The organism is Paenibacillus sp. GCM10027629 (genome assembly GCF_042676425.1).
GTDB lineage: Bacteria > Bacillota > Bacilli > Paenibacillales > Paenibacillaceae > Paenibacillus_K > Paenibacillus_K terrigena.
On record NZ_JBHTGZ010000012.1, the window covers coordinates 181,575 to 239,245 of the forward strand.

Genomic DNA, 57,671 nt, shown 5'->3' on the forward strand with positions numbered 1-57,671 from the left:
CTGCCGCAAGGTCCTCGTCACCAAATACAGGACGCATGTCGGATGCAATCAGCAAATAGCGTACATGCTCCCAAGATAAGTCTTCAAGCCATAACCTCAATTGTTCTTCCCATTGCTTCATCGACTTCCGCCATACACTGTTGCTTACGAGCACCTGCCCCTTGCACCTCGGGAATCCAAGCACTATCAATTGTTCAACGATCACTTCCGAGAAGTGCTCGAAGTATTCGAGTACGGAGCTATCCGTCGTATCCTCCATGATCAATCCATGATCCTGGTCGCTCCCTTGTACTTGTTCACTTCGACCGCCGCTTCCGAACAAGACAAATGCATATCGAACAGGCGGATGCCCCCAGCCCTCCCTGATAAGCATTTGCTCACATAGACGAATCGTTTCTGCAATCAGTGCATCATGCCATCGATTCAGCTGGACATTCCACTCGAGCACTTGGGTCGAATCCACAGCTTGGCTCCACAATGTCTGATACTGATCACGTAATAGACGTACCGCGTGAACCGATGTCGCTGCCCCTAATGCTTCCATTGCGACTTCCATTTGCTCCATCCGCCTACCCCCATGTTTATCCCGTGTCACATTTCATAACATAAACATTCAACTCTAGCTGAATTATAACGAACAAGTCTAGGGCGCACAAGCATCCTTTTGTTAAAATATGTGTATTCGATAAGAATATACCCTGATGATGTCAATTTACATCACTCGAGTTCCAGAGATCCACACGACAAACCATAACGTTTGACTGTATACTTTGATGTTTAGTATGATACATAGATAGCAATCTTAAGAAGCGAGGTGCCTAACATTGGACACAATCAAAATGTATCGCATCAGCGAACTAGCAAGAGAAGCAAATGTAAGCCTGCGTACGATCGACTACTATACAAAGCTTGGCTTGATTGAACCCGAGCAACGTTCCAGCAGCAATTATCGTCTCTATAGCGATGAAACCTTAATCCGTTTACAACGTATTAATCAGATGAAGCAAGAGAAATACACGCTCGATGAGATTAAACACAGCTTGACGGAATGGAGCAAGGTAACGCGAGAAGAAGAAGTATCACAGCGATTGACCGCACTTCAGATGCATATGGCGCAATTAGAACGTGAGGTGAAGGAGCTAAGTCCAGTCATCGAACAGCTCAAGCCGCGACAAGCAAAAAATTTATTCAAAAACTTAACTCCGCAAAGCGCCGCAGTCATCGAAGCGTTACTGCTATTGCTCAGCAAAAACTCAATTATGTAATTACAATAGGAGGGCTATACCAATGACATTATCAACATTTATGTACATCCCAATCTTGCTAGCCTTTATTTTAACGATATGGGCACAATTTCGAGTCAAAGGAACATTCAACAAGTGGTCTGAAGTTCCAGTTCAAAGCGGACTTACAGGATATGAAGCAGCTAGACGAATGCTGGATGCCAATGGGCTCCATGATGTTCCCATCGAACCCGTTCGCGGCGCATTGACAGACCATTACGATCCGATTGCACGAGTGGTAAGATTATCCGAACCGGTCTATTATGAGAATTCCATCTCAGCCGTATCGGTTGCTTGTCACGAAGTCGGTCATGCGATCCAACATCAGCAATCGTATTCCATGCTTGTCCTTCGCCATCGGATGTTCCCATTCGTGAATTTCGCCTCTGGCGTCGCGCCGTTCTTGTTGCTCGCAGGATTCATCTTCGACTTCATGAACTTAGTCGGTATCGGTATTATCTTCTTCTCCGCTGCGGTAGCTTTCCAAGTCGTTACGCTCCCTGTAGAGTTCAATGCAAGTAATCGGGCACGTGACATTATGGTCTCTGAAGGCTTTATTACGAATGATGAAGAACGAGGCGTTGCCAAAGTATTGAACGCCGCAGCACTCACTTATGTCGCCGCTGCGCTCCTATCGCTCCTTGAGCTTTTACGTTACATCTTAATTTTCGTGAACAATCGCGATTAATACGAAGAAACCAAAAAACTCCCATCCGTGCTATTTTACGGATTGGGAGTTTTCTCTATTTTCGAAGAACTGTAACAAAAAGGCGTAGAATACAGCAGCAACGGGTGATAATTTATCATCGATTCGACGGATGAGACCAATCGGTCGTACGACCTTCGGCTCCCGGATGCGAACCCTTGAAGGCTCCAGCTTCTGTGTCTGGAATAAGGCCATGTCTGGAAGTAAGCTAACGCCCATCCCTGCAGCGACAAGGCCGCGTATCGTATCTGTCTCTTCTCCTTCGAAGCTAATCTTCGGTGAGAATCCAGCCTGCTCGCATGCATCCCATACGATGGGCCGCAAGGAATAACCTTGGCTAAATAAGACGAACATTTCATCCTTCAACTGTTCCAATACGATTGATTCTTCTCCGGCAAGCGGATGATTCGGCGGTACGATGGCTGACAGCTCCTCCATCAAGACAATTTGACCTGTCACTTGCTCGGACTCATCGGGAAAAGGCGATATGAATGCCAGGTCCGTGTCTCCTGAACTGACATCTTTGATCAGCGATGCATAATTCCCCTGCTTGAGACGAAATTTCACATTCGGATGGATCTTCCGAAACTCGGAGACCACTTCCGGTATTAGATGAATACCTAAGCTGTGTGGAAATCCTAGCCGGACCTCCCCGCAATTCGGGTCATGAAATTCATGGACTTCCTGTACGGTTCGCTCTAGCGAGCGCAAGACCGCCTCAATACGCTTATACAGGAGTTGACCGACAGGGGTTAGCTGAAGATTACGCCCCTTCTGTATAAACAACTTTACGCCAAGCTCTTCCTCTAACTGGTGAATCTGGCGGCTGACAGCCGATTGTGCCACATGCAGCTCTTCCGCCGCTTGCGTCACATGTTCTTTCTTTGCTACTTTCACAAAATAATACAACTGCCTTAATTCCACTGATGTACACTCCGTTCTTGGCGTCAATACAGCTACTGTACCATGCCGCCTTTGTGCTTTCAATGAAAAAATGTAATCGTCTTCACAGTCTAAGCTTACGAATCAATCCGTAGAGGATAAACCCAGCGACAAGCCCGCCAAGATGCGCCCATAAATTCACACTCGCTACCATAACGGAATAGACTAGCCCCATGCCGAGCAGCATATAGATCGTCTGTCTTGAAGGAGGATCCAATAATGATCGTTGCAACAGAACAATGAATAGATACGCTCCGTAAATGCCGTAAATTGCGCCTGAGGCGCCCGCCGACAAGGTTGGACCACTTGCCATCAAATCACTAAACACATTCCCTAGCAGGCCGCTGAAGAGGTAGAACAAGGCATACTGCCACGAGCCAAGCAAGCGTTCGAGCGGTGGGGCGAAAACGAACAGCGCAAAAGAATTAAACAATAAATGATCGAACCCGATATGAACAAACATCGCTGTGAAATATCGCCAATATTCTGTCGCATAATGTGAATCATTCAGCATCGCTCCATATTTCAGAAGCGTATATGCATTCGTTGATCCACCATCAAATGCCATCAAGATGAACACCACGATATTGGCAAGCAGTAGAACCGACGTCACAGGATAGAAGCGCAAATAACTCTTGAAATTCTCATAACGAATAAAAATCATAATCCATCACCATTCCCTAAATATATTGTAAAACAATTAGACATTTTCGACTCAAAACAACTATAATAAATTCTGGAAGCAAGATATCTAAAGGAGGCAATATCCATGGCACAAGAACGTACAGTAGCATTCAAAGGAAACCCGATCACATTAATCGGTCCAGAACTTAAAGCAGGTGACAAAGCTCCTAACTTCACATTGAACAAGAACTTGCTTGAAGAAGTAACACTTCAAGACTATGCAGGCAAAATCAAGCTGATCAGTGTTGTTCCTTCCCTCGATACAGGTGTATGCGATGCACAGACACGTCGTTTCAACGAAGCAGCAAGCAAGCTTGGCGATAATGTCGTTATTCTTACTGTAAGTGCTGACCTACCATTTGCACAAGCTCGTTGGTGCGGCGCAGCGGGCATCGATAAAGTAATCACGTTGTCTGACTACAAATCCAATAGCTTTGCAGAAAACTACGGTGTATTGATCAAAGAATTCCGTCTAGACATGCGTGCTGTATTCGTGGTTGATGCGAACGATACGATTACATATGTAGAAGTGCTCTCCGAAATGACTGAGCATCCGAACTATGAAAATGCGATCGCAGCTGTCCAAGCGCTTCTGTAATCGTAATACGTAGTACGTAAAAAGCGAGCGAAGGTTCCCCTTCCTCGCTTTTTTGCTGTTCCTATATAAGATTCAGGCAGCGCCTGAAACATTTAGCTCGATGTTTTATATGATGATAGCTTCTTATCTAGAATCGCGAACAATTCCATAATCACACGATAATTGGATCCCAGATCCCCCATCCCGCCGCGCGATGCAGAGAAAATATCGACTGCAGATTTGGTCGGTCCCACAGATATTACGGATACTGTAATATCCATCGTTCTGCCGGTAACCGTTCTTTTCTCCAGTGTAATTTCACCAACAGAATGCACTTCATGAAGCAGCTTGTACCCTGGAATTTTCTTAAGTGTGGATACAACCTCTTCCCATGCACGATCTTTAGATAAACTATAGTAATGTGATTTTAATTTAGGGTCTTTGGCACGATCGCCAGTTGCTTCATAACTGCGCAAGATGCCGATTAGAGCTCTTTTGAGTGACAACGAACTTCCTCCCTTGTATGTACACAAACCCGCAAATGCCGTCCGATTTCTTATGCTTCTGAACCTACTCTCGCAGGTGGGTGTCCGCAGAGTTACCTTTGAAGTCCCAGTGAAGGGCGTGTCAGCCGCAACTCGATTTGAACTCCCTAGAAACCGTTATTGGTTCAAAACAACGTGAAATCGAACGAACACCGCAGGATGTAACACCTATTATAGTACCTTGCAGTCCAAAAGTAAACTAAGTGGTCGGCTTGTCCTCGCTAAGCGCTGCCTCAGCCTCAGCTTCTTCCTTCTCAGCTTTCTCCAGTGCATCCTTCTCTAATTGCTGCTGCATCTTCAAATAAATCAAATGGAAGTTATAGAATGCGAACGTAGCAATGATACTGCCAGTAAAGAAGATAATCAAGAACGGATATCTCAAGCTGAAGTAACCGAGAATACCTGCTCCAAGTACAGTTGTAATGGAACGGATCGGTCGGATGACGGTCAGGAGAATCGCATTCTTAATCAGTTGTAGCGTTTTCATATGATAGTGCACGATCATCGAGAAGAAGTTGAACATCGAGATCAGCAATACGATCAGCAATACCACCATCACAATACCAACGAATTGGAAGCCCTTCAATTGGGTCATATACACTTGTAAATCCACATACATAATGACAGCGAGCAGCGTGTAGAAAATACCGCCGATCATTGCTTGTACATAGTTCTGCTTATACCCTTTGAAGTACGTCGAGAATAGTTTGACATCCGTCTCACCCATGACCCATTTACGAGCGACCGTGAACATCGCTGCGGTTGCAGGGAATAATGTGAACGGAGCTACAATCCCCATTGCCCAGTTCATTGTAATCGACTCATTCACTAGGTTTTGTTGGACCACTAACAACTTCGTAAACGCGAAGAACAAGAATGGGGACGAACATAAGATCCAGAGCAAATTAATAGCCGACAAGCGCATAATCCATTCCGAGACCCGATATAATCCTCCCATAACGCCTTTAAATTCCAAACAAATTACCTCCTCAGCAAATCATCAATGCTTGTATATTATATTACTATAATACAAGTGGCCTACTATTTGCTACCGCCTATTTTAGTTGGACTGGGTAGCAGTCTAAATGGCTAGCACCTAACCACACCATAGGATACACTGTAATCCCCAACCACTTTCATTTCATAGAAGGAGGTTACAGTATGGGCGACTTCGGATGCGGCGGTTTCGAATTCACATCTACTGGCGGAATTTTTGATGCACAAAAAAAAGACGAAGCCTTACGCTTCGTCTTCTTCCATTCTATACGTCACTCATACTCTCAGGACGTTTCGCTGGTTTACGGCCTTCACCGCTATTCGTACGTGGTCTGCGATCTCCTTCGCCACTTGTGCGAGGTTTGCGATCGCTGTTACCACGGTACCCACTGCTGTCTCCACCACGGGAATAACCGCCTTCACGGCTGCCATATCCGCCTTTGGAGTATCCGCCGCCAGAGCGGTTGCCATCACGACTGCCTTCACGACGGTAAGAAGATCCTTCGCGGTTCCCGCCGCCGCCTTGACGGTTGGATCCGTAGCTGCCAGATGGCCGACGTCCGCTAGTACGGATGTCCGGTTTACGGCGTTTTGCACGAATCGGCTCTTCCGGTGTCAATTCGATTACACCATCTTTCTTCTCGCCTGTGAGCAATTTCATAGCCGCCGATAGCAATTGTACGGAATCATATTGTTCGAGTAATTGAATTGAGATTGCCTTGAACTCGTTGTATTCTTCATTCTGAACGATCTCAAGAATACGCTCAGCTGTTAGACGTTGTTTACCTTCGATAGCTTCTGCAAGACTTGGCAATGGCTTCTTCGGAATGCGATGTCTTGTCACTTTCTCAATGAAGTGCAAGTGATCGATCTCACGAGGTGTTACGAAGGACCATGCTGTACCTTCTTTACCTGCGCGGCCTGTACGACCGATCCGGTGTACATAGCTCTCAGGATCTTGTGGAAGGTCAAAGTTCACTACGTGAGTCACGCCACTCACATCAAGTCCACGTGCCGCAACGTCTGTTGCCACGAGTACATCAATGCTGCCGTCACGGAATTTACGCATAACGGTATCACGTTGGTTCTGAGACAAGTCACCATGCAATCCGTCAGCAGAATAACCACGCTTCTGCAACGCTTCGGACAATTCGTCAACACGGCGTTTCGTACGTCCGAATACAATTGCAAGCTCTGGAGATTCCATATCAAGCAAACGGCTAAGCGCTTCGAACTTCTGACGTTCATGCACTTCAATGTAAGCTTGATCGATAAGTGGAGCACTTACTTGCTTAGGAATAACCGATACATGTTCTGGGTTTTTCAAGAATTGTTGCGCAAGCTTCTGGATGTTCGGAGGCATTGTTGCCGAGAACAACATCGTCTGACGCTCATCAGGAACGAGCTTCAAGATCGATTGAATGTCTTCCATGAAGCCCATGTCGAGCATTTCATCTGCTTCATCCAAGATGACAGTCTGTACATCATCCAGTTTAATGGTCTTACGATTGATATGGTCAAGCAAACGACCTGGTGTACCGATAATGATTTGAGGTTTCTTCTTCAATGCGCGGATTTGGCGAACGATATCTTGTCCACCGTAAATCGGTAGGGAGCGAGTACCTTTGAAACGTGCAAGCTTTGCAATTTCTTCAGATACTTGAATCGCTAATTCGCGTGTGGGTGTCATGATTAGTGCAACGATACGTTCTTCGGTAACTGGAATTTTGTTGATAAGCGGAATACCAAATGCTGCTGTCTTCCCTGTACCTGTCTGTGCCTGTCCAATCAAGTCTTTCCCTTCCATTGCAAATGGAATGGATTTCGATTGGATCGGAGTGGATTCTTCAAATCCAAGTTCCGTAATTGCCTGGAGCAGCTTCGCGTCCAAGCCAAAATCTGTAAAGTTCATCAATATAGTTCATACTCCTTCTTTATCTTGGGGGGTAATGGACATTCCCCATCCTAAACTGTATCCTTAAGTAGCGAAAAACATTTTGTATGCGATCCCCTGTATTTCAATTCATATGCATATATAATGCACAAATCCAACTGCAAACATCGTCGCAGTTGGAAAATAATCCCTACTCAAGAACATCTAATATATTATATCACAAATTAGATGGAGAATACCAGCGACTAACTTGCTAAATACTACATATGAGGTGAATTTCATTGAAAAAAGTATGGGAAATCGCTTCCATGATCATTGGAGCGTTTTTTATAGCCGTGGGGTCTAATTTGTTCATTATCCCTCATCAAATTTTGAGTTCCGGCTTGAACGGACTCGCGATGATCACGGGTTATTTCACTAACTGGAATATCGGATTGTTGTATTTGATCTTCAACGCCCCGATCCTCGTTGCAGGATGGTTCATCCTCGGGAAACGATTTATCTTCAATAGTATGGTGTCCGTTGTTGCGGTAACTTGGTTCATGCAATTGTTACCAGTGTATCAGTTTAACGACACCCCTATTCTTGGCGCTGTATTCGGCGGATGCCTCATTGGTTTTGGTGCGGGAATCTCCCTTCGAATGGGCGGATCTTCCGGTGGATTCGATATCGTTGCTTCCATTATTTCCAGATACCGCGATATTCAGCTGGGGATGATGATCGTCGGATTAAATGGCTTCATCATTATCGCCCTTGGATACATGAAGGACAACTGGGATTTGGCCTTATATTCCATGCTCTCCGTATTTATCACGGGAAAAGTAATGGATGTGATCCATATTAGCCATATTAAAGTTACTGCCTTCATTATTACGAATGAGACGGAGCTTATGCTGGAGAAGTTGCTTGGCTTGCCGCGTGGTGTCACCATCATCAAGACGCGCGGTGCCTATTCGGAAGTGGAGAAGGATATGCTGATGACAGTAACGACGCGTTATGAGTTAGCCGAACTGCAGAATATCATTAAATCTGTTGATAAGAAGGCTTTTGTAAACATCGTTGAGACCGTCGGTGTAATGGGCGCGTTCCGCAGACGAAAACCGTAAGTGTCGCTACTTTTTATTGGGAAGATGTGTTATAATCAAATGGATTTAAATTGGAAATAAATCATTTGGCATAGTTTTCAGGTTTTTACCCTTTGTTTCACGATGTACAGCTTTTCCGAACTCGTAATCATGATTTCGATGAAAGGGTGATCGCTGTGGAAATGGAAACGGTAAAACTGTCCGAGATTGTGTTAAAATGGTACCCTGATCTTATTCCGTTCCTTCGCCAGACGGAACTGGATCGCAACATCGTACTACGGGACGGTATCAACATCTTAGGTCCTGGAGATGCAATGGAGATTATTCATTACAGCATCTGTGATAATCAAAAAAATGGTTACATTCATTAAGCAGCTCCCCTGTAGATGCCTCACTTCTGCAGGGGAGTTTTTTCTGCAAAATCCTCCATAATGCTCTATAACGAATCTCTCTTTTTCGCTATAATCTAGTAATAGCCTAAGAGGAGAGTGTACCCTTTCATGAATATCCTATGGTCTTTATTACTCATGGCTCTGAGCTCCTTAAGCCAGACACCAGCGCACCAAGACACTAGCTCAACGCAGTTAATGAGAGCTGCCCTGCAAGCCATTAGCGCCGAAGCGAATCCGAGCGGTCAGATCTCGAATCCATTCGCTGCGCTTGATCCACAGCAGCATGCTCCCAAAGTGAAGGGCATCTATGCAACCGCATACAGTGCCGGCGGCGAACGTCTGAAATCCTTGTTGCAATTAATAGATTCGACTGAGCTTAATGCGATGGTCGTTGATATTAAAGATGACTCCGGATATATCACCTATAAGACGGACAATGCGAAGTTAGCGCAGCTTGGATCACCTAAGCCCTTTATCAAAGATATTCACCAATTCATGGAGACACTACAGAAACATCAGATCTATCCGATCGCCCGAATCGTCGTCTTCAAGGACACCGTACTTGCGAAGAAGCATCCGGAACTCTCTTTCGTCAAATCCGATGGATCCGTGTGGGCGAATGGCAAGAAGGACAGCTTCGTGAATCCCTACAAGAAAGAAGTCTGGGACTATAATATCGAACTAGCCAAGGAAGCTGTGAAGCTAGGTTTCCGTGAAATCCAATTCGACTATGTTCGGTTCCCTGAAGGATTCGAGAACAAGGCCAAATCGCTCAAATTCACAACGAATGACAAGTCGCGCGTACAAATTGTTGCCGATTTCGTCGATTATGCGAAGCAGCAGCTCGCGCCTCTTGGTGTACGCGTATCCGTAGATATTTTCGGTTATGCAGCGTCCGTCCCTGCCGCAGAAGGCATTGGACAGGATTTCGTGAAAATATCCGAGCATGTCGATGTGATCTGCCCCATGGTCTATCCAAGCCACTACTCAACCGGTTGGTACGGCGCGAAGAATCCGGATATCGAACCTTATCGTACGATTAAAGGCTCCATGGAGGATACACACAAAAAACTTTCTCCACTCGCCGAGAAGAAGCCTATCATCAGACCATGGATTCAAGACTTCACTGCAAGCTGGCTCGGAAAAGGGCATTACACGAAATATGGCAAACATGAAGTCGAAGAGCAAATCCGCGCCTTGAAGGATACCGGCATCGATGAGTACCTATTGTGGAACGCTGGCAATCGGTATACGGAAGATGTGAAGTACTAGGTTGGATTTAACGCCAATAAGAAGAGCCCTGTATACCATCTGAGCGAATGGTATGGAGGGCTCTTGTATTTCAAGTCACTTGCGATGCGTCTCAATCACGTAACCCGCACCCTTATCCAATCTTTTCTTCTCTAGGATACTAACCTCAAGCTGCGCCGGTGAAGCTAGGAAATGACGGTCCATGTGAGATTCGACATAGGAAAATGCTTTCTCGTCCGTCTCCGCTACGACAATGAGATAGACAAGTTGTTCTTCCAATTCAATTTCAATACGATATAAGTACATAAGATGACTTCCCCTTCCACATTCTTATCCTTACTATCCCGATGAGGATTAGATTCATTATATTGAAAAACCTCCCAAAAAGCTTGTACAAAATTTCTGCCATCCCAAATACAAAAAGACTGCTCCTCCGTCATCTCCAAATGACTTCAGAACAGCCTTTCTTGTTATGATTGATTATTTCGAAAGACGTAGAGCAAGATCGTACAATTCCATATCAAATGCTTTCTTCGTGTTCACAACCGTATCAATATCGGTCATCACTAATTCACCTTTAATGACACCGCATGATTTGCCTGATTGGCCTTCCATTAACATACGTACAGCATAATCGCCAAGACGGCTTCCTAGTACACGGTCATTGTGCGTTGGGCAGCCACCGCGTTGAATGTGACCCAATACGGTTACACGCGCATCCACGTCAACACGCTCCGTAATGCCTTTGGCGATATCTTCACCGCGGCCAACGCCTTCTGCAACGATCACGATACTATGGCGTTTGCCATGTTCGAAATTGTCTTTCATACGATTCGCTACATCATCAATGCTGAATGGTACTTCAGGGACAAGAATCGTCTCTGCGCCGCTCGCAAGACCAGCATACAACGCGATATCACCGCAATGACGTCCCATAACCTCAACGATAGAGGAGCGTTCATGCGAGCTCATCGTATCGCGCAATTTATTGACTGCATCCACTACAATGCCTACAGCCGTATCGAATCCGATCGTAAAGTCTGTGAACGCAATATCATTATCAATTGTGCCTGGTAAACACATCGTTTTGATGCCAAGTTTGCTCAATTTGTTCGCGCCTTGATATGAACCATCTCCACCGATAACGACTAAGCCATCGATACCGTATTCACGTAGAATATCCGCACCTTTTTGTTGGCCTTCAGCCGTCATGAACTCTTTACAACGAGCCGATTGTAGAATCGTTCCGCCGCGTTGGATAATATCACCAACACTACGCAAGTCCATCGAACGGATTTCTTTGTTCAATAGCCCTTGGTAACCGCGTTGAATACCGAACACTTCGATGCCGTAATATAACGCACTACGCACGACTGCACGAACAGCCGCGTTCATCCCTTGAGAATCTCCCCCACTAGTAAGAACTGCAATTTTTTTGACTGCTGACATATCCTTATCCTCCTTAAAAAATCCATCTTTTCTCTATCTATGATTTATGTTTACGTATCCAAAGGCTATTCCCCCAGAAAAACAACCGCGTTAACGGGCTTTTCCGCATGAGACGCTTGGAGACGGACTTCACATGCTGTTGACTCGTCACCTTTGGGTCTGACAAGTATAAAGCAATCAATCCTTCTATCACCATACGATGGAACTGCGAATCAGGCAAGTGCTTCACATCTTCTCTCGCCCCTTCGACCACCATCACCATCCGCTCGATTAAGGTCTCTTGCTCATCGTAATAGTTGCAGAAATTCAAATCCCCACCCAAACGATCTTCTTCTTGGTCAATTAAATAATCAAGCATAATATGCAATCCGCATACATGCGGGAAATAAGCTCTTCGAATATCACTTGCCTCGCGTACGGTCAGATTAGGTCTTGTTGCAGCTGTGAACAGCATGAATACACCTAGGGTCGAACCTGTCGCTGCAGCGAATTCATTCCAGTGCAAATGAGGAGATTTATTCCGATTCTGCTCCCACCAGGCGGTTAGCTCCGATTCTCTAAGATCATGACGGATATGCTTGTACACTTGCAAATCGACATACAGACCCACCAATTCTTCCAGATAAGACATCACTTTCCCATAGGACGGAAGCTGCCTGATACAAGATTGGCAAGTCGACACGAGATTATGCAGGTAACCATCGTCTTCATGCTCAGGATGGTAAGCGTAATAATTTTGAAGTGGAGCTTCGGGGTTAATCGCATCTAACATCGACTGATGGAGCTGGCGAAAATCAACCGGATCCATGGAGGTGCTGCGATCACACAGGTTATCCAAATAATCGCTGATCGTCTGAAATGCCACGATGAGTGGAATCAGCACATCTTTCTGCGATATATCCAAAGCTGCGTACACCGCTCCGCCTTGACAATGGAACTGCTTCGTCGCGATGCTCGCAAGCGCTTGTCGGCGAAGCTCTTCATCAGGAATCGACTCCGCTTGTTCCTGCCAATAACCAAGTGATTGCTTAACGCCTGGCAAAATAACACGATACACGCGGAACATCAGCTGTATTGGATTTAGTGGTGCAGTGAATTGTCGCTGTTGTGTTAGACTCAATACGGGGTGCCTCCAAAAATGCATTCATTTTCATGTGAATCATTCCTATTATAGTACGATCAGTCATAATGCACAAACCGCTACATTAGGCATGCATTCTCGTACGTACCTCTTGATTCGTGCGGTACCACAAATGCAAATCATTAATTTGACTAGCAATCTCGGCGATCTCCGAATTTAGCTGGCAGCTGACCTCGAAATTTTCTTCATCAAATAATTGTGACTGTTTCTTATTAATTACGCGCTCAAGCGCTATGATTCGGTTCGGGATTTTTCCCCGGATCCATTCCCATCGAACAAGAATAGCTTCTCGCTCTACAACACTATATTGTTCCCACTCTTGAGCAAGCGCAGGCACATGAATACCTAACCGCTCGTCGAATTGAAAGACATTCTCCATCTCTATCTCCTCCATGAAAAAGAGTCCAATAGTAAATGTACCACTCACAACGAAGGAAATCTATAATATTCAGCACAGTTCCAAAAGAGCATTCCAGAACCCGGAGGCAGGTGCTATACTAATAGTTATTTCGATACCCATTCTAGATTGGAGCTCTCAGCATGTTGTTCAGACGAAATGGATCCCCTATGATGCAAGATTTTCATTGGTTGCGAATGTTCGTATTCTCACTCTATACGACCACGTCACTCATTACAGCCTTTTTTCCGCTCTATTTCAGCGGCATTGGCTTCTCGAATGTCCAAATCGGATTTATTTATTCGATTGGACCCTTAATCTCGATTTTCTCGAACCTCATCTGGGGAATTGCTAGCGATAAGTTCCGTACGATCAAGAAAATCGTTCTCATCCTACTCGTTGGCCAATTATTCATGGTCTTACTATTAACGCAATCTACCTCTTTTGCCGTCATTTGCATTCTGATGTTCGTGTTTAATTTCTTTTATTCTCCCATCAACCCATTAGCTGATACATGGGCGATCATGACGATGCAGAAGCGCGGTAAAAATTTCATGAGCGTGCGAATCTACGGGTCATTCGGATTTGCTATCGCATCACTCGTCCTCGGGTTTATTCTGAAGCAAACCGGGGCCCATATTACGCTGTGGGTATGCCTTCTCCTAACCGGATGTTCGCTGTTAATTGCCCTATTCGCAACGGACCAACAGGGCGCAACAGCCAAGAAGATGGAACTCGGTGGGCTACTGAAAATTCTGAAGCAGCGCGAAATCGTCTGGTTCTTCCTGTTGCTGCTCTTAGTCGCGGTATCGCATCGATTCAACGATGCCTTCATCTCACCTGTTCTACGAGGAATGGGCGCAGATGAGACAATTATCGGATGGGCATTATCCGCTTCTTCGTTAAGTGAAATTCCTGTCTTCTTCCTTCTTAGCAAATACGGCTCGAAGTTCAAAGAGCTTCCGCTCTTGTCGATCGCCAGTCTCATGTATGCCGTTCGTTTCTTGCTGATGAGTGTCGTTACGGATCCGGCGTGGGTCGTTGTCATACAGCTTATGCACAGCGTCACATTTGGCATCTACTTTTTTACCGCTGTTCGTTACGTAACCAATCTCATCCCGGATGAGTATCGCGCGACAGGACTGGCATTCTTCACGATCATCTGGTCCTCGCTCGCAGGCCTCATCAGCGGATCTGTCGGCGGCAGCCTGCTCGATATCAGCAAAGGAACATTATACATGGTCGCTGCGAGTCTGGCATTGATCGGTTCGATCGGCTTTATGGCGCGCTATTTGATCGCCAGAGATCAATAACCGACGCGAAATTCCTTGCTTTTTCCAATCTTCGGGCTATAATGAGAAAAGGATTTAGGACCAAGTAATAAAGGCGGGGAAAATCATGGATTTCGAACAACTCAAAGCAATTATTCATGGACGTCGAAGCGTCCGTAATTACACCGATCAATCAGTCGCGATTGCAGATATCGAAGATCTCATTGATTGTGCGCGTTATGCTCCAAGTGATACGAATTCACAGACTTGGGAGTTCATCGCCATTACGAATAAAGACCTGATCAAACAAATTGAGGGATTGACATGGGATCAGCTTCATGCGCTTGCAGCCGTATCGGAGACGAAAGGTCTTAACCGTGAAGCACGCCTACTCGTGAAGTCTTTCGGACCTTATGCGACAGCCTTCTCCAATGCTCCTGTCTTGATCATTTGTCTAGCAACACCATACAACTCGAAATTCCGTGAGAAAATCTTCGACCCGATTGAGCTTGCTTCGGAGAGCGTATGGGCGGAGGAAGGAATCAAGAGCAGCTGCCTTGCAACACAGAACCTCATGCTCGCAGCGCATGCCAAAGGGCTTGCTACTTGTCCTATGACAGGACCTGTCCTGCTCGCTGAACATCAGCTGAAGGAATTGCTTGAAATTCCTGATGATCGTCAAGTCAACATGGTCATCTCACTTGGTTACCCAGCCGATCAGCCGAGCAAGCTGCCGCGTAAAGACGTTCAAGACATTCTTCGTATTATTGAATAAATAACGTGCAAGACCCCCGTTATCCTATGATCGCGGGGGTCTTGTTTTACAACAAATGAAGCTGTTAGAAATACAAAAAAACAGATCCCAGAATGAACTGAAATCTGTGTGATGAACATGCATGGCGCAATTTATAATGAATAGTTAATTATAATTTCGTTACGCTAGCCGCTTGTGGTCCACGGTTGCCTTGTGTAATTTCAAATTCAACCGATTGGCCTTCTTCTAGAGTTTTGAATCCTTCGCCTTGGATCGCGGAGAAATGAACGAATACATCGTCGCCGCCTTCCACTTGAATAAAACCGTAGCCCTTCTCAGCATTAAACCATTTTACTGTTCCTTTCAAATGAACAACCTCCTAATATGCCGCCTTTAATGGCGATTATTTATATTATATCCGAAATATTGGAAATGTTCAACGAATCTTTTTGATCTCAAGAAAGTCGGACGAGCCTGGTATGAAAGGCAATTGACTGGACTTGAAGGATACCTGATGGCCTGCTTGTTCAAACTCTTGCATCATGGTCGACATCGCTGGGTATCCTGCCCACCGTAGTGATTTCAGCGGATAGATGAGCACACTTCCACCCACCGCGCAAACGCGAATTAATTCCTTAATTGCTGATATATGAAATGCATAATCGAATTGATCTGCGTATAAGAAGAGAAAGTGACTGCAAAAAACATGCTGAAATGTATGATCATCGAAGGGTAGTTCAGGCAGCTTCGCAAAGATATAATGCGACGGATTGCTTTGATAATCCGCAATAAATTGCTCTGAGGACCTTATGCGTCTATCGCGGTGCTGGGCCGGGTCTCCGTAGAAGCTCCAGTCGAACGTCTCTTGTATCTTCGTAAGCTTGGCTGTTGAGGTCTCAATCTCCTCCGATGCATAACGCGCTAAATACGCCGCATCGTAATGGAATATCGGGTCTGCCGCTACAGCCGTGTACCCGCGTGAATTCACTTCCGCCGTGAAAGACGACGCACCGCCTGCCACATCCAAGATTGTCCCTTGTGCTAAATCTGCCTCTGTAAGGGCGAACATTCGCATATACTCCTCATACGAACGACATGTCATAGCTACACCTTGCTGTTCATACGCTGGATAAAAACTCATCTCAACCACACTCCTCAGCTCATCTCAACTCATCTCTTCAGCCTCATTCGGCTTTGTTATAAATTACCACTTATACCCATACAGAGCAAGATCAAATTATGACTTAATATTTGCTTTATATCGCGCTGTACGTTATCATTTTACACAAAACAACGTAACAAGAACTTACCTGAAGAACGGAGCTTATAAATGATTAAAAAACATGTAATATACAAAAAAGACAACTGGAATATGATTACGGTAGAGGTCCAAGGCAAGTATATTGTCCTTCGCGAAATTTCGGACCAATGGGGCGAAGAGACGCACACCTTCTTAAGTCGTCCTGCACTCATGAACTGGGTTAATAACCGCTTCCCCAAATCGGAGTATATAGATAACTTGGAAGAGTGGAATGACATGATGGCGAATTTCCGACAAGTCTAAGCCAAGCTCACGAAATGAGGTGATCCCCATAGACTCAACCAGTATTCTCATCTTTATCATTCTAGCCTTTTCGATGGGTGCCATCCTTATTATGAAGAAAGATTCAATTCCTGCGCCTCTGCGCCGGGTCATGGCTATCATTACGATTCTTCTCGTGGCATTCGCCTTTTTCTTAATCGTATACAGCTCATTTCATCTAGGTTCAGCTTAATTGATAAATGACAGGCATCAGGGTCATACTATTGACAAATTTTACGGCGCAGGAGTGATCTTGTGAGACGAGGAATTTGTCTTTTATTGATTACATGTCTATTGCAACAGACTGTCATCCCCATCGCGGCCAGCTCTCCTGCTGAGCCCGCGCAATCTATCAAACCTAGGAGGGTTCCAATGAGTCAAATCGTTAAGCGTCAAGATGTACCGAAAGAAGATCAATGGAAATTAGAAGATTTATTCGCATCTCAAGGGGCTTGGGATCAAGAATACAAGCTGGTGAAAGATCAGCTCGGCAAAGTATCCGCCTATCAGGGTAAATTAACTGATGCAGCTGCAGTCAAGGCTTGCTTCGACTTGGAAGATGAGATTTCACTACATACAGAACGTCTTTACGTTTACGCAAACATGCATCATCACGAAGATACCGCTGAACCTACATACCAAGCATTATCCGAGAAATCCAAAAAGCTCAGTGTGGATGTCGGTGAAGCATTATCATTTATTACCCCGGAAATATTGTCATTATCTGATGAGCAGCTCGACAGTTTCATTAACAATTCAGATCTCAGTAAGTATAAATTTACGTTGACTGAAATGAAACGCCAGAAGGCGCATGTTCTCTCGAAGGCAGAGGAAGCATTGCTCGCACAAGTCGGCAATATCTCACAAGCACCGAATACCGTCTACAGTATGATCAACAATGCCGATATGAAATTCCCGAAAGTCAAAGATGAGAAAGGCGTGGAACGTGAATTAACACACGGCAGCTACATTCAGTTCCTCGAGAGCGATAATGTGGAGGTACGCAGAAACGCGTTCAAAGCCGTCTACGAGACCTATGGTAAGCAAAAGAATACGATTGCTGCAACACTCAATGCGAACGTCACCAAAAACATCTTCTATTCGCGTGCACGTAAATATCCATCCGTACTTGAGATGTCACTCTATGGCGACAACATTCCAAAAGAAGTGTATACGAATCTCATTGATACTATCCATGAGCACCTGCCTCTAATGCACCGCTATATGGAACTACGCAAGAAATTGCTTAAAGTCGATGAACTTCATATGTACGATTTGTTCGCTCCGCTCGTCGAAGAGTTCAAAATGGACATTACCTATGCAGAGGCCAAGAAAATGGTCAAAGAAAGTTTGAAACCGCTAGGCGATGATTATCTGAACAACCTGCAGCATGGATTCGATGATGGCTGGATTGATGTCCACGAAAACGAAGGCAAGCGCAGTGGTGCATACAGCTGGGGTGCATACGGCACACACCCTTACGTGCTCTTGAACCACAAGGACAATCTCAACAGCATGTTCACGCTTGCACATGAAATGGGTCATGCGCTTCACTCTTTCTATTCCGATACGAACTTAGAATATCGCGATGCACAGTACACGATCTTCTTAGCTGAAGTTGCTTCAACTTTGAATGAAGCCTTGCTCATGAACTATATGCTGAAGAAGTCAGAGAACGATCCAAAAATGAAAATGTATCTGCTCACATACTACGCTGATCAATTCCGTACAACGGTCTTCCGTCAGACGATGTTTGCAGAGTTCGAGAAAATCATTCATGAACGTGCAGAACAAGGCGATGCTCTGACACCGCAAGAGCTCTCGAAGATTTATTACGACCTGAATCTCCAATATTATGGCAAAGGCATGGTCGTGGATCAAGACATTGAGATGGAGTGGGCACGAATCCCTCATTTCTATACCAGCTTCTACGTCTATAAATACGCTACCGGATTCTCTGCAGCAACAAGCTTTGCGAAGCAGATTCTCGATGAAGGTGCACCTGCTGTAGAACGTTATCTTGGATTCTTGAAGAGCGGCGGCAGCGACTATTCCATCAACATCCTAAAACGTGCCGGTGTCGATATGTCCTCACCGCAGCCGATTCGGGAAGCGATGGACGTGTTCAAACAATTGATTGAAGACATGGAGAAACTTACGAACTAGTTAGATACACCCCCACACACCCCGAAAACGAATTAACGCTATACGAACAAAATCCCTTGCCTGCTACGGCAAGGGATTTTATACTATAAGGTACGCTGAAGCTTTAGGAGGAGTCATATGAAAATTCAATGGTCATTAATATTAGGACTCGTATTTGCATTAATTACGGCGATCTTCGCTGTCATTAATGTAGATCCCGTCCAAGTCAATTTGCTATTCGGAGTCGTCCAAGTTCCGCTCATCCTGCTTATCTTGGGATGCACCTTGCTGGGTGGCTTAATCGTCGGTTCTTACGGAATTTACCTTCAATACCGACTACAGCGCAAGCTTAAGGCGACCAAGACGGAGTTACAACATATTATCGATGCAACAGGCTATACATACCCAGTATCTCAAGATGCGCTATCATCCACGCATCCATCTAACCCAGACGAGGAGAAATCGAATCATGAACCTACCCTTTAACCAAGATTATGTCCTTGATTTTCTCGAAGAAATCCTAAATACCCCTAGCCCTACAGGCTACACGCACCACATTATGGAGCGAATTGAAGCTGAGGCACGTTCGTTAGGTTTCGAATTTGAACGTACGCAAAAAGGCTGCGGCATCATTAGCGTTCCAGGAAATGATCCATCTCGGACGATCGGACTTACTGCGCATGTTGATACCCTCGGCGCCATGGTTCGCTCGATCAATACGCGCGGTACACTCCGGATTACACCGGTGGGCGGTTATATGATGAATGCGATTGAGAATGAATACTGTACAATCCATACGCGCGATGGACGCATTTATAGCGGAACGATTCTCACGACACACCCGTCCGTTCATGTCTACAGTGATGCTCGCGATTTCAAGCGTGATGAAGCTAATATGGAGATTCGGATTGATGAATTAGTCCATACGAAAGAAGATGTCATGAATCTTGGCATTCGTACAGGCGACTTCGTCTCCTTCGATCCCCGCGCTGTTATCTTCGATAACGGCTATGTGAAGTCACGCCATCTAGATGACAAAGCAAGTGTCGCTGCGCTGTTCGGTATTCTGGAATCGATTCATCGTGATCGCTGGACACCGGCCTATAATTTGAAATTGATCATTACCAACTATGAAGAGATTGGACATGGCGGATCCTATATTCCAGCAGAAATCGATGAGCTGATTGCGGTCGATATGGGCGCAATGGGGGATGATCTTGCATGTACTGAGCTGGATGTATCGATATGTGCTAAAGACTCCTCTGGTCCCTATGATTATGGTATGACGAGCAAGTTCATCCGTCTTGCTGAACGTGAGCAGATCCAGCATGTCGTTGATATTTACCCTTATTACGGTTCCGACGCATCTGCTGCGCTTCGCGGCGGCAATAATATCAAGGCAGCACTCATTGGACCCGGTGTACATGCCTCCCATGGTATGGAACGCACTCATATCCAAGCCGTCATGAATACCGCTAAATTACTCGCAGCCTATGTAACGGATACGGAATAGTAAATTTGGCGTTGAGGTCATCAGGAGGTGTCCGGGTGCAATTCCCTATGAAACGGTTCCAGTGTAGCAAGATCAGAACACGCACGCTCCTATTCATACTGGCATTCATACTGATTCTAGCGATTAATATCTTCTACTTCATCCATACCAAGGCGAAGTATACATATAGTCAAGTTACCGCAACAAACGGGATATCCCTGCATGTACTTCATACGACACCAGACCATATTCAGTTGAAGGCGATTGATAGCAATGTTACGGATACTGGAGACATAGGCATCAATGGCGGATTCTTCTATGGACAAGATATCTTATCCATTGCTGTACAGAATCATATCCCTGTGAAAGATGAGCCGCGTGCCTATGGATCAGGTTGGTATAACACCAAATATGATCGCGGCACCCTGGTCTGGGATGGATATCAAAAACAGTTCACTGTTCAGTCTGTTAAATCCGTGGAAGAACTGGATGTCTTCGATCGCAGTCAATATTGGGCACAGGGCGGCGTCAGCATGAATTTGGCCAATGATTTCATCTGGGGCCTTGTGATCTATTATCAAGCACTTCCTGCAGCACATGAGGCCAGGCTGCGCAGTGGACTTGTCTATGACAGTATGAATCAATTGTATCTCGTCGTCACACCAACGCCTTGCACAGCCGATCAATTCCGGCAAGCCATCCAAGAACAGATTGCTCCAGGGCAGTATAAAGAAGGCATCTTCTTAGATGGAGACGGATCTTCTCAACTTGCTTCAAATCAGTCCACGCTCACAGGAGATCATCGTAAAGTGCTTCAGATGATTAGCATTGAGTAGGAAAATGAAGCCATTCGGTGAACGGAAAAATAGCACAGAGCTTGTCCTAAGACTTGCTCTGTGCTATTTTATCGGCTAATTCGTTCAGATAGGTCCAGCGTTCCATTAACGCCTCAAGCTGTTCTTCCAGCCTCCGCTGCTCCTCTAACAACTCCTGTAGACGAGCGGAGTCACTGAAAGCCTCCTCCATCTGCTTCGCGACCGATGCCATCTTCTGTTCCGTTTTCTCTATGACACCGTCGATCTCATCAAATTCTTTTTGCTCTTTATAGCTGAATTTCAAGCGTTCTTGCTTCTCTCGTTTCGGCTCACTTGCTTCCTCACGTGTCCCAGCGCTTGCACTGCTGTTGCTGCTTACACTTGCACTCGCGCCATACTTCGCCATGTATTCTTCATACTCGGTGAAATTGCCTACATGATGACGAATCTTCCCATCACCTTCGAAAGCAATAATCTTCTCTACCGTACGATCTAGGAAGAAGCGATCATGCGATACGACAAAGACGACACCTGAGAACTCGTCCAAATAATCTTCAAGTACGGACAATGTCTGAATATCCAAATCATTCGTCGGCTCATCCAGCAGCAAGACATTCGGCGCGCTCATGAGCACACTAAGAAGGTACAGTCTGCGTTTCTCGCCGCCAGACAGCTTAGCAATCGGTGTCCACTGCATCGTAGGTGTGAAGAGGAACCTCTCTAGCATTTGAGCCGCTGTAATCGAACTGCCATCTGCCGTCTGAACGACCTCAGCGATTTCTTTAATATATTCAATGACACGCATCGAATCGTTCATCTCTTGGTTTTCTTGCGAGAAGTAACCAAGCTTCACTGTCGGCCCCATCTCAATGCTGCCTTCATCAGGAGTAATATGACCTGCAATCATATTGAGTAAGGTTGATTTCCCGCTGCCGTTCGGCCCAATAATCCCTACACGATCCTCGCGAACCGCAATGTACTCGAAATCACAAATCAATTGCTTACCATCAATCTGCTTCGATAAATGCTCGATTTCAAGTATCTTCTTCCCTAACCGCGAAGATGCCACCGAGACATCTACTTTATTGTTCTGTCTAAGACCTTCCTGCTCCTGCAGCTTCTCGAAGCGATCGATCCGCGCCTTCTGCTTGGTTGTACGCGCCTTCGCCCCACGACGAATCCATGCTAGTTCATTCCGAAGGAGATTCTGACGTTTCTGCTCTGAGGCTTGTTCTCGCTCTTCTCGCTCAGCTTTGAGCTCCAAGAACCGAGAATAGTTCGCTTCGTAGCTATACAGCTGTCCATGATCGAGCTCGAGCATCCGGCCTACAACGCGATCCAAGAAGTACCGATCATGGGTAATCATGAGCAGCGCCCCTCTACGCTTCTGCAAATACTGCTCCAACCAGATAACCGACGCATGATCAATATGGTTCGTAGGCTCATCTAGGATTAATAATTCGCACGGCTGAATTAACGCGGCTGCCATGGCAACCCGTTTGCGTTGTCCACCGGATAACGACCCGACCTTCGCCTCGAATGCTGTAATCCCAAGCTTAGACAACACCATCTTCGCTTCGCTCTCCAGTTGCCATACATTCAGACGATCCATCTCATGGCTCCAATGAATCAGCTTCTGCTGCAATGCCTCATCGTTAGGTGCGAGCTCCACCTGCTGCATTGTCTCGGTATAGGACCACACGGTCTTCATCTCTGGTGAATCCCCGCGGAATACTTGCTCAAGCACAGTCGCATCAGGGTCGAATGCAGGATTCTGTGCTAAATATTGAATGCGCACCCGATTTCCGATGGCGATCTGTCCTGAATCCGGTTGTTCAATGCCTGCGATCACTTTGAGGAACGTCGACTTTCCTGTGCCGTTCACCCCAATGATCCCGATCTTTTCCCCTTCAGAGATGCCGAACGACACGTCTTTGAATAGAATTTTCTCCCCATAACTCTTCGATATATTCTCAATCGTTAGTAAATTCATGCCTCGTCCCTACTTTGTCCGTATTCTGTACTTATGTATTCTACCACAAAACCACGGCCATGAAGAAGTAACGGCCTTGCATGCCATGATTTCTCCTGTATACAAATAAAGCCCCGACACAGCACGATCCGTGCTCGTCGAGACTTTATTCATGTCTATGACACAACTGTTGTTGCCTTCTTCTGTGGTCCCGTAAGCTTATGAAGCGATAGGATCTGCCAGCTGTTGCACACCACGAGCGGAATCAGCATGTAGAGGATATACTCCATCCGATTAACCGATAGCGATGGCAGCAGCTCCAGCACCGTAATCACAATCATGAAGAACATGGTCGGGACGATCGCATTCTTGTTCGTCAGTTTTACTTTCCAGATCGTAATGATCACACCAACAGCAAGAATAAGCAGCGGCAATCCAAGATACCCAAACGCATGGTCACCCTCACCAGCGAACTTCTTGAACCGAATAAAGAACAAATCAAACAGGGTCAATAGGATAAAGAAAATTTGAATCCCAATCCAGACGTTCATGCGATTCTTCAGGATCCCGAGAATATAATACCTTCCGAATACGAAGGCGATAAACCCAATGATACTCGTGAACGCAATCGAGAAGATACCGAGCAGCAATGAGGATAACTCATATCCGCTTAACTCGTCATCAATAAAGATAAACCCTGGATCCAAATATCTGAGTACTGCCCATGTTGCGATACCCGTCAACACGCCAATCAGCGTTGTTGTCCAGCATAAGTAGAAGATTCTCTTAATCATGCGCATATCCCCTAGAGAGCAAGTAAGCGTACATTAGAACGAAATAACGCCGTATCCCATGCACACGATGAGAGCAAGCAGAACAACCAAGATAATCCAGAACATCATCGTTGGTTCATTTCTGCGTAGACGCCCCATAATCATTTCCATCATACCGATCAAACCAAGCGCCAATATCCCCTTCACAATGTACATGAGCGGGAAGTTCAACTTCACGAGCATCCCGATACCGGAGACGAGCATAATGAGGTAGAACAGACGTGTGATCATCGGTGTTACTTTCTGGCGTTTGAAAATGCAGCTAATGACGAACATCAGCACAAGAATCGCCCAAGAACCTGCATGGGACTGATAAAAAATATTAAACACATCCATGTTAAAACCCTCCTATTCTGTATTCGCAATCATTTAGACTATGTATTGTTTACGCATATCATCTAGATTGTACGTTTGATTAATCTGAAAAGCAATTCCATATCCAAAAATGATCGATTTTGTTCACAATATGATGAAGTTTTCATTCAAAACAACCGTCGATGCTGTGAAAAAAATCATAGCATGCCAAGTTAGACGAAATAAGAAGGGCTTCTGACCGGATAATCCGATACAGAAGCCGCTTCTTCAATCTATTCATACGTACCGATCTACGATTAAGCTTGACCAATAATGTTTCTTGCAATCCACACGCCTGCTGCGCCTGCTTGCGCTAGTCCGCGTGTGATACCCGCTCCGTCTCCACCGCAATACAAGCCAGGGATTTCTGTCTCGAAGGACTCCGACAGCTTTGGACGTGCTGAGTAGAACTTCGCTTCAACACCGTAGAACAAGGTGTGCTCGGAAGCAAGACCCGGTGTTACTTTATCGAGTGCCTCGACCATTTCGATCAAGCTCTTCATCGTGTTATACGGAAGTACAAGCCCAAGATCTCCTGGTACAGCTTCACTAAGTGTCGGTTCTAAGAAGCCTTCACGAATTCGATTCTCTGTCGAACGTCTGCCGCGTAGAATATCGCCATATTTCTGAACAATGACACCGCCGCTTGATAGATCGTTCGCCCGTTTACAAATTTCACGTGCATACTCATTCGGTTTATCGAATGGATCTGTGAAACGATGCGACACCAGCAACGCGAAATTCGTATTCGCAGATCCAAGGGCTGGATCCTTGAAGGAGTGACCATTCGCCGCCATAACACCGCTGTGATTCTCAACTACAACGTGACCGGATGGGTTGGAGCAGAACGTTCTTACACGTGTACCTACCGAGGTGTTGTAGATGAATTTCCCTTCGTACAAATGCTCATTAATTTCACGCATGACAACATCAGACGTCTCTACGCGCACACCAACATCGACTTGATTATTGAACATTTTGATCTTGCGCTTCTTGAGCACTTCAGTTAACCATGCGGAACCGTCACGACCTGGCACGATAACAACATGATCTGCTTGATACTCCGTTCCGTTCTTCAGCACAACACCGCGAACCTGCTTCGTTTCTTTATCTGTAATAATGTCATCGACTTCGGTCTTGTACATCATGTCAATCTTGTCTTTCAAATATTCAAAGATCGACTTCAGAATCTCAAGGTTCTGCTCCGTCCCCAAATGTCTTACTTGTGCCCGCAATAGCTTCAGTCCTGCAGCATACCCGCGCTGCTCAATATCGCGAACGATATCCGTTGTCGGATCCGTAATGGACTCTGTTGCCCCGTGATCGAGGTTGATCTGGTCCACATATTTGATCAAATTTAATACTTTAGATGGGCTTAAGTAATCAGTCATCCAACCGCCGAACTCCGTCGTTACGTTGAATTTACCGTCACTATACGCACCCGCACCGCCAAAACCGCTCGTGATCGAGCAAGCTGGCAAGCATCCTGCGAAGTCCTTCTTCCCAGCTGGTGGTGGGCATAGTTGGATTTTCTCCTCCAGAATCGGGCAGCGCCGACGATAAATATCATGACCTTTATCGATTAATAATACGCGAAGCTGTGGCGCCTTCAGTGATAGTTCATAACATGTAAAGATACCTGCTGGCCCTGCTCCTACGACAATTACATCATATTGATTACTCATGTCATCCTCCTAAAGTACATGTTGTCTTAGCTTGGGAACAACACAAAAAACCTGTCCAACGAATGAGGTACGACAAACGCCCCATTCGTAGACAGGAATTTACGGCTCCTTGTAGAGACCCTCAGTCCATATCACTGAGGATATACGAATTGAATCAAATTTATTCATGCTGATATGGATATCGTAATGGACAACAACGAATATGTCAAGCATATCATTTAATTATTGTTCGGATTTTATGATAATTAAGAATACAACACATGTAATATACTATTAATTTTATTACCAATTCCGAATATTGCTCTGTCGACAATGGTTCCCTTGTTAAGCAAGGGATCTTCATTTCATTCAAGATCTGGTATGATAATAGCGAGAACCTCTGAACGAACAATATAATGCTAGCGAGGTACAACCATGCCTAATTACCATCCTTATCTCACGCTAACCCGGCAAGAATGGGCACAATTCAGGTGCCAGGACCGCCCGGTTATTACTCCACAGCACTTGGAGCAATTGAAATCACTGAACGATCAGATCACAATCGATGAAGTGCAGGAAGTCTACTTTCCATTAGCAGCGTTCCTCCATCTTCAAGCAGAGGCTGCGAAGCAGGTAAAGGCTGCCGAAGCTCGTTTCTTGAAGAAGTCTGTATCCGATGCACCTTATATTATCGGGATTGCGGGCAGTGTAGCTGCCGGTAAGAGTACTACCGCAAGGCTTCTTAAGGCTTTATTGTCTACATACGAGAGTTATGCCAATATCGATATCGTCACAACGGATGGCTTCTTGTATCCGAATCATGTCCTCGAAGCTAAAGGAATGATGGACAAGAAAGGCTTCCCACAAAGCTATGATATTCGTAAGCTCATTCAGTTCTTAACAGATATCAAATCGGGGATTCCGGAAGTAACTGCCCCCATGTATTCGCATCTGAGCTATGATATTCTGCCTGACGAAGTTCAGACTGTTCGCAAACCGGCGATCCTCATTATCGAAGGGATCAACGTATTGCAGGTAAATCGAGGCGCATCCGTATTCGTCAGCGACTTCTTCGATTATTCCATTTTCGTTGACGCCGGCGTTCAAGATTTAGAGACTTGGTATCTAGAGCGATTCCGTATGCTTCGAAAGACGGCGTTCCTGAATCCGCAGTCCTATTTCCACCGCTATGCAAGCCTAAGTGAAGAGGAATCCTTGCGTATGGCATCAAATGTCTGGCGCGATGTAAATGAGCTGAACCTCACCGAAAATATTTTGCCAACTAAGGCCCGCGCGAAGCTCATTCTGGAGAAAGGTGCAAGCCATACCGTTCAGAAAATCCATCTTCGCAAATAGCTCAAAACTAAAAACAGGATGTCTTCCGTCATAAACATGACTTCGAAGACATCCTGTTTGTTCTATATTCCTGCCAAGTACAATACGATAATTGCGATTAATCCGCCAGCGCAGGAGCTGATCCAATTGACTTGGTCATTGTTCATCCACGAAAGGCCTCGTACTCGATCTGTACGTACACCACAGTGGTCCTTCCGTTCAACCATTTTCCCGCATTTCGGGCAACGGTACATGACCTGGCACGTCGCTCCCATGATCGAATCGGCGAACGCGCCTACCGTTCCACCGATCCATCCCATCAGCAAATACAGATAGACGGGAACGCCTTGATGTATTGGAAACAACCAATCGAACCCAGCAGCGCATAGGCCGATGAAGAGGCCGCCGCACATCGCAGCGAGTGTACCTAATACCGATACGCCTCCTGAAGTTCCTGTCGGAATTCGTCTCCATGTGAGCACAGAACGAGGCTGTGAGCGGCTTAAGCTGCCGATCTCCGTTGCCCACGTATCCGCCGTCACCGTAGCCATCACACCGACGAAAGCAGCGACGATTACAGGACTAGGATTGATCGCAAATGCGATACATAGCAGCATACCGATACCACCGTTGGCGAACACTTGTCCCGCATCCCGGCGCCCTGTTTTCTCATAGGCCGCTTCATACGTTTCTTTGGCGCTCTTCTTCACATGCGACATCACACTTGAAGAGACAAAAAACGCTAGGAGAATGCCAAACCAGAGCAGACTTCCCATTGCGAAAAAAATAGTCCCCATCGTGATAGCGGCAAGCATCCCTGATAAAGATAGAGAACGCCGCTTATAAGCCGAATAGGCGACAATCGCACTACAACCGAACCCAATCACCCAATTCCACATACGTATACCTTCCCCTTCGTACCCTAAAGACATCTATGATGGCGAGACAAGTTATGCGATGATGCAAGAATCCAGCAGTTCGTTCCCAAAATAGAGCTCAAGCTTGTCCCCAGTTACTGCAGCACCGACACCTGCCGGCGTCCCTGTAAAGATGATATCGCCTTTCCCGAGTCCATAATGCGTCGCGATGAATTCAACAATCGTCTTCAAGTCAAAAATCATGTCCCGCGCATTGCCTCGTTGGACTTCCATATCATTCTTCAGCAATACAAAATCGGAATCCTGAAGCGCATCGACACCTGGGAATGCGATATAAGGTGTTATCGGAGCGGAGTTGCGGAAGGCCTTAGCAGCTGTCCATGGGTGGCCTTTCTGCTTACATACCGTCTGAACATCGCGAAGCGTGAAATCCAGTCCAAGTGCCATCACATCGATCAGATCATCCATCGGCATCCCTGGTTCATAATCTCGGCCAATACGGATCACGAGCTCTGCTTCATAATGAAGTTCACCTTGACCCTTCGGCATCGTAATCTTCCCGCCGCTCATCGGCACGACGGCATGCGTTGGCTTCATGAAGATCATCGGCTTGGTCGGCACCTCATTCCCAAGCTCTGCCGCATGAAGTCGATAGTTCCGTCCTACACAGTATACATTCTGAATCATAGATTGCATGTTATCCCTCTTTCCCTTCTCCAATAGCCATATTCCACCGATCCGGATAATTCGTACAAATCATTAGTTCCGGATGCAGATCAGCTACCTGTATAATGTCTTTCGTATGATTGCAAGTCCACGCCATAATCCCAATCCTCTGCTGCACCAAGGCAGCTGCGTTCTGCTTCGTGAACATCGGATAATATAAAGATAGAAAATCAGCCCCAAGAGAACGGCAGACGGCGACGTAATCTTGACTCGGCATCTCCGTAATGAGCCCGGTTCGCAATTCTGGTGCAAGTCGCTTCAAACGTTGTACCACTTTCGGTTCGAACGATGTCAGCACGACATCATGCTGGAGCGTATAACGATAAATATGATCGATGACGGCTTCTTCAAGTCCAGAGGACATATTTCCCTGTGTCTTGAGCTCAATATTCATGCGAAGCCGACCACCAGCTAAGTCAAGGACATCTTCTAAGGTTGGGATTTGCTCACCAGCATAGGCTGGAGAAAACCACGAACCTGCATCCAACTGACTTAGTTCAGCATAGGTTTTTTCCCGTACAAACCCCTGACCATTTGTCGTACGCTCCAGCGTATAATCGTGTATGATGACGGGAATTCCGTCCTTGCTTAACTGAACATCAAATTCGATCCAAGATATGTATGGTTCAGACATGGCTAGCTGTATCGCTGCCAATGTATTCTCTGGCGCTTTGGAAGACCATCCGCGGTGTGCAACACAACAATTCTTCCCTACGTACATTCCGTGCTCCCCCTTACCTCGTACGACCGATCGTACCGATTCGCCCATCTTGACGAACTTCAGCGCCTAATGGATTGGACAATGCTGAGACTCGCTTCAACAGCTTCGAACCCGTCGCTTGATCCATAGGCACAGCTTGCCCGAGGTTCGCATGGAACGGGAACATTTGTAGCGCACAACTGCCATCATGATTCAACGTGACTTGCAGAACCGCTGTCTCCCAAGTCATGGGATTACTCGACCTTGTAAATACAAAATTCCCAAGACTATAAGCGATCCATTTCCCTTTGTACTGTTCAAATCCTTGAAGAACATGCGGATGGCTGCCAATAATAAGATCAGCCCCTGCATCAACGTATTCACGTGCCAGCTGCTTTTGCACAGCATTAGGTTTATCTGCTCTTTCAGCACCCCAATGCACCGTTACAATGACGAAATCAGCCTTTTTCCGCGCTTCCGCAATCTTCTCCCGCGCTTTGGCCGAGCTGTATGTATCTGCTACGCCTGGATTCTTTCCTTTCGCGAACCAACTGGTTTTCGGCAGAACGCGAGAGAATCCGAGCAGCGCAATGCGTTTTCCTTTGCGTTCCACATAGGCAATCTTGAAGGCCTCTTCCTCATCCTTACCCGCGCCAAAATGTTGGATTCCCGCTCCATCCAGATGCTTCATTGTATCCATCAACCCTGTGACCCCATGATCAAGTACATGATTGTTAGCGAGTGTAACCATATCTATCCCTGCTTTGCCTAGAGCACTCGCTGAGCCCGGTGCTGACTTGAACACAAATTGCTTGTCTTCCGCTGGAACCCCTCCTGTCGTGATCGGTGTCTCCAAGTTCGCTACCGTCAGGTCATCTTGCTCAAACATCGATTTAACGTAATGGAATGGGAAATCATCACCGTTCTTATCGATCAATTCAGCTACTTTACCTGACATCTGGATGTCTCCAACAAAGGATAGCTTAAGTCCATCCTGATCTGGCATCACGACCTGTGAGTTGACTTCTTCAGCAGGCTTCATTGCTGGATTGCCCCCAGCCTGACCCGTTCCCGCGTCCCCCACTTGACCTCCTGATGGATCACCCGATTCTGCAGAACCGGACGCTGTGTCGACACTTTCAGCTTCATTCACGGGTTCGGGCTCAACAGCATCATCCGTATGCTCTGTCGCAACCTGCTCCTCCACCTGCGTTGAACTGCGATCATGCCCTGCTTCCGCCTCCAGCGGGTCGCCTTGGAACTTAAAGATATAGACCGCAGTTAGCCCACCGATGATTAATAACATCACCAAGTTCAATGTTAACAACGTTCGGATCTTACGCCTTTTTCTCGCTTTTTGCGCCCGATGGGCATCTGATCTTGAAATATACATAGATTCTCCTCAAGTATTTATTCAGAAAAAAAAGCACTACTCATCCCATTATATCAACAATATGGGATAGAATAGTACTCTTTCAAGAAACATGTCAGTTTATTCATTAATCGGAAGGGTTTTTCATCCAGTTCACCATCCGTGCAGCTGCATCACGGCCTTGACGAATACAGTCGGGCAACCCAACCCCTTCATATCCTGAACCTACAACCTCCACGCCAGGAAGCTGCACAGATAGCTCTTCCCGCAGACGTGTAAGTGCGTTCAAGTGACCTACCGGGTATTGCGGCATCGATTTCTTCAATCTCGTAATCTCGGTGAAGAGCGGTTCTGCCTGGATGTCAAGAATTTCTCTTAAATCTTTGCGAACGAGTGCTGCAAGTTGGTCGTCTGGCAAGTCCACATTCTGCTCTTCGCCTTCACGACCGACATAACAACGAATCAGCACTTTGCCTTCCGGCGTTGAATGCGGCCATTTGTTCGAAGTCCATGTGCAAGCGGTAATGTTGCGCTTCTCCTTGCGTGGAATTAGGAAGCCTGAGCCATCAAGTGGATTCGGTATATCGGCTGCATCGAATGCCATAACAACATTCGCGACCGAAATATACGCCATTTGATCCAGCATGCTCGTATTCACATACGGTGCAAGTAAAGGTCCTGCCGCGAAGGTTGGTGTAGCAACAAAGACAGCGTCCGCTTCAAGCGGCTCCCCTTGATCCAATACAACGCGATAACGTGGAGAAACTCCGTCATGTGGGTCCAAAGGCTCTATGGCCGTAACACCTGTATTCGGAAGCAGCTCTGCCTTGGCATGCAAATCATGAACGAGTGCATGGACAAGGGACTGCAAGCCTTGACGGAAGGTCAAAAACATACTTTTTCGCACCGCATCGGTCTGGCCTGGCAAGTTAAGCGGCTTCGAGGACGAAACGCTCGACTTCATGCCGCGGATTAGACTACCGTGCTTCTGCTCAATTTCACCGAACTGTGGGAACGTTGCCTGAAGACTCAGTTTGAACGTATCCCCAGCATAGATGCCTGCGAGCAGCGGTTCTGCGATATTTTCGAGCACCTCGAAGCCAAGACGCCGCGATAGGAATGAACCAAGGGATTCGTCGCTTTGATCAGTCCGCTTCGGAATGAATAAATCCATTCCTGCTCTGAGCTTCCCTGGCACCGAGATGAGACCTGTCTTGAGGAAAGGCGTTATTTGCGTCGGAATCCCTAGCGATAGCCCCGGGGGCATCTTGTGCAGCTTCCCGTGATGCATAATATACGTCTGTTTCTTATCCGGACTTGTCGCGACGAGCTCATCCTCCAACTCCAATTCACGAGCCAGATCAATCATCGGCAGTTTGCGAGCAAGGAAGGAGTCCGGACCCTTCTCAATGACAAAGCCGTCGCGGTGGAGCGTCATAATCTTGCCGCCGAAGCTTGCATCCTTCTCAACCAAGGTAACCTTCAGATCAAGACCTCGTTCTACCCCATATTTATGCAAATAAAAAGCGGAGCTCAGTCCGCTTATCCCTCCGCCAATGACAACAACGTGACGAGACGCTGTGTTCACCATGGACGGTCACTTCCTCTCTAGTTGTTGATGCACTACATCCGCGAGTGTCGCAATGTAGAGCGGATCCGTGTTCAATGATGCCGTACGTTCCAAATGAACTCCTAGTTCGCCAGCAACTTGCTGTGCTTCGATGTCTAAGTCGTACAACACTTCCAAGTGATCGGATACGAAGCCGATCGGTGCGACGAGCACCTGCTTTACTTGCTCTTCTTGGACCAAGGTGTGCAGCGTATCGAGCATATCTGGCCCGAGCCAAGGTACAGCGGTCTGTCCGGCACTCTGCCAAGAGAATTGCCACTGCGTAAGTCCGACACGGTCCGCAATCGCACGGGAAGTCGCAAGCAATTGATCCGGATAAGGATCGCCCATCTCTAGAATTTTGGCCGGAAGACTGTGAGCGCTGAAGAGAACTCGAACATCACGTTTCGCTTGCTCCAGCTCTCCAAATTTCTGCAACGCGTCTTCAACGCGTTGTACGAGTGCATCAAGCAGGAGAGGATGCAAGTGGTAGTCTTTGACGAACGACATCGCAATGCCCTTCTCTTCCGCTTGTGCCTTCGCACGTTGAATATATCCGCCTACACTCATAACCGAATAATGGGGTGCCAGAACGACGCCGATCGCTTGCGTAATTCCATCTTGCGCCATCTGCTCAACGCCTTCTTCGATCAATGGATGTGCATGCTTCAATCCTTGATAGCAGACGAATTCCAAGTCCTCACGACCGAATTCATTGTTCAACATTGCTTCAAGTGCAGCAACTTGACGATTGGTATTCTCACGCAACGGGAAGAACCCGCCTACGATTTGCTCATAACGGGAAGTCAACTCTTCAAGCTGCTCTGCAGTCGGTGGATGACCACGGCGAATATGGGTATAGTAAGCTTCCACTTGATCTAGACTCTCAGGCGTGCCATAGGACATCACCAATACACCAATTTTGTTCTGTGACATATTCCTTATCTCCCTCTGTGGCTGCCTTAACCTCTTGCTTGAATCGCTTCGCGCGAATAGGCATGTATATAGTCCGTTAAATGCTTCAACGTATCTAGCGATGCTTCGGGGAACAATCCATGACCCAGATTGAAAATGTAGCCTGGCTTCTGAATCCCTTCATCAATCAACTGTCTTGCCCGTTCTTCAAGGACGTGCGTCGGTGCGGTTAGCAAGAACGGATCCAAATTCCCTTGGACCGCGAATTTCGAGCCTACACGCGCTCTGCCTTCTGTAATGGACACGCGCCAATCCAATCCGATCACATTCGCTTCTAGGTCACGTAGTGTTGGTAGTAATTCGCCTGAACTGACTCCTGGGAAATAAATTTTAGGTACATCTACTTCTTTAAGCGAAGCGAAAATCCGCTTAATCGTAGGCAGTACATAACGTTCGAAGTCTTGCGGTGCAAGCGCTCCCACCCAGCTATCAAACAATTGAACCGCTTTTGCCCCGTTAGCGACATGCGCTTTAAGATAAGCAATCACCATATCACCTAGCTTATCCATTAGAGCGAACCAAACTTCTGGAGCACTATACATCATTTGCTTCGTTAACCGATAATTCCGTGATGGACGACCTTCGATAAGATAGCTGGCGATCGTAAATGGCGCCCCTGCAAACGTGATAAGCGGCACTTCAAGCTCGCGATCTAGAATTCGAATCGTCTCCAGCACGTGTGAGAGATCCCCCTCCACATCGATCGGACGCAGCTTCGCTACATCCTCTGCCGTTCGTACCGGATTATGTATGACTGGACCTACATTGGCAACAATATCAAAATCAATTCCAATTGAAGCAACCGGATTCATAATATCCGAATATAGAATCGCTGCGTCTACCCCGAGCTTGTGAATCGGCATGAGTGTAACTTCCGCAGCCAATTCAGGCTGTTTGCAAATTTCGAGCAAGCTGTATTTTTCTTTGATTTTGCGATAATCAGGATCGTAACGCCCTGCTTGGCGCATATACCAGACAGGAAGCTGATCGACCTCTTGCTTCAAGCATGCTCTTAGAAACCGGTCATTCGTTATCATGTCAATTCTCCAATCTAACCTCTAATGTCAATAAACTCATTATGCCCTTTTTCATATATCGTCTCAACCTATCTCGAATAGCTCCCTATGACAATTCAATGACAATCGTCACGCACACCCGAACCACCTTGTTTCGTCCATGACTGCACCTTATGCTATAATTTCCAATACAGGATCGTTCGAAACCCTTACTGATTTATCTATCATCTAAGAAAGGAGTGATCCATGCGATGCAACAATGGAAAGTCAATCTCGTCGTCCTCTGGGTTGGCCAATTCCTGGTCAATGCCGGCATGACGATGATCATTCCGTTCCTGTCGCTCTACTTGCAGCATGATCTTGGTCTTACTGATCCGCACCAAATCGGGACTTGGGCAGGGTTCATCTTCGCTGCAAATTTCTTGACATCCTTTATATTTCAGCCGATCTGGGGCAAGTTCGCGGACAAATATGGCCGGAAAATGATGCTCTTACGCTCTGGATACGGCATGGCGATCGTCATGGTGCTGATGGGCTTCGCGCAGACGCCATTCCAGCTCTTGTTATTGCGCCTTTTAAATGGAACGATTTCCGGCTTCAATCCCGCAGCTATCTCGCTTGCCGCATCTGCAACGCCGAAGCAGCGAATGGGATTCGCCATGGGGATGCTGCAATCTGGACAAGTCGCCGGAACCATCCTAGGCCCATTCATTGGCGGTCTGCTCGCGGATACGATCGGCTATCGTCCGATATTCTACATAACCGGCGCACTCACATTTGCTGCTTCCTTCGTCGCTACCTTCTTGATTAAGGAGAAATTCAATCGTGAGGAAGCAGCGAAGAAACCGGATATCTCCGTTATTGCCGGTTTCATGCAGCTTACTAAATATCGTCCCCTCATGGCGTTATTCGGTGTAACCTTCTTGCTGCAATTCGCGATGATGGGCCCGATGCCGCTAATGCCGCTTTACGTGCAAGAACTACACGGAACGTCGGTGAATCTCGCCTTCTGGGCCGGATTTGTCAGTTCCATTACCGGCATTTCGAATATGATCGCTTCCCCATTGCTCGGGAAGCTTAGCGACAAGATCGGCTCCAATGGAATTCTCTTCTTCTGCTTGATTGGTGCTTCCGTCTCTCTGATCCCGCAGGCATTCGTCAGCAGTGTATGGCAGTTGATCTTATGTCGATTCGTTCTTGGCATGTTCATGGGCGGCCTACTGCCTTCGGTGAACTCCCTGATCCGCAAATTTACACCCGATGGGATGGAAAGTCGCTCTTACAGTTTCAACAGTAGTACGTTAGCACTCGGGAACATGCTCGGACCGATTATTGCGGGTGCTTTGTCCGGGAATATTGGCATCCAGGGCATCTTCATCTCCTCCGGAATCTTGTTGTTATGCAATGGGCTGTGGGTGTGGATGACCTTATATCGTAATCAGCGTGTGAAATCCACTACATAATACCTTCCCACAAAGTGGTGCGTTGGCTTGGAAGCGATTCAGAACATGTAAAAAGGGTTGCCCCTGCGATGTATAAGCCATCGCGCAGGCAACCCTTTCCTTGTATGATCTAATCGCGGATTATTGTGCTGTAAGAATGATCGGTCCCTCTGCTGTAATCGCAATCGTGTGCTCATATTGCGCAGATAGGCCGCCATCCTTCGTTCTTGCCGTCCAGCCATCGCTATCCAGCTTGCTGCGCCAGTCGCCTGTATTCAGCATTGGCTCAATCGTAATGACCATGCCTTCCTTAAGACGTGTACCGCGGCCAGCTGGTCCGTAATGAAGCACTTGCGGCTCCTCATGCATCACCTGTCCGATCCCGTGACCGATAAATTCACGTACGACGGAGAAGTTATTCGACTCCGCATGGACTTGGATCGCATTCGCAATATCGCCTAGGCGATTACCAATCACTGCCTTCTCAATTCCTTTGTACAGCGATTCTTCCGTCACGCGAAGTAATGTATCGGCTTGCTCGGATACATTACCTACGCGGTAAGACCAAGCTGAATCCGCCAGCCATCCGTTCAAGTTCACGACCATATCGATGGTCACAATGTCCCCGTCCTTGAGCACTTCTGGTTTCGGGAAGCCATGACAGATCACATCATTAACAGAAGCACACGTCGCATATTGATACCCATTGTAGCCTTTCTGCTCTGGTGTTGCTCCGTGATCGAGAATGAATTTTTCAGCAAATTTATCAATTTCTTGTGTTGTAATTCCGGGTTTAATCATCTTGGCGATCTCACGATGGCACGCAGCGAGAATCTCGCCTGCCGCTTTCATGTTCGCAATTTGTTCTTTTGTCTTGATCGTAATCATCTCACGCGCCTCCTGTTCATTTGTATAGTGTATTGAAATTGATCGATTTTAGCAAATAAGGCTGCCGCACAATTTACTTCACCATGGCAATAGCAAGACCATCATAAGCTGGCAGCATCGTACTCATCAGCCGTGGGTCTTGCGCAATCCGTTCATTAAATTGTCTTACAGCTTGAACCGCAGGACCGCTCCGTGTCGGATCAGTCGTTCTGCCGCGCAGCAATGTGTTATCCCCTACAATGAGGGCACCTGGATTCGCAAGTCTAAGGGCATATTCAAGATAGTTCAAGTAATTCCCCTTATCCGCATCAATGAAGAAGAAATCAAATCGCTGCCCTTCGGCTTCAAGCTGCTTCAAGCTCTCCATCGCATCGCCAATGCGATACTCAACTTGATGGCCGTGCCCCGCTTCGGTCACATGCTGCTTCGCCACCTCCGCGAACTCCGGCTTCAGCTCCAGCGAGACGAGCTTTCCCTCATCATCTAAGCCGCGAGCAAGACATATCCCGCTGTATCCGCCAAGGGCCCCAATCTCGAGGATGCGCTGCGCACGCGAAGTCTTCACGAGAATTGTGAGCAATCTCCCGTAACCCGGGGCAATCGATATTTCGGGCATTTCTGCCTTGCGCGTCCCTTCCATCACGCGTTCTAGAACCTCATCTTCAGCAAATAATGAATCCATATATTGCTCATCGGATTGCGTCATTTCCTAACCTCCTGCATGCTCATTTCTATTTCAATGTTTGTAACGTCGATTAAATTCGCCTATACTGGATTGTATCAGAAAATGCTGTTAGGGTGTGAACGATTACATGAGTAAGTATCAGTTAATTGCAACAGCGCCAATGGGACTTGAAGCTGTTGTCGCACGAGAATTAAGAGATTTAGGCTATGAAGATCTGATGGTTGAGAATGGCCGCGTTAATTTCCGCGGTGATCTGATCGATATATGCCGGTGTAACCTTTGGCTTCGGACAAGTGATCGCGTTCTGATCAAGATGGGCGAATTCAAAGCCACTACATTCGATGAACTATTTGAAGGAGCCAAAGCACTGAATTGGCCGGATTGGATTCCAGAAGACGGGGAATTCCCTGTCGAAGGCCGTTCGCATAAATCGCAGCTTAGCAGTGTACCTGCCTGTCAATCCATCGTGAAGAAAGCGGTCGTCGACAAGATGAGTATGACTTACGGGACCGAATGGTTCGATGAAACCGGGCCTCGTTACGTGATTGAAGTCATTATGCTGAATGACATCGCGCTGCTTACCTTAGATACAACAGGACCAGGCCTTCATAAACGCGGATACCGCAAAATAGCAACCGAAGCACCACTCAAGGAGACGATGGCGGCAGCACTCGTGCTGCTCAGCCGCTGGACTCCAAATCGCCCGTTCTATGATCCATTCTGCGGCTCGGGTACCATTCCGATTGAAGCTGCCATGATCGGCTGGAACATCGCCCCAGGACTACGACGTTCATTCAATTCGAGCGACTGGCCGATCATTCCTGCCCACCTATGGGAAGAAGCAAGAGAAGAAGCCTACGATCTCTTGCGGGATGATATTCCGCTGGAGATCGCGGGCTCCGATATTGACCGAGAAGCGATTGACATTGCATATGCATCCGCAAAGGCTGCCGGGCTGGGCCAAGAAATCCAGTTCCATACCCTGCCTGTCGCGAAAATAGATCCTCAAGGGGACTACGGTTGTATCATCACGAATCCTCCCTATGGCGAACGACTCGGTGAAATTGATGAGGCTGAGAAGGTCATGCGTGATCTCGGCTTCGTCTCGAAGAAGCTCCCGACTTGGTCATTCTTCTCGATCTGTCCGAACAAGCAATTCGAGCATTATTTCGGTCGCCCAGCGAACAAGCGTCGCAAGCTGTTCAATGGACGCATTGAATGTCAATTCTATCAATACCTAGGCCCGCTCCCACCACGCAAGCCACTTGCGTAATCCTAGATAAAAACCAAAACGCCGTTATTCATTCACTTCCTTTTGGAAAGAATGGGTAACGGCGGTTTTTTGCGTAGCAGGGCGATTTATCCAGATATTAACAGAAGTTGAATCCGAATTTTTTACGTTTATAATAGTAAAGGTGTCTGTTGACCGCTATGAATTACCATTTTGCTCGAAGAAAGGAGCTGTTTCGACCTTGAATACACCTTACCAGACGGCTCCGCGAGCCAAAAGAGTACCGCTTCATACCTTATTTCGTATTCGTTATGTCGAATGCATTCTGTTTATAGCACTTATCCTGTATAAATTGTTTCTGTTCGATCGATTTATGGATGTTCCCCTCGTCCGGATGGATCGATGGGATTATATCATTGGCGTTGGTTCCATTCTGCTATGCTCGTTCTGGGTGTGGCTGCTACCGCCGCGAGGACGATGGATTAGCGTGTTCATACTGAATGTGCTGCTCACCAGCGTGTTCTATGCCGATTTGGTCTATTATCGATACTTCCAAGACTTTATTTCCATTCCTGTTCTGATGCAGGCTGGACAAGTCAGTTCTCTCGGACATAGTATTGCTTCCCTCTTGTTCTGGAAGGATATCTTGTTCTTCATCGATATTGTACTGCTCCTACCATTAACCATCGCAGCTTGGATCGTCCTTGGTAAGGAAAAAGCCTTAATGCGTATGGCTCGCACAGATCGCAGCCGTATCCAGAAATTCATTACTCGTGTCGTGATGAGCGCGATCATCTTTGGGCTTGGTGCAGGTCTGACATTCCTCCCGATTCAACATGCGACGAATACCTGGGCAAAAGGGATTTTCGTCGGGAACTGGTGGAACGTGTCCCTCTATAATGTGACCGGGTTGATTGGATTCCACGGATACGATATTAACCGCTATGCGAGTGAAAATTGGTTCTCGAGCCAGACGCTCTCCGCAGAAGAGGAAGCGGAAGTCAAACAATGGTTCACGGCCAAGCATAACGAACCGCAAGTCACGAATGAGCTGTTCGGTGCTTATAAAGGCAAGAATATAATTGTCATTCAAGCCGAGGCTTTCCAGAACTTCATGATCAATCAGAAGATCAATGGGATCGAAGTCACGCCGCATCTGAACCAATTCGTTCGTGAGAGCATGTATTTCAACAATTATTATCACCAGACGGGACAAGGACGTACGTCCGATGCTGACTTCTCATCGCATACGTCCTTGCATCCATTGCCAACAGGCTCTGTATTCATTCGTTATCCGAATCATGCCTACGATGTCCTCCCTCAGATTCTCAAAGATAAAGGGTATTCAACAGGCGTCTATCATGCCTATGATGCGAGCTTCTGGAATCGATACAATATGTACAATCAAATGGGCTACGACCGATTCTATAGCAAGAAGGACTTTACAATTGATGAACCATTAGGTTGGTCGCTCGGGGATGCTTCCTTCTTCCGACAATCCTTGGATTATATGAAGCAGACGAAGGAACCTTTCTATTCCTTCTTGATTACGCTATCCAGTCACCATCCTTATGAACTTCCAGCGAGTAAGCAAGTGCTAGATGTCGGGAAATTCAAAGGGACAATCTTCGGAGACTATCTAGAATCCGTTCATTACGTGGATGAAGCGTTCGGCCAAATGATCGAACAAATGAAGGCCGACGGTCTGTGGGAAAATACGATCATTGCGTTCTATGGGGATCACGATAATTCCATTCGCGACAAAAGCGCGATGGAGCAGTTCCTTGGCACAAGCATCAGCGATATGAAATTTGAACAGCTGATGAATCAGGTTCCAATGATCGTCCATTTCCCTGATGGTAAACATGCAGGTACCGTCGATCGTGTAGGCGGTCAGTTAGATATGACGCCTTCCCTGCTCTATTTGCTGGGCATCAAAGCCGATTCCTATTATATGATGGGAAATAATCTATTCACCGAAGGCGACAAGCTCGTCGTGCTGCGTACAGGTGCAGTGACAGATGGACAGTACTATTACATGCCTGCAGCAGATGGAATCTTCGAGAATGGAACCTGCTATGACGCGAAGACCGGTGACAAAGCCGATATTGCTGGCTGCCGCTCTATTGCGGATCAAGCGAAGAAGCAGCTCGAAATCTCGGATAAAGTCATAACCTATGACCTGATCCGTCGCTTCAGGGAGAAGGCATAAAAAGAACCCCACAAAGTGGTGATATTGCTTCGGTGCGATTCAGGTACTTTGCGGGGGGCCCCGAAAAATATTTCATAAAAAAAACCCCTTGCACAGCATTAGGATTAGGTCATGAACACCATGACCATCCCGATGTTAGCAAGGGGTTTCTTTGTATTAATCGACGATATATCGATCCGATGGATGCATACAAATGCCGTGCAACCGCTTTGCATTGACAGCTGCAACCCACGCTTCCGCATCTTGAACGATAGCTGGGAACGTATCATAATGCACAGGGATATTGGTCTTCGCACCAATCCATTGCGCTGCGAGCAGCGCATCCTCAGGCCCCATCGTGAACACATCGCCGATCGGAATCGCCGCAGCATGAATGTCGTGCAATTCGCCAATGAGCTTCATGTCACTGAATAAGGCCGTATCCCCAACATGATAAAAGGTTTTGTCGCCCATAGTGAGCAGAATCCCACCCGCAACGCCGCCATATATAGGGCCTTGCTCGGTATCGAGGCTTGAGCTATGGATTGCTGGTGTAAATTTAACCTTGCCCCAGCGGAAGGTATTGCACCCGCCGATATTCATGCCGAACACGGTGGCGCCTTTGCTCCCAAAATAACTACAGATCTCAAAGTTCGCAATAATCGGACATTGATTTTGAAGCGCGATCTGCAGTGCATCCGCCGTATGATCGGAATGCCCGTGTGTCAGCAGTACCGCATCCACTTTGATGTCTTCTACTTTCAAGGTCGTGAGCGGGTTGCCCGAGATGAACGGATCCATAATAACTTTGAAATTGTTATGGGATACAATAAAGCAAGAATGACCGATAAATTGGAGCTCCATGCTCTATTCACACCTCACTTAGAAATCGATATGATCTGGATCTGGGCCTACACGTTGTTCCTTGTTCATCGCTTGAATACGTTCCATATCTTCAGCCGAGAGCTCGAAGTCGAAAATATCGCCATTCTGAGCGATACGCTCTGGATTCACGGATTTCGGAATCGTAATGACACCGTTCTGCAAATCCCAACGCAGAATCACTTGGGACACCGATTTACCATATTTCGCAGCAATCTCTGTAAGCATCGGATCGTCCAACAGCTTCCCTTGCATTAGCGGACTCCATGCTTCAAGTACAATATTGTGGCTGTTACAGAACGCATGCAGCTCACGCTGCGCTAGCAACGGATGATATTCCACTTGGTTCACGACAGGCACGATGCCGCTTACTTCGAAAATATCCTTCAAATGATGGATATGGAAGTTACTCACACCAATCGCACGAACCAATCCGTCGTTGTAGAGCTTCTCCAGCGCTCTCCATGTATCGATATATTTTTTCTCTTTGACAGGCCAGTGAATAAGATATAAATCAAGGTAGTCGAGTCCCAGCTTCTTGCGGCTCTCTTCGAACGCATGGAGCGTCGATTCATAACCTTGATCCGAATTCCAGACCTTCGTCGTCACGAACAGCTCTTCTCTTGCGATGCCGCTGTCTTTGATCCCTTGTCCGACACCAGACTCATTCTGATATACCGCCGCCGTATCAATGCTGCGATAACCACATTCAATCGCTGATTTCACGGCATTAGACACCTCTTGACCATCTGCTGCCTTCCATACGCCAAGACCAAGCCATGGCATCTCGACACCGTTGTTCAGTTTAACGCGATCTGCAATATGTTTCATACAATATCCTCCCTTGATATGTATTCTAAATATTCTCCACACGCTTCCATAAAGTAAGCGACAACATTATCATATCACAGGTATTTTCCACAGCGCAAAATGCAAAACCACCTGGAAGGAATCGGCTCTCATTCCATTCCAGGTGGCTCTACAACATGCGTATTAATCTGTGGATAATTTATTCAACCGTTCCATTTCATCTCCTAATAGCTCGCGTGCGAACTCCACAGGCTGTTGATTCCGTCCTGTCTCATTCTTCATCGCCGTATCTACTGCGTTCTGAGCTCGCTTCAATGCGCTATTCGCTTGTCCCACAGATTGTTCCGACGGATGACTGAGCGCTTGAGAGACGGCGTGATGCAGTGTTTCAATTGAATTCTGCGCTTGCGTTATCGGAGTTTGCTCATGCATCGAATCATCATTACGTGTCAATATCCTGTCCTCCCTTTGACCATTATAGCCTTCTTAGGATAGACGAAAAGGTGCGGAACTATCCGCACCTCTTAAGATCACACTTTTATTTTTTTTTCACATATTTACTTGCCATCTCAATTGCTTCATCTTCCGTAGGTGCCGTTACATAACGGCCGTTAATGAAGATAAATACCCGCTTCCCACAAGGACCACAATACGACTTGCATCCTACTTTGATCTCTGCTTCCGGGTCCATCTTCTGAACTTTCGGTAAGAACGTCTTCATCTTAACATGCTTACATTTATCGCAAATGCGTATGTCGTTCGCCATAATTCATCCTCTTTCTAGTGATCCCCATGATTGCCTTTTGATGGATTCGTAATGATAAAACCCTCTTCAGGGAAATATAAATAATCAATTTTGATTCCATCCAACATTGGCTCGTCCGATTGCAAGAGGACAGAAATCTCCTTGTCTGTCTCCACAATCGTGTCATTATCCTTCGCCTTGTCCAGGTCCATGCCATAGTGGGCATGGTTCCCGTGGGAATGGGTAACGAAAACACGAAGCATCAGCCCCGGATCTTTCGCTTGTTCAAGCTCTTGCTTTATCTTTTTCGCAGCGTTGCGTGTAATTTTGCAATTCATGATTCTCTCTCCCATCATGTCCAAATCCATATTCCTTTATTGTAAATAATTGAACTCTTGAAATCAACCTATAAAAACTTGAAAATTCACATTTTGTACACAAATTAACACTTGATTCCACGCTCATTATACCCTATAATCCAAAAGTGATTTATTTTAGACCTAAAATATTAGAGCGTAAGATTTTTAGAAATTGGAGGTTTGGCCATCTATGCAAGAAGCAATACAAGATTCATCACCAAAGACGATTAACCGGACCATGGTACTCATCGGCTTAATCATCGGGATGCTCTTCAGTGCACTCGAACAGACCATCGTCGGTACGGCAATGCCTACGATTATTAAAGATTTAAATGGATTTTCCATCTTTGCATGGGTAACCACAGCATATTTGATTACATCTACTACCGTGGTACCGATTGTCGGTAAACTCGCTGACATGTATGGTCGCAGACTCTTCTATTTACTTGGCGTCCTGATATTCGTCGCAGGCTCGTTCTTATGTGCTACGGCGATGACGATGGAACAACTGGTCCTCTATCGTGCCGTGCAAGGGATCGGCGGCGGGATGCTCATGCCGTTATCTCAGACGATTGTCGGGGATATCTTTAACGCTGAGCAGCGTGCCAAATGGCAAGGTGTATTCGGTGGTATTTTTGGACTCAGCTCCGTTATTGGACCTTTTATCGGTGGATTTATCGTTGACCATGTGCAGTGGCACTGGATTTTCTTAATCAACGTACCTGTTGGACTCTTATCCGGTATTCTTATTTTCTTCGGCATGAAGCATGAGCTTGTAGCGAAGCACAAAGCCGTTATCGACTGGTGGGGCATCGTTACATTCGTTCCTGCGATCGTCCTCTTACTCCTTGGACTTACATTCGGCGGTAAAAATTTTGCGTGGACATCCGTTGAGAGCTTCTTGATCTTCGGCGGCGCAATTGTTCTGACCGCTCTCTTCCTCATTATCGAGAAGAAAGCGAAAGAACCGATTCTAGATCTCTCGTTATTCAAAAATCGCGTTTTCGCGACAACAAATATTCTTGGCTTCCTCGTTGGGATGGGGATGTTCGGTGCGATTATGTTCGTACCAATGTTCATGCAGGCGATTCTAGGTGTTAGCCCGACCAAAGCTGGATCGACGATGACACCAATGATGCTCTCGCTGATTGCAGCAAGTATCGTTGGTGGTCAACTCTTGCTTCGGATTCGTTATCGTACCGTTCTTATTTCAGGGATGGTAATCGGTGCCCTTGGGTTCTTCCTCATGAGCACCATGGGGACGCATACGACGCAGCTTACCGTGAATATGTACATGATTATTCTGGGTCTCGGTATGGGTCTTGTTATGCCAACCCTAATGATTGCCGTGCAGAACCAGTTCCCTCGGGAACAGCTCGGAACGGTGACTTCGGCATCGACATTCTTCCGTTCCATCGGTAGTACGATTGGCGTTACGGTATTGAACGTTGTCATGAACCATGCGCTTGCTAGCAAAATGGATGAAGCACTGAAAACCGATCAAGTGACGAATAATCCCGTATTGTCCGGCATCATGAGTAAATTATCAGAGAAGGTAGATGATCTGTTCACCATCATGCTCGCGCCTCAAGCGTTACAGCTTGAAGCCGACATCAAGGAGACCGTTCTGAACCTGATCAAAACGGTGTGGACCGAAGCCTTCTCCATCGTGTTCTGGGCAGGACTTATCTTCATCGTATTGGGCGTGCTGACCGCTTGCTTCGTAGGCAACGGCCGAATCTCCAGAGAGCAAATGCCGCAGCGCGGCAAGAAGATAGCAAAAGATCAGGAGCAAGAACCTGCAACGGAAGTATAAACATATCATGAATCTATTAAAGGGCAACCTCAACGTCAAATTGTTGACTGCGGGTTGCCCTTTTTGTTGTAATTTGCCGCGCTAACTAGCCTGTAGCGCTTGCAATGTCGGCAGCTTACTGTCGATATTCGAAGGCAGTATTGTCTTCAATAGTAAGGATAGCTCTCCCTAACAGTGAAGAGGCGTTATGCTGTTCATCACGAACAACATAACGCCTCTGTTAATATCCCGGATACGTCCTGGTATATACTCTGGAATTGCTGAATCGGGAGTGGATTCATCCCCATACCGACTTCAATCGTGAAGCCCGGCTTGCGAAACTCCTGAATGAACCAATCCTTATACCCCGCATCGCTGCCGCTCAGCTTCACAGAACGATAACTGCTTGCTTGTGCAAATCTTCGCGCAATCGCTTCCGATTCTGCCGGCTCATAGTCCCGGTAATTCCAATAAATCTCCTCACCTTGCGAATGTAGGGATAAGACCATATCGAATTGATGCGCTCTCGTGAACTCCGCCAATGCGACCGCTTCAGGTTCCATCAGCGGTCCCTCCGCCGTATAATCCTTCGGACCTGGTCCACGCTTCCCTCTTCGATCTCGTTCTTCCTCCCAATGTGCCGGGAATTGATCATTCAGGTCCACGCCGCGAATATTGGCTTTCCAACGTGTGAACTGATAGGACCCGCCATTCCAATGCAGCAGAGATCGATAATAGGGGTGACTCGAATTGATTCCTTCTTGCGATAGCTCTACGCCATCCGGGTTCACCATCGGAACAACCCACAATGAATTGCGCTGATAACATTCTTGCGGATCCATGCTGCCCCAAGAACCGCCCGTCCGATAGGCTTTGGCATATTGTTCAATATACTTCATGAGAATGGGCGTCGTGATCCATTCATTGGCATGAACCGCCCCATTCGCATGGACTTTGCGATCCCCTGTGCCGATACGCATGGCAATGATCGGTTTCCCCATCACACTATAGCCAATAATATATCTTCGAACGAATGGATATTGCTCACACAATCTAGCGCTGTCCTCCATCAATTGTGCTGGACCATACTCCGCATCCACGCGAATAATCTCCCCGCTCTTCGTCAGCGGAATGATCATACTTTGACCTATTTTCAGATGGCGTGGATCAACGGAAGGATTTGCATTTAGGAGCTGCTGAATCGGCACATGGAATCGCCTTGCAATTTCATAGAATGTATCTCGTTCTTGGATCAGATAGACGTTATCCGGCCGGAACGGAATGTACATAACTTGTCCAGGAATAATATACGGTGCTTCTTGCAGCTGCGGATTCACCATATGAAGCGCTGTGATATGAATCCCATACCTTGCAGCAATACGAAGCCACGTATCTCCCTGCTGAACGATATATGGAATAGCCATTGTTCCCCCTCCTAGTCCATCCAAATCTACTTTTGGTTCCATGAAGTATATGAGAGAGTTGCATCCATTATGTCAACGATCCTTACTGAATCAGCACGAAAAAACCGGCAGCGCTCGTATCATACGAATCCGCTACCGGCTCTTTTTTCTCACAAAAAATTCGGCACTTGCCATACAACTGGCGCAGTCTCCAAATGCTCTCTTAGCCATTCTTGGGCAATTTGTTGAAATATCTTCGGTTCTCCGCTGCAGAAGAATTGATGAACAGGCACGTCATCTACTTTGGCTAACTGTCCGTATTGGTATAGGATCGTACTGATCTCACGCGCCGTCTCATCTGCGGAGCTAATCAGCTTAACATTCGGCCCCATCACTTCAGCGATAGGTTCCATTAGAAACGGATAATGCGTACAACCAAGAATCAAACAATCAATGGGTTTGTAACGAAGATGCTCTAGCGATTCCTTGACGGTCTTCCACGTCACCTCGTCATTGAACATTCCTTTTTCCACGAGAGGTACGAATTTCGGACAGGCTTCACTAACGACCTCAATATGCGGTGAAATCTCCCGCAAGGCTTGAACATAGGCACCACTGCGAATCGTACCTTCTGTGCCGATGACACCGACAAAACCGGTCTCTGTCGCATTAATCGCGGCTCTTGCCCCCGGATGAATAACGCCTACGACAGGGACATTGACCATCGCCCGAATCTGCTCCAGCGCCACGGCTGTCGCCGTATTGCAAGCAATGACAATCATTTTAGGTTGAAACTGAATGAGATACTCGACAATTTGCTGTGTAAATAACAACACTTCTTCCGACGAACGCGGTCCATAGGGTGTGCGGGCAGTGTCTCCAAAATAAATGATCTTCTCCCGTGGAAGCTGCCTCATAACTTCTTTAACAACGGTTAATCCTCCCACACCGGAATCTAGTATAGCGATGGCTTGCTGCACGAACACACGCTTCCTTCTTATAGAATGTCAGTTACAGGGAATCCCCTCTCATAGAATATGAATCTATCGGTCGAAATGTACCACGTAACATGAATCAATAAATATTAGCTCAAAACGGGGTTAGGTTCAAGCAAACACGGTGTAATTTCCACAAAATTCCAATAAAATACATCATCACACACCGCATCTCCTACGGGAGCACAACGTTTTTCAGATTCATCGCATCGCACCTGCCTATCAAAAAACATTTACCAAATAAAATGACAAAATTTTAATGAACCTTTTTACCCGAAAATACGTCATAATGGTATAGATCCAAAATCTATCATGATCTGAAAGGAGTCTTACCATTGAGACAGCAAACTCAGACGGCACAGCGACAATCGCAGCCTGTTGCCCCAAGCCGTCGAGCGAGGAAGCAACAGCTTACAAGCAAAAAGAAACGTATGACCTTTGGTCGTTTTATAAAAAATCTTTTCATTACATTATTTATCGTCGGTTCGCTCGGTGGCGCATGGCTCTTCTTCACACCATCCGGGACGAACGTCCGAATGCTCATCGCAGATACACTGATCACGACACAACATCGCCACTGGGCGAAATATATTATTGGAGAAGAAGCACTCCAAAACCGCGTTGCGGAATATAACAAAAGGTTTGAAGGTATGGGTGATGAGAAAGACGATCAGAACATTTCCATTGGCGGGAAGAAATCGGGAGACTTGGTGGAGATTAAGCCGGTCAGCGGTGCGGGCTTCAGCGGGTACCTTATGATTGTGAATGATCCAACCAAGATCCGAATCGGGGTCCCAAATCGCGTCGGACGCGGGGAGAAAGTAACCAGCATGGTGAAACGTACGGGTGCCATCGCAGGCGTTAATGCCGGCGGCTTCGCCGATCCGAACTGGAAAGGGAATGGATTCCAGCCGATTGGACTTGTTATCGCCGACGGGAAAGTTTATTATGACGGCGGGATTAGTAATAAGAAGAAAACCCAGATCGTCGGCATTGATAAGAATGGTCGAATGGTTGCCGGGAACTATACGATCCCTCAGCTTCAAGAGATGGGTGTGAAGGAAGCCGTGACCTTCCAACCCCGCATTATCGTGAATGGCAAAGGTCTTGTGAAGAACGCGGCCGACGGTTGGGGCATTGCACCTCGGACCGTCATGGGACAACGTGCCGACGGCACGATCCTATTCCTTGTTATCGATGGCCGTCAAGCCCATAGTATTGGTGCCAATCTCTATGATTGTCAGAACATCATGCTCGAGAATGGCGCGGTAATTGCAGCAAATCTGGACGGTGGGTCTTCTACCGTACTTGTAAAGGATAATGAAATTGTCAACTCCCCTTCTAGCCAGCATGGAGAGCGGTATTTGCCAACAGCATTCCTTGTCTTCAATGATCCGGAGAAGGTCGACATTCCGAATATTTGGGAAGGACTCGATCCGCATAAAATTGACCCATCCAAGTGGTAATGCACTTATCCGTTATAAAATGATCGAAGAGCCCATAGGATCAAGAATCCTATGGGTTTTTTTCGTTCTACTGTCATCTCCTACTGTTCTAACATCGTAGAAATTGTCAATGTGAAAATTTACAGACAACATCCGCAAACATCATTAATATAATAGATTAACGGCGACCTCTACCCTGTACCCGGTTAGAGGTTTTTTGCTCTAAAAGAGGTAGTTCAAAAAGTCATCTTTTGATCACGAAGTGTTTCATGAAGCGAAATTCGACATCGAATCTCGCGTTCACCCTCGAACAGCTTATGCTTACGGAGTGTGTTTCCTTCAGAAACACTTTAGGTACTCATTTAGGTTTTGCCTAAATTCCGTTCCTCCTAAAGTTTTTCGAAGAAAAACTCACTTCGGAAGCCTGGCTTCGGGTTCTCGCAACCTTCTCGGTGCTGAAAAGCCGACTTTTTGAACACTCACTAAAAGATTCTCAAGGACGATGGGAAAGCTATTGAACACTTGAGAAATACTGGTAATATAAGAGTTGAAATCTTATTCTAGAAGGGAGTAATAGGATGGTTACTTTACCCAAATTAAATGAACTAGGATTTTTCGAGATTAGGCTGGAATCCATCGGCGGTCTCGGCGCGAACTTGGCCGGGAAAATGCTGGCGGAGGCCGGAGTTACAGGCGCCTCACTAAACGGCGTAAGCTTCTCATCCTATGGATCGGAGAAAAAAGGGTCTCCCGTCAAAGCACACATCCGGTTTTGCGACAACCATACGAATATCCGAGATACGTCGCCTGTGGAACGGCCGCATGTTGTAGGCATTTTCCACGAATCGTTATCCAAAACAGTCAATGTCATCAGCGGCATCTATGAAGACAGTCTCGTACTTGTAAATTCGAATAAATCACCTGAGCAATTGAAAGAGAAGATGAAGCTCTTGGGCGGTACGATTGCCGTCGTCGATGCAACAGGCATTTCACTAGAAGAGAAGAACCGCACGAACATGGCGATGTTAGGCGCACTTTTCCGGCTATGCGACTTCCTAGACCCCGAAGCCATGAAATCTGTTATTCGCAAATCCCTCGAGAAGAAGTATCCACAAGCTGTAGGTCCTGCACTCCAAACTTTCGAAAGAGGCTTTAATGAAGTAACTTTCCAGACATTTGAACTGCCTGTTGGTCAGCAAATGCCAGCTTTTGTGCGCCAGGATACACCTATGCTCGGTTACGAGACGCAGCCGATGGGTGGCGTGATTACGAATCCAGGGAACAGCATTCTGAAGGATCTGAGTATCTCGCGTGCAGGGATGATGCCTCATTTCGCCGATGATAAGTGCATCCACTGCGCAGCTTGCGATAATGTATGCCCTGACTTCTGCTTCGTATGGGAAGAACAGCCGGATAAGAAAGGCCGTCCGCAGATGTTCCTGCAAGGGATTGACTATCAATACTGCAAAGGCTGTCTGAAATGTGTTAGAGCTTGTCCAACAGATGCGCTCAGCAGTGCTAGAGAAGAAGATGGTTATGCAGACGAGCACCGTACGCCGCATCGTTTTGACCTAGCAGTCCATTAAATTGCATGCCAGAAAGGTGGAATCGACATTGTCTATTGATTTGTCCAAAGAACAAGCAGGACTTGCCAAAGTAGAGCAGCGTGTCGTGTATGAATCCGGCAACGAAATGGCTGCCTATGCGGCGCACCAAATTAATTATCATGTGATGGGTTATTTTCCGATCTCTCCGTCAACGGAGGTCGCTCAATTTCTAGATCTAATGAAGTCGAACGGGCAGCACGATATCGTGTTAATCCCAGCTGACGGTGAACATGGCTCCGCAGGGGTATGCTACGGCGCTTCCACAGCTGGCGGTCGTGTGTTCAATGCAACCAGCGCAAACGGCTACCTCTACATGATCGAGCAAATGCCGGTACAATCCGGGACCCGATTCCCAATGGTCATGAATCTTGTCTGCCGCTCCGTCTCCGGACCGCTTGATATTCATGGAGATCATTCGGATTTATATTATGCCCTCAATACAGGATGGCCCATTCTGATGTGTCGTGATCCGCAAGCGGTCTACGATATGAATATTATGGCACTCAAGGTCGCGGAAGATGCAGAAGTTCGTCTACCTGTGCTCGTCGCATCCGACGGTTACTTCACTTCGCATCAGAAACGCAAAGTTCAGACGTTCGCGAATCGCGAAGATGTACATCAATTTATAGGCGCTCAGCCGCCCGTCGGCTACCCTGATACACTGGATCGCAACAATCCAATTACTGTTGGTCCTTATATGAATGAGCCGGATTACATTAACAACTGCTATCAGCAATCGATGGCGATGTACAATGCAGAACATGTCTATGACCGCGTGCGCAAGGAATTCGCGGATCTTACAGGCCGTGACTATCCAATCCTCGATCAGTATCGCATGGAAGATGCAGAAGTCGCTGTATTCCTCATGAACTCCGCTTCGGAGATTATCAAGGATGTCGTGGATCAACTGCGTGCGCAAGGGATCAAGGCGGGCTCCATTGCTCCGAACATGATCCGTCCATTCCCGCAACGCGCCATTGCTGAAGCGCTGAAGAACGTGAAGGCGATCACCGTCGGTGATCGTGCTGATTCTTACGGCGGGCACGGCGGCAACATGGTCAATGAGATCAAAGCCGCACTTTTCACCCATGGCAACCGAGATACGCTCGTCATCAGTCGAATTTATGGTCTTGGCGGCAAAGATTTCTATGCCGAAGACGGCCATAATCTGTTCCAATTCGCGATCGATGCCATGAATAATGGCGTGGTCGACAAACCGTTCGATTATTACGGACATACACCAGGAGACCCTGCCAAATCACCGAAGCGTGTGCTGAAGCCGATGAAATTCGAAGATTTGAAGACAGGTCTCATTACGGTGAAGAAGGACGAAGAGACAGGCAAGTTAAGCGTACGCATCCCACCGCTCCGCTCGCTAACGAAGAAACCGAAGCGGATTGCTCCGGGCCATGGAGCGTGCCCAGGCTGCGGTATTTTCTCCGGCTTGGAATTGTTCTTCAAGGGCATTGAAGGCGATATCGTCGCTCTATTCCATACGGGATGTGCGATGGTTGTTACGACAGGCTACCCATATTCTTCGCACAAAGCGACGTATATTCATAACTTGTTCCAGAATGGTGCAGCCACCCTCTCCGGTGTCGTTGAAATGTTCTGGGAACGGAAGCGCAGAGGCGAACTCGATCACTTGAATCTGCAGGATGACTTCACCTTCGTCATGATTACAGGCGACGGCGGTATGGATATCGGCATGGGACCTGCGATCGGCGCAGCGCTTCGCAATCATAAGATGATTATTCTGGAATACGATAATGAAGGCTATATGAATACAGGAGCACAACTCTCCTATTCGACACCGATGGGTCATCGGACATCGACCTCTAATATCGGTTCCGTGCGCGCTGGAAAAGTTTTCCATCATAAAGATACCGCGCAGATTATGGCTGCTACGCATATTCCGTATGTGTTCACCGGCTCAGAAGCTTTCCCGCAGGATCTTGTGAAGAAAGCGGCAAAAGCGCAGTACTATGCACAGAATGAAGGCCTTGTGTATGGTAAAATCTTAATCACATGCCCGCTCAACTGGTTGTCCGAGGATGAACTCGGTACGGAAATTATCGACGCAGCCGTCGGTTCATGCTTCTTCCCGCTCTACGAGGTCGAGCATGGCGTTACGACGATCACGTACAACCCTGATGAGAAGGATAAGAGGGTCCCTATCGTCGATTGGCTCAAGACAATGGGTAAGACGAGACATCTTACGAAACCGGAACACGTTGAGACGCTCAAAGCCTTTGAAACTGAAGTGGAGCGCCGGTGGAAGATCCTGCTCGCAAAGCATGAGAATCCGTATCTATAACGTATAACGAGAGGAGTTGCCCTTCGTGCCTTTCGTACTCCACCATACCGCAACACATCAGATCTATGCTTGTCTGCAGCGTAATGGTTATGACTTGATTTATTACGGGGCGAAATATTGGGAAGATAAGGAAGCTGCCAAGGCGGAGCTTCCTGATTTCCTTGCATCGCATGATATGTTGGACGCTGATACTTGGTCGCTGCTGGAAGTCGATGAACAGGTCCTGAAATTGTGTAATGTGAAGTTAAAAAACAGTCCAAAATACAACTGTTTCCTTGGCGCAGAGGGACGGCCATATGTCGAAGTCCTCGCGTAAAAATAACCGTATATAGACCAAAGAGCAGCAGTCCCTTTACTAACAGGGCTGCTGCTCTTTTCATATTTCCAATTTTCCTGCTTCACGTTCCCCGCATGTTACTTCAGAATTTCATCGAGTTCACGTGTTTCTACTTTGTCGTCTTCTTTACTTGAAGCGATTTGCGCAAATGTCTCTTCATCCTCTTGACGGCGATTTTGGCGCCACTCGCGTAAATTGTTCACTTTGTCTTTCGCTGCTTCAACCCATCCCGATGTATGTTCACCAACTTGCTTGATCACATTAGTCGTCTTCTCACTTACTTGGTGCGCTCCTTCTTTAATGTCTTGGCGCAATTCGCGCCCAGACTTGGGTGCAAGCAGTAGCGCCGCTACTGAACCAACAACACTCCCTACCAATGCACCTAACAGAAAGCTTTTTCTTTTCTCTGACATGTTGTCATCGCTCCTTTATTATGATCCTTCTTTACTCTCATTTGGCTTCGCAGCTCGGGATTCCGCGTTCGCTGGGCGCACGGCTTGCCATTTCTCCCACAATCCAAGGCCTAAATCCATCCAATCGAACATATCGCCAATCCGCTCAATGTTATTGGCGTGTGCACGATTGACATGCGATACGGCAGAGGACGTCAACGCTTCCGTGACCGAGGTTACCGAGGACGAGACATACCGCAGCGTCTCCCCTGTCTCGCGGATAGAATCGCAGAACGGTTCAAATGCATCCACTTGTCGCTTCACCATCGCCGCTGTCTGCTGCGCATCTTGGACGAAGACGGATACATCCCGGCCTAGCGCCGCCGTATCCCGCTGTAGCTGAAGAATCGTTACATACGCCTGAAGCACCGTATTTCTTACCGTAATAAGCACGACGATAGCCACGCTGACCAATATGACAAATGCAACCGCCATACTCACAACACTCCATTCAACCATCCACGATCACCTCGATTCACGTTGTTCCCGGGCGAATGCCCATTTTCTAATGACAGTATAAGTAGATTGGGCTTGACTTGACACAGCGGACAAACCAAAATTATTGAACTTTCGTCAAAAGCCTTGCGCGGCGTGCGGTTCACGCGATTCGTTCTCTTCGTTAGCCGAATTCTCCTCGCTGAACACTAACTACAATACGATCACCCGAGGGGCCGCGCAGTCGAACAGCTAAAGACAATGCATGCCACGGTTCTAACGAACTCAGGTGTACTTATTAAGCTGAAATCACACGTTTTCTAACTCTAACGAACACCAATGACGCTATTTCCGGCAAATGCACGCCACTTCGCCTTTTTTGACCCGAATAACGCCGCTGGAGTTCGTTAGCTCGAAAGAAACTCAAATTTAAGGCGAATAAGCCCCATACGATTCGTTAGCCATTTCATCTCGCGTTAACTCGAATAGTAATCTTTTCTCGCTCAAAAGAAATCAAAACGAGTAAAGGTAAGACACAAAAGTAATAAATGGAAACTAGTTGATGTCTTCAATCGATTTTATAATTAACAACAATGGCCTATAAAAAAGTATGAATATAACACCAGCTGTGAAGAACATTTTCTAGTTGGATCCTATGGCGCTTCAGTCAGCTACCTTTGACGGAAAACTGTATACGCTTACATAAAGAACCGATGCTCGTCGCTCAAACACCGGACTTGTGGCTGCGGACAAATTCGCTCCAGAAGCTCAACCTCACGGTAACGGCAAACAAGATATGTTCGATGTCGCCTTGAGCAAGGAATTGATCAATAGCGTATTCCCCCTTCCCAATTTGTAAGCGTTTCATCGTCTCCCTTGCTATAGAAGCGTCTATCGCTTTTATATAAAACAATCAAAAAAGGAGCATGCGATTATGAATGGTAAACTGAAGAAACGTTTTGTGGTTTTTTTAGCATCCGTATTAACTGTTGGTACGATGATGAATGCTACGATCGTACAAGCCGGCGGCGATACGCTGCCACCGCGTCCTGGTGAACAAGGTTTCAAGGGGAAAAATCAACCTGTCTATCATGGACATCGCAAACAAAATATTGTGGATTGGACACCTGAAAACGATGAATATTATGACTTTATGAGAGCGAAAGTGCCGCTTCAGAATCGTAATGAAGCTTTTAAACCAACACAGGCTAATCCTATGTTGGATCAGGAAGTTCAAAGTCTTCTCTTAACAGGAGATTATGGCAACGAATTTTTCAATCCAACGATCTATAATGATCAATTCGCACAATATTTATTTAACTTCTGGCAATACGTAGATTATACGGCATCCTGGCATGGTGTAGTGACAAACCCAACACCGGATTCATTATTTAATCCTGAAGCAGATTGGTGGCAGCGTGAATATGAGTTTGGTGTGTTGAATATTCCAAATCCAGCGTATACCAATGCGGCTCACAAAAACGGTGTTAAAGCAATAGGCTGTATTTTCTTCCCAAGAACAGAACATACCGATGATTTTATTTATAAAGACGAGAATGGAAGATTCCCAGTCGCGGACAAACTCGTTGAAATTGCGAAGTATTACGGGTTTGACGGGTACTTCGTGAATGCGGAAGAAGCTTTGCCTGCCAGCTTTATGCCGGTGTATGAAGAATTTATCCGCTCCATGACATCCCAAGGGATTTATATTCAAGTCTATGCATCCAACCGGTATGGACAGAATAATCAGAGCACATGGGGTAAAATTGACTACGCGAATAAAGATGCATCCGTGTTCAGCAACTGGATCAAAGATCCATCAGATGCGTCCATTGCAGCTAATTCTTTGTATATGAATCCAGACCCAAGCAAGGCAATGGCAGACGGATCTGTGGCATCCATGAAAGCATTAGGCTTAGATCCAAGAAATACGGTATTTAATACGCTTGAAGCGGGTCAAACCGGATTTAGCGGAACTCGCGGTACAACTTATAACACGTATGATGAAAATTTGGTTCCAAGAACAGGTATCGCTTCGCTAGGAGCTTCAACGGTATTTGATCATCTGGATGAACAGCTCTTTGGCCATTCAGGACCGAATAAGTACACGGAAAATAGACGTGGAAACCCAGATTATTACAAATATATCGCGCAAAGAGAAAGAACATGGTTTTCAGGTGCTGCCGATGCTCCTACGTATAATGAGGGCAAAGGAACATTAGCTTCAGCTGGCATGACACAAGAACAATTAACAGAAGCTGTATTAAATGCCACACCAGATCCTGTGAAAACAGCTAATGACCCTAATCGTGGAACACCAAACCCAGGTCAACCATATAAGTCATGGCCAGGTCTAGCCGCATTCATTTCTGAAAGATCCGTAATCGACGGTTCAAACTTCTATACGAACTTTAATACCGGACATGGTATGGAATATTACATTGACGGTAAAGTGTCGAATAACAACCAATGGGCGAACATCAACATTCAAGATATTCTCCCTACATGGCAGTGGTGGATCGATACAGACGGCACTCGTTTAAAAGTAGATTTCGACTATGGGAAAAAATATAGTGCAGGAAATGATTATACGCAGCTTGGCGGATATAATGGAGGAAGCTCTCTAGCAATTTTTGGTGACCTGGATGCAACGAACTTTATCCATTTATACAAAACAAAATTAGACATTAAAGATTATTCCAAGTTAAGCATTACGTATAACAAACCATCAGCTACAGATGCAAGCAGCGTGAAAGTTAGTCTGATTTTCGAAGATGATCCTTCTAAAGTGGAGTATGTTGACATTCCTAGCGGTGC

General features: G+C 46.6%; 59 protein-coding genes, 1 other RNA gene, 2 pseudogenes and 1 riboswitch (2 of these 63 cut by a window edge). Of the genes and pseudogenes, 24 read left to right on the forward strand and 38 right to left on the reverse strand.

Annotated elements, in window-relative coordinates; all coding sequences use genetic code 11:
* A protein-coding gene (locus ACFQZR_RS21460) for a DUF294 nucleotidyltransferase-like domain-containing protein (protein WP_379349743.1) crosses the window boundary here: on the reverse strand, window positions 1–565 show its 5' portion. Its footprint begins 530 nt before the window's first position; only the first 565 of its 1,095 coding nucleotides appear in the window; it begins with the start codon at window positions 563–565; the stop codon falls past the left edge of the window.
* Window positions 566–839: 274 nt separating this feature from the next.
* Between ACFQZR_RS21460 and ACFQZR_RS21465 the strand changes: the two genes are divergently transcribed.
* Window positions 840–1,265 carry a MerR family transcriptional regulator gene (locus tag ACFQZR_RS21465; RefSeq protein ID WP_379350930.1) on the forward strand — a complete coding sequence of 142 codons (426 nt, stop codon included), beginning with the start codon at window positions 840–842 and terminating at the stop codon, window positions 1,263–1,265.
* Between the two features lie 22 nt (window positions 1,266–1,287).
* Window positions 1,288–1,971, forward strand: coding sequence for a zinc metallopeptidase (locus ACFQZR_RS21470; protein ID WP_018755804.1), 684 nt, complete (start codon window positions 1,288–1,290; stop codon window positions 1,969–1,971).
* A gap of 30 nt (window positions 1,972–2,001) precedes the next feature.
* On the opposite strand, the gene gltC is transcribed toward ACFQZR_RS21470, so the two are convergent.
* Both gltC and ACFQZR_RS21480 read right to left on the reverse strand, forming a co-directional pair.
* The gene (gene gltC, locus ACFQZR_RS21475; protein WP_379350931.1) at window positions 2,002–2,913 is read right to left on the reverse strand and encodes a glutamate biosynthesis transcriptional regulator GltC; all 912 of its coding nucleotides are present in this window, start codon (window positions 2,911–2,913) and stop codon (window positions 2,002–2,004) included.
* 82 nt (window positions 2,914–2,995) lie between these two features.
* A complete protein-coding gene (locus ACFQZR_RS21480) occupies window positions 2,996–3,595 on the reverse strand; it encodes a rhomboid family intramembrane serine protease (protein WP_379349745.1) in 600 nt (199 codons plus the stop codon).
* A 105-nt stretch (window positions 3,596–3,700) separates the two neighbouring features.
* Between ACFQZR_RS21480 and tpx the strand changes: the two genes are divergently transcribed.
* Entirely contained in the window at window positions 3,701–4,213 is a 513-nt protein-coding gene (tpx, locus tag ACFQZR_RS21485) for a thiol peroxidase (RefSeq protein ID WP_379349747.1), read from the forward strand.
* Window positions 4,214–4,305: 92 nt separating this feature from the next.
* Here tpx and ACFQZR_RS21490 read toward each other — a convergent pair whose 3' ends face one another.
* The 4 genes from ACFQZR_RS21490 to cshA all read right to left on the reverse strand — a co-directional run bounded on the left by ACFQZR_RS21490 (window position 4,306) and on the right by cshA (window position 7,648).
* Complete coding sequence (locus ACFQZR_RS21490) at window positions 4,306–4,698, reverse strand: DUF1499 domain-containing protein (protein ID WP_018755808.1); 393 nt, start codon at window positions 4,696–4,698, stop codon at window positions 4,306–4,308.
* Window positions 4,699–4,720: 22 nt separating this feature from the next.
* Window positions 4,721–4,901: non-coding RNA, 6S RNA (gene ssrS / locus ACFQZR_RS21495), on the reverse strand.
* A 35-nt stretch (window positions 4,902–4,936) separates the two neighbouring features.
* A complete protein-coding gene (locus ACFQZR_RS21500) occupies window positions 4,937–5,713 on the reverse strand; it encodes a YesL family protein (protein ID WP_379349749.1) in 777 nt (258 codons plus the stop codon).
* Window positions 5,714–5,998: 285 nt separating this feature from the next.
* A complete protein-coding gene (gene cshA, locus ACFQZR_RS21505; protein WP_379349751.1) occupies window positions 5,999–7,648 on the reverse strand; it encodes a degradosome RNA helicase CshA in 1,650 nt (549 codons plus the stop codon).
* 260 nt (window positions 7,649–7,908) lie between these two features.
* Between cshA and ACFQZR_RS21510 the strand changes: the two genes are divergently transcribed.
* From ACFQZR_RS21510 to ACFQZR_RS21520, 3 genes are all read left to right on the forward strand, one after another.
* Window positions 7,909–8,733, forward strand: a complete 825-nt coding sequence (locus tag ACFQZR_RS21510) for a YitT family protein (RefSeq protein WP_379349753.1) — start codon at window positions 7,909–7,911, stop codon at window positions 8,731–8,733.
* 161 nt (window positions 8,734–8,894) lie between these two features.
* A complete protein-coding gene (locus ACFQZR_RS21515) occupies window positions 8,895–9,083 on the forward strand; it encodes a hypothetical protein (RefSeq protein WP_018755813.1) in 189 nt (62 codons plus the stop codon).
* Between the two features lie 129 nt (window positions 9,084–9,212).
* Window positions 9,213–10,376: a putative glycoside hydrolase gene (locus ACFQZR_RS21520; RefSeq protein ID WP_379349756.1), complete on the forward strand. Its 1,164-nt coding sequence runs from the start codon at window positions 9,213–9,215 to the stop codon at window positions 10,374–10,376.
* Window positions 10,377–10,451: 75 nt separating this feature from the next.
* On the opposite strand, the gene ACFQZR_RS21525 is transcribed toward ACFQZR_RS21520, so the two are convergent.
* The 4 genes from ACFQZR_RS21525 to ACFQZR_RS21540 all read right to left on the reverse strand — a co-directional run bounded on the left by ACFQZR_RS21525 (window position 10,452) and on the right by ACFQZR_RS21540 (window position 13,324).
* Window positions 10,452–10,661, reverse strand: coding sequence for a DUF3906 family protein (locus ACFQZR_RS21525; RefSeq protein WP_314588754.1), 210 nt, complete (start codon window positions 10,659–10,661; stop codon window positions 10,452–10,454).
* A gap of 174 nt (window positions 10,662–10,835) precedes the next feature.
* Window positions 10,836–11,804 (reverse strand): 6-phosphofructokinase, encoded by a 969-nt coding sequence (pfkA, locus tag ACFQZR_RS21530; protein WP_314588752.1) that lies wholly within the window; start codon window positions 11,802–11,804, stop codon window positions 10,836–10,838.
* 37 nt (window positions 11,805–11,841) lie between these two features.
* Window positions 11,842–12,924, reverse strand: a complete 1,083-nt coding sequence (locus ACFQZR_RS21535; protein WP_379349759.1) for a tetraprenyl-beta-curcumene synthase family protein — start codon at window positions 12,922–12,924, stop codon at window positions 11,842–11,844.
* A gap of 85 nt (window positions 12,925–13,009) precedes the next feature.
* On the reverse strand, window positions 13,010–13,324 hold the full coding sequence (locus ACFQZR_RS21540; RefSeq protein WP_018755818.1) for a hypothetical protein: 315 nt from the start codon (window positions 13,322–13,324) through the stop codon (window positions 13,010–13,012).
* Window positions 13,325–13,485: 161 nt separating this feature from the next.
* On the opposite strand from ACFQZR_RS21540, the gene ACFQZR_RS21545 reads away from it, so the two are divergent.
* Together ACFQZR_RS21545 and ACFQZR_RS21550 are read left to right on the forward strand one after the other, a co-directional pair.
* Complete coding sequence (locus ACFQZR_RS21545) at window positions 13,486–14,655, forward strand: MFS transporter (RefSeq protein WP_379349761.1); 1,170 nt, start codon at window positions 13,486–13,488, stop codon at window positions 14,653–14,655.
* A gap of 85 nt (window positions 14,656–14,740) precedes the next feature.
* Window positions 14,741–15,388 carry a nitroreductase family protein gene (locus ACFQZR_RS21550; RefSeq protein WP_018755820.1) on the forward strand — a complete coding sequence of 216 codons (648 nt, stop codon included), beginning with the start codon at window positions 14,741–14,743 and terminating at the stop codon, window positions 15,386–15,388.
* Window positions 15,389–15,536: 148 nt separating this feature from the next.
* Here ACFQZR_RS21550 and ACFQZR_RS21555 read toward each other — a convergent pair whose 3' ends face one another.
* Together ACFQZR_RS21555 and ACFQZR_RS21560 are read right to left on the reverse strand one after the other, a co-directional pair.
* Window positions 15,537–15,734: a cold shock domain-containing protein gene (locus ACFQZR_RS21555; RefSeq protein WP_018755821.1), complete on the reverse strand. Its 198-nt coding sequence runs from the start codon at window positions 15,732–15,734 to the stop codon at window positions 15,537–15,539.
* A gap of 69 nt (window positions 15,735–15,803) precedes the next feature.
* The gene (locus ACFQZR_RS21560; RefSeq protein WP_379349764.1) at window positions 15,804–16,508 is read right to left on the reverse strand and encodes a methylase; all 705 of its coding nucleotides are present in this window, start codon (window positions 16,506–16,508) and stop codon (window positions 15,804–15,806) included.
* A 189-nt stretch (window positions 16,509–16,697) separates the two neighbouring features.
* Here ACFQZR_RS21560 and ACFQZR_RS21565 point away from each other — a divergent pair, with 189 nt between their 5' ends.
* From ACFQZR_RS21565 to ACFQZR_RS21590, 6 genes are all read left to right on the forward strand, one after another.
* Window positions 16,698–16,931 (forward strand): hypothetical protein, encoded by a 234-nt coding sequence (locus tag ACFQZR_RS21565; RefSeq protein ID WP_018755823.1) that lies wholly within the window; start codon window positions 16,698–16,700, stop codon window positions 16,929–16,931.
* A 28-nt stretch (window positions 16,932–16,959) separates the two neighbouring features.
* The gene (locus tag ACFQZR_RS21570) at window positions 16,960–17,142 is read left to right on the forward strand and encodes a hypothetical protein (RefSeq protein ID WP_379350933.1); all 183 of its coding nucleotides are present in this window, start codon (window positions 16,960–16,962) and stop codon (window positions 17,140–17,142) included.
* Window positions 17,143–17,321: 179 nt separating this feature from the next.
* Entirely contained in the window at window positions 17,322–19,115 is a 1,794-nt protein-coding gene (gene pepF, locus ACFQZR_RS21575; protein ID WP_379349767.1) for an oligoendopeptidase F, read from the forward strand.
* A 117-nt stretch (window positions 19,116–19,232) separates the two neighbouring features.
* Complete coding sequence (locus tag ACFQZR_RS21580) at window positions 19,233–19,580, forward strand: LapA family protein (RefSeq protein ID WP_379349769.1); 348 nt, start codon at window positions 19,233–19,235, stop codon at window positions 19,578–19,580.
* Complete coding sequence (locus ACFQZR_RS21585) at window positions 19,564–20,607, forward strand: M42 family metallopeptidase (RefSeq protein ID WP_379349771.1); 1,044 nt, start codon at window positions 19,564–19,566, stop codon at window positions 20,605–20,607. Before ACFQZR_RS21580 ends, ACFQZR_RS21585 begins: the two co-directional genes overlap by 17 nt.
* Window positions 20,608–20,642: 35 nt before the next feature.
* A complete protein-coding gene (locus ACFQZR_RS21590; protein ID WP_379349773.1) occupies window positions 20,643–21,422 on the forward strand; it encodes a hypothetical protein in 780 nt (259 codons plus the stop codon).
* 46 nt (window positions 21,423–21,468) lie between these two features.
* Here the strand turns inward: ACFQZR_RS21590 and ACFQZR_RS29015 are convergent, their stop codons facing one another.
* The 6 genes and pseudogenes from ACFQZR_RS29015 to ACFQZR_RS21610 all read right to left on the reverse strand — a co-directional run bounded on the left by ACFQZR_RS29015 (window position 21,469) and on the right by ACFQZR_RS21610 (window position 26,245).
* Window positions 21,469–22,029 (reverse strand): hypothetical protein, encoded by a 561-nt coding sequence (locus ACFQZR_RS29015; protein WP_483874917.1) that lies wholly within the window; start codon window positions 22,027–22,029, stop codon window positions 21,469–21,471.
* 18 nt (window positions 22,030–22,047) lie between these two features.
* Window positions 22,048–22,362, reverse strand: a pseudogene (locus ACFQZR_RS29020) (ATP-binding cassette domain-containing protein); the annotation flags it as partial.
* A 189-nt stretch (window positions 22,363–22,551) separates the two neighbouring features.
* A pseudogene (locus ACFQZR_RS29025) lies at window positions 22,552–23,394 on the reverse strand (ABC-F family ATP-binding cassette domain-containing protein); the annotation flags it as partial.
* Window positions 23,395–23,549: 155 nt separating this feature from the next.
* Window positions 23,550–24,167 carry a KinB-signaling pathway activation protein gene (locus tag ACFQZR_RS21600; protein ID WP_379349777.1) on the reverse strand — a complete coding sequence of 206 codons (618 nt, stop codon included), beginning with the start codon at window positions 24,165–24,167 and terminating at the stop codon, window positions 23,550–23,552.
* A 33-nt stretch (window positions 24,168–24,200) separates the two neighbouring features.
* Window positions 24,201–24,542 carry a DUF1516 family protein gene (locus ACFQZR_RS21605; protein ID WP_018755830.1) on the reverse strand — a complete coding sequence of 114 codons (342 nt, stop codon included), beginning with the start codon at window positions 24,540–24,542 and terminating at the stop codon, window positions 24,201–24,203.
* Window positions 24,543–24,817: 275 nt separating this feature from the next.
* Entirely contained in the window at window positions 24,818–26,245 is a 1,428-nt protein-coding gene (locus ACFQZR_RS21610) for an NAD(P)/FAD-dependent oxidoreductase (protein WP_379349780.1), read from the reverse strand.
* Between the two features lie 68 nt (window positions 26,246–26,313).
* Window positions 26,314–26,413, reverse strand: a riboswitch (purine riboswitch).
* Between the two features lie 246 nt (window positions 26,414–26,659).
* Between ACFQZR_RS21610 and coaA the strand changes: the two genes are divergently transcribed.
* Window positions 26,660–27,580 carry a type I pantothenate kinase gene (gene coaA, locus ACFQZR_RS21615; RefSeq protein ID WP_379349782.1) on the forward strand — a complete coding sequence of 307 codons (921 nt, stop codon included), beginning with the start codon at window positions 26,660–26,662 and terminating at the stop codon, window positions 27,578–27,580.
* Between the two features lie 62 nt (window positions 27,581–27,642).
* Here coaA and ACFQZR_RS21620 read toward each other — a convergent pair whose 3' ends face one another.
* From ACFQZR_RS21620 to hemE, 7 genes are all read right to left on the reverse strand, one after another.
* Window positions 27,643–28,458, reverse strand: a complete 816-nt coding sequence (locus tag ACFQZR_RS21620) for a DUF92 domain-containing protein (RefSeq protein WP_379349784.1) — start codon at window positions 28,456–28,458, stop codon at window positions 27,643–27,645.
* A 51-nt stretch (window positions 28,459–28,509) separates the two neighbouring features.
* Complete coding sequence (locus tag ACFQZR_RS21625) at window positions 28,510–29,133, reverse strand: fumarylacetoacetate hydrolase family protein (RefSeq protein ID WP_379349786.1); 624 nt, start codon at window positions 29,131–29,133, stop codon at window positions 28,510–28,512.
* 1 nt (window position 29,134) lies between these two features.
* A complete protein-coding gene (locus ACFQZR_RS21630; protein WP_379349788.1) occupies window positions 29,135–29,884 on the reverse strand; it encodes a glycerophosphodiester phosphodiesterase in 750 nt (249 codons plus the stop codon).
* A 13-nt stretch (window positions 29,885–29,897) separates the two neighbouring features.
* Window positions 29,898–31,169 carry a CapA family protein gene (locus ACFQZR_RS21635; protein WP_379350935.1) on the reverse strand — a complete coding sequence of 424 codons (1,272 nt, stop codon included), beginning with the start codon at window positions 31,167–31,169 and terminating at the stop codon, window positions 29,898–29,900.
* 193 nt (window positions 31,170–31,362) lie between these two features.
* A complete protein-coding gene (hemG, locus tag ACFQZR_RS21640) occupies window positions 31,363–32,823 on the reverse strand; it encodes a protoporphyrinogen oxidase (RefSeq protein ID WP_379350937.1) in 1,461 nt (486 codons plus the stop codon).
* Between the two features lie 9 nt (window positions 32,824–32,832).
* Complete coding sequence (gene hemH / locus ACFQZR_RS21645; RefSeq protein ID WP_379349790.1) at window positions 32,833–33,780, reverse strand: ferrochelatase; 948 nt, start codon at window positions 33,778–33,780, stop codon at window positions 32,833–32,835.
* Between the two features lie 26 nt (window positions 33,781–33,806).
* The gene (gene hemE, locus ACFQZR_RS21650; protein WP_379349792.1) at window positions 33,807–34,856 is read right to left on the reverse strand and encodes a uroporphyrinogen decarboxylase; all 1,050 of its coding nucleotides are present in this window, start codon (window positions 34,854–34,856) and stop codon (window positions 33,807–33,809) included.
* A gap of 230 nt (window positions 34,857–35,086) precedes the next feature.
* Here hemE and ACFQZR_RS21655 point away from each other — a divergent pair, with 230 nt between their 5' ends.
* Entirely contained in the window at window positions 35,087–36,298 is a 1,212-nt protein-coding gene (locus ACFQZR_RS21655) for an MFS transporter (protein WP_379349794.1), read from the forward strand.
* Between the two features lie 120 nt (window positions 36,299–36,418).
* Here the strand turns inward: ACFQZR_RS21655 and map are convergent, their stop codons facing one another.
* Together map and ACFQZR_RS21665 are read right to left on the reverse strand one after the other, a co-directional pair.
* Window positions 36,419–37,165, reverse strand: a complete 747-nt coding sequence (gene map, locus ACFQZR_RS21660) for a type I methionyl aminopeptidase (protein ID WP_379349796.1) — start codon at window positions 37,163–37,165, stop codon at window positions 36,419–36,421.
* A gap of 73 nt (window positions 37,166–37,238) precedes the next feature.
* On the reverse strand, window positions 37,239–37,871 hold the full coding sequence (locus tag ACFQZR_RS21665; RefSeq protein WP_379349798.1) for an O-methyltransferase: 633 nt from the start codon (window positions 37,869–37,871) through the stop codon (window positions 37,239–37,241).
* 106 nt (window positions 37,872–37,977) lie between these two features.
* Here ACFQZR_RS21665 and ACFQZR_RS21670 point away from each other — a divergent pair, with 106 nt between their 5' ends.
* Window positions 37,978–39,123 carry a THUMP domain-containing class I SAM-dependent RNA methyltransferase gene (locus tag ACFQZR_RS21670; protein WP_379349800.1) on the forward strand — a complete coding sequence of 382 codons (1,146 nt, stop codon included), beginning with the start codon at window positions 37,978–37,980 and terminating at the stop codon, window positions 39,121–39,123.
* A gap of 199 nt (window positions 39,124–39,322) precedes the next feature.
* Window positions 39,323–41,293 carry an LTA synthase family protein gene (locus tag ACFQZR_RS21675; protein WP_379349802.1) on the forward strand — a complete coding sequence of 657 codons (1,971 nt, stop codon included), beginning with the start codon at window positions 39,323–39,325 and terminating at the stop codon, window positions 41,291–41,293.
* Between the two features lie 156 nt (window positions 41,294–41,449).
* On the opposite strand, the gene ACFQZR_RS21680 is transcribed toward ACFQZR_RS21675, so the two are convergent.
* From ACFQZR_RS21680 to ACFQZR_RS21700, 5 genes are all read right to left on the reverse strand, one after another.
* Entirely contained in the window at window positions 41,450–42,136 is a 687-nt protein-coding gene (locus tag ACFQZR_RS21680; RefSeq protein WP_379349804.1) for a metal-dependent hydrolase, read from the reverse strand.
* An 18-nt stretch (window positions 42,137–42,154) separates the two neighbouring features.
* Complete coding sequence (locus ACFQZR_RS21685; protein WP_379349806.1) at window positions 42,155–42,985, reverse strand: aldo/keto reductase; 831 nt, start codon at window positions 42,983–42,985, stop codon at window positions 42,155–42,157.
* A gap of 162 nt (window positions 42,986–43,147) precedes the next feature.
* Entirely contained in the window at window positions 43,148–43,417 is a 270-nt protein-coding gene (locus ACFQZR_RS21690; RefSeq protein ID WP_018755847.1) for a hypothetical protein, read from the reverse strand.
* Window positions 43,418–43,502: 85 nt separating this feature from the next.
* Window positions 43,503–43,730: a DUF1450 domain-containing protein gene (locus ACFQZR_RS21695; protein ID WP_314588703.1), complete on the reverse strand. Its 228-nt coding sequence runs from the start codon at window positions 43,728–43,730 to the stop codon at window positions 43,503–43,505.
* A 14-nt stretch (window positions 43,731–43,744) separates the two neighbouring features.
* Window positions 43,745–44,047, reverse strand: a complete 303-nt coding sequence (locus ACFQZR_RS21700) for a HesB/IscA family protein (RefSeq protein ID WP_018755849.1) — start codon at window positions 44,045–44,047, stop codon at window positions 43,745–43,747.
* A 211-nt stretch (window positions 44,048–44,258) separates the two neighbouring features.
* Between ACFQZR_RS21700 and ACFQZR_RS21705 the strand changes: the two genes are divergently transcribed.
* Window positions 44,259–45,884 carry an MDR family MFS transporter gene (locus tag ACFQZR_RS21705; protein WP_379349810.1) on the forward strand — a complete coding sequence of 542 codons (1,626 nt, stop codon included), beginning with the start codon at window positions 44,259–44,261 and terminating at the stop codon, window positions 45,882–45,884.
* A 197-nt stretch (window positions 45,885–46,081) separates the two neighbouring features.
* Here the strand turns inward: ACFQZR_RS21705 and ACFQZR_RS21710 are convergent, their stop codons facing one another.
* Together ACFQZR_RS21710 and racE are read right to left on the reverse strand one after the other, a co-directional pair.
* Window positions 46,082–47,287 (reverse strand): M14 family zinc carboxypeptidase, encoded by a 1,206-nt coding sequence (locus tag ACFQZR_RS21710; RefSeq protein WP_379349812.1) that lies wholly within the window; start codon window positions 47,285–47,287, stop codon window positions 46,082–46,084.
* A gap of 149 nt (window positions 47,288–47,436) precedes the next feature.
* The gene (gene racE, locus ACFQZR_RS21715; protein ID WP_379350939.1) at window positions 47,437–48,246 is read right to left on the reverse strand and encodes a glutamate racemase; all 810 of its coding nucleotides are present in this window, start codon (window positions 48,244–48,246) and stop codon (window positions 47,437–47,439) included.
* 446 nt (window positions 48,247–48,692) lie between these two features.
* Between racE and ACFQZR_RS21720 the strand changes: the two genes are divergently transcribed.
* The 4 genes from ACFQZR_RS21720 to ACFQZR_RS21735 all read left to right on the forward strand — a co-directional run bounded on the left by ACFQZR_RS21720 (window position 48,693) and on the right by ACFQZR_RS21735 (window position 53,946).
* Window positions 48,693–49,727: a phosphodiester glycosidase family protein gene (locus tag ACFQZR_RS21720; protein WP_379350941.1), complete on the forward strand. Its 1,035-nt coding sequence runs from the start codon at window positions 48,693–48,695 to the stop codon at window positions 49,725–49,727.
* 557 nt (window positions 49,728–50,284) lie between these two features.
* On the forward strand, window positions 50,285–51,292 hold the full coding sequence (locus ACFQZR_RS21725) for a 2-oxoacid:acceptor oxidoreductase family protein (RefSeq protein WP_379349814.1): 1,008 nt from the start codon (window positions 50,285–50,287) through the stop codon (window positions 51,290–51,292).
* Between the two features lie 28 nt (window positions 51,293–51,320).
* On the forward strand, window positions 51,321–53,630 hold the full coding sequence (locus ACFQZR_RS21730; RefSeq protein ID WP_379349816.1) for a thiamine pyrophosphate-dependent enzyme: 2,310 nt from the start codon (window positions 51,321–51,323) through the stop codon (window positions 53,628–53,630).
* A 25-nt stretch (window positions 53,631–53,655) separates the two neighbouring features.
* Window positions 53,656–53,946: a hypothetical protein gene (locus ACFQZR_RS21735; RefSeq protein WP_379349818.1), complete on the forward strand. Its 291-nt coding sequence runs from the start codon at window positions 53,656–53,658 to the stop codon at window positions 53,944–53,946.
* A 98-nt stretch (window positions 53,947–54,044) separates the two neighbouring features.
* Here ACFQZR_RS21735 and ACFQZR_RS21740 read toward each other — a convergent pair whose 3' ends face one another.
* The 3 genes from ACFQZR_RS21740 to ACFQZR_RS21750 form a co-directional block, all read right to left on the reverse strand.
* Entirely contained in the window at window positions 54,045–54,380 is a 336-nt protein-coding gene (locus ACFQZR_RS21740; protein ID WP_379349820.1) for a YtxH domain-containing protein, read from the reverse strand.
* An 18-nt stretch (window positions 54,381–54,398) separates the two neighbouring features.
* Entirely contained in the window at window positions 54,399–54,878 is a 480-nt protein-coding gene (locus tag ACFQZR_RS21745) for a DUF948 domain-containing protein (protein WP_379349822.1), read from the reverse strand.
* A 700-nt stretch (window positions 54,879–55,578) separates the two neighbouring features.
* A complete protein-coding gene (locus tag ACFQZR_RS21750; protein WP_379349824.1) occupies window positions 55,579–55,722 on the reverse strand; it encodes a hypothetical protein in 144 nt (47 codons plus the stop codon).
* 66 nt (window positions 55,723–55,788) lie between these two features.
* Between ACFQZR_RS21750 and ACFQZR_RS21755 the strand changes: the two genes are divergently transcribed.
* Window positions 55,789–57,671 carry the 5' portion of an endo-beta-N-acetylglucosaminidase gene (locus tag ACFQZR_RS21755; RefSeq protein ID WP_379349826.1) on the forward strand. The gene runs 994 nt beyond the window's last position, so 1,883 of the gene's 2,877 nt are visible here — the first part of the coding sequence; the start codon lies at window positions 55,789–55,791; its stop codon lies beyond the right edge, outside the window.

What these genes read in the sequence shown, in the direction of transcription:
- ACFQZR_RS21465 (WP_379350930.1), top strand. Translation starts at nt 840, where the DNA reads ATGTATCGCATCAGCGAACTAGCAAGAGAAGCAAATGTAAGCCTGCGT.
- ACFQZR_RS21470 (WP_018755804.1), top strand. Translation starts at nt 1,288, where the DNA reads ATGACATTATCAACATTTATGTACATCCCAATCTTGCTAGCCTTTATT.
- ACFQZR_RS21480 (WP_379349745.1), bottom strand. Translation starts at nt 3,595, where the DNA reads ATGATTTTTATTCGTTATGAGAATTTCAAGAGTTATTTGCGCTTCTAT.
- tpx (WP_379349747.1), top strand. Translation starts at nt 3,701, where the DNA reads ATGGCACAAGAACGTACAGTAGCATTCAAAGGAAACCCGATCACATTA.
- ACFQZR_RS21515 (WP_018755813.1), top strand. Translation starts at nt 8,895, where the DNA reads ATGGAAACGGTAAAACTGTCCGAGATTGTGTTAAAATGGTACCCTGAT.
- ACFQZR_RS21520 (WP_379349756.1), top strand. Translation starts at nt 9,213, where the DNA reads ATGAATATCCTATGGTCTTTATTACTCATGGCTCTGAGCTCCTTAAGC.
- ACFQZR_RS21525 (WP_314588754.1), bottom strand. Translation starts at nt 10,661, where the DNA reads ATGTACTTATATCGTATTGAAATTGAATTGGAAGAACAACTTGTCTAT.
- pfkA (WP_314588752.1), bottom strand. Translation starts at nt 11,804, where the DNA reads ATGTCAGCAGTCAAAAAAATTGCAGTTCTTACTAGTGGGGGAGATTCT.
- ACFQZR_RS21540 (WP_018755818.1), bottom strand. Translation starts at nt 13,324, where the DNA reads ATGGAGAATGTCTTTCAATTCGACGAGCGGTTAGGTATTCATGTGCCT.
- ACFQZR_RS21545 (WP_379349761.1), top strand. Translation starts at nt 13,486, where the DNA reads ATGTTGTTCAGACGAAATGGATCCCCTATGATGCAAGATTTTCATTGG.
- ACFQZR_RS21550 (WP_018755820.1), top strand. Translation starts at nt 14,741, where the DNA reads ATGGATTTCGAACAACTCAAAGCAATTATTCATGGACGTCGAAGCGTC.
- ACFQZR_RS21560 (WP_379349764.1), bottom strand. Translation starts at nt 16,508, where the DNA reads ATGAGTTTTTATCCAGCGTATGAACAGCAAGGTGTAGCTATGACATGT.
- ACFQZR_RS21565 (WP_018755823.1), top strand. Translation starts at nt 16,698, where the DNA reads ATGATTAAAAAACATGTAATATACAAAAAAGACAACTGGAATATGATT.
- pepF (WP_379349767.1), top strand. Translation starts at nt 17,322, where the DNA reads ATGAGTCAAATCGTTAAGCGTCAAGATGTACCGAAAGAAGATCAATGG.
- ACFQZR_RS21580 (WP_379349769.1), top strand. Translation starts at nt 19,233, where the DNA reads ATGAAAATTCAATGGTCATTAATATTAGGACTCGTATTTGCATTAATT.
- ACFQZR_RS21585 (WP_379349771.1), top strand. Translation starts at nt 19,564, where the DNA reads ATGAACCTACCCTTTAACCAAGATTATGTCCTTGATTTTCTCGAAGAA.
- ACFQZR_RS29015 (WP_483874917.1), bottom strand. Translation starts at nt 22,029, where the DNA reads ATGAGCGCGCCGAATGTCTTGCTGCTGGATGAGCCGACGAATGATTTG.
- ACFQZR_RS21600 (WP_379349777.1), bottom strand. Translation starts at nt 24,167, where the DNA reads ATGATTAAGAGAATCTTCTACTTATGCTGGACAACAACGCTGATTGGC.
- ACFQZR_RS21605 (WP_018755830.1), bottom strand. Translation starts at nt 24,542, where the DNA reads ATGGATGTGTTTAATATTTTTTATCAGTCCCATGCAGGTTCTTGGGCG.
- ACFQZR_RS21610 (WP_379349780.1), bottom strand. Translation starts at nt 26,245, where the DNA reads ATGAGTAATCAATATGATGTAATTGTCGTAGGAGCAGGGCCAGCAGGT.
- coaA (WP_379349782.1), top strand. Translation starts at nt 26,660, where the DNA reads ATGCCTAATTACCATCCTTATCTCACGCTAACCCGGCAAGAATGGGCA.
- ACFQZR_RS21620 (WP_379349784.1), bottom strand. Translation starts at nt 28,458, where the DNA reads ATGTGGAATTGGGTGATTGGGTTCGGTTGTAGTGCGATTGTCGCCTAT.
- ACFQZR_RS21625 (WP_379349786.1), bottom strand. Translation starts at nt 29,133, where the DNA reads ATGCAATCTATGATTCAGAATGTATACTGTGTAGGACGGAACTATCGA.
- ACFQZR_RS21630 (WP_379349788.1), bottom strand. Translation starts at nt 29,884, where the DNA reads ATGTACGTAGGGAAGAATTGTTGTGTTGCACACCGCGGATGGTCTTCC.
- ACFQZR_RS21635 (WP_379350935.1), bottom strand. Translation starts at nt 31,169, where the DNA reads ATGTTATTAATCATCGGTGGGCTAACTGCGGTCTATATCTTTAAGTTC.
- hemH (WP_379349790.1), bottom strand. Translation starts at nt 33,780, where the DNA reads ATGTCACAGAACAAAATTGGTGTATTGGTGATGTCCTATGGCACGCCT.
- hemE (WP_379349792.1), bottom strand. Translation starts at nt 34,856, where the DNA reads ATGATAACGAATGACCGGTTTCTAAGAGCATGCTTGAAGCAAGAGGTC.
- ACFQZR_RS21655 (WP_379349794.1), top strand. Translation starts at nt 35,087, where the DNA reads ATGCAACAATGGAAAGTCAATCTCGTCGTCCTCTGGGTTGGCCAATTC.
- map (WP_379349796.1), bottom strand. Translation starts at nt 37,165, where the DNA reads ATGATTACGATCAAGACAAAAGAACAAATTGCGAACATGAAAGCGGCA.
- ACFQZR_RS21665 (WP_379349798.1), bottom strand. Translation starts at nt 37,871, where the DNA reads ATGACGCAATCCGATGAGCAATATATGGATTCATTATTTGCTGAAGAT.
- ACFQZR_RS21670 (WP_379349800.1), top strand. Translation starts at nt 37,978, where the DNA reads ATGAGTAAGTATCAGTTAATTGCAACAGCGCCAATGGGACTTGAAGCT.
- ACFQZR_RS21680 (WP_379349804.1), bottom strand. Translation starts at nt 42,136, where the DNA reads ATGGAGCTCCAATTTATCGGTCATTCTTGCTTTATTGTATCCCATAAC.
- ACFQZR_RS21685 (WP_379349806.1), bottom strand. Translation starts at nt 42,985, where the DNA reads ATGAAACATATTGCAGATCGCGTTAAACTGAACAACGGTGTCGAGATG.
- ACFQZR_RS21695 (WP_314588703.1), bottom strand. Translation starts at nt 43,730, where the DNA reads ATGGCGAACGACATACGCATTTGCGATAAATGTAAGCATGTTAAGATG.
- ACFQZR_RS21700 (WP_018755849.1), bottom strand. Translation starts at nt 44,047, where the DNA reads ATGAATTGCAAAATTACACGCAACGCTGCGAAAAAGATAAAGCAAGAG.
- ACFQZR_RS21705 (WP_379349810.1), top strand. Translation starts at nt 44,259, where the DNA reads ATGCAAGAAGCAATACAAGATTCATCACCAAAGACGATTAACCGGACC.
- ACFQZR_RS21710 (WP_379349812.1), bottom strand. Translation starts at nt 47,287, where the DNA reads ATGGCTATTCCATATATCGTTCAGCAGGGAGATACGTGGCTTCGTATT.
- ACFQZR_RS21720 (WP_379350941.1), top strand. Translation starts at nt 48,693, where the DNA reads ATGACCTTTGGTCGTTTTATAAAAAATCTTTTCATTACATTATTTATC.
- ACFQZR_RS21725 (WP_379349814.1), top strand. Translation starts at nt 50,285, where the DNA reads ATGGTTACTTTACCCAAATTAAATGAACTAGGATTTTTCGAGATTAGG.
- ACFQZR_RS21740 (WP_379349820.1), bottom strand. Translation starts at nt 54,380, where the DNA reads ATGTCAGAGAAAAGAAAAAGCTTTCTGTTAGGTGCATTGGTAGGGAGT.
- ACFQZR_RS21745 (WP_379349822.1), bottom strand. Translation starts at nt 54,878, where the DNA reads ATGGTTGAATGGAGTGTTGTGAGTATGGCGGTTGCATTTGTCATATTG.
- ACFQZR_RS21750 (WP_379349824.1), bottom strand. Translation starts at nt 55,722, where the DNA reads ATGAAACGCTTACAAATTGGGAAGGGGGAATACGCTATTGATCAATTC.